The organism is Pseudoalteromonas sp. BZK2, from assembly GCF_014349195.1.
In the GTDB taxonomy this organism is placed as follows: domain Bacteria; phylum Pseudomonadota; class Gammaproteobacteria; order Enterobacterales; family Alteromonadaceae; genus Pseudoalteromonas; species Pseudoalteromonas simplex.
The window spans coordinates 1-40,484 of record NZ_JACSOG010000036.1; the positions used below are offsets into that span (position 1 = coordinate 1).

The following is a 40,484-nucleotide window of genomic DNA, read 5'->3' on the forward strand; positions in this document are numbered from 1 at the left end:
AGAACCTTTGTAATACCAAATTTTTACAGTGTAAAAGTATTGATTGAGGAAAAGTATAGCTATAGACCAGGTTATTATAAGGTAATGTTTACAACACCTGAAGGATACGAGTCTATCGGTAATTTATGTCATCCTGATGAAGAGTTGTATGCTAATACACAAATTTAAATAGCTTTTAAGGAAGTGGAAAACGGTAAACCAGTTAACTTTTGGTTTAGCCTAATTCAATATAAATATAAGCTAAATTATGATGAAGCTGGCACCGAAATTTGTCAGATAAGTCAGCTTTCATACTTTTGGTATGGGCTCTTAACAGGCTGCTCCTATTTTAGGCTAAAAATAGTATAGATCTCTCAACTTATCTGACATTTGCAAAATAAGGCATGACAATTTTAATTATCCTGTATTTAAAGCGCCTTAAACTTTTCTATCATATCATTATCAATCTCATCGATTAGATTAGATGACAAACCCAAATGCTTGGCCTCATGCCTAAACGAGCGCGTTGCTTCAAATATTTCTTCAGCCATAGTCATAATCGCTTTTTTTGAAGACAACCCCGACTGAGCAGCTAGCTGATTTAGTACATTCTTTGGTGTTTGGCCATTACCACCAAAAGCCGTCATATGCTCTTTGTAAGGGTTTGGGCTGTAAACAATGTCGTAGAAAGGTGATAGCGTCCAAACATCGGAGTCACTGGCAAGAAAACTGAAGTTCTTACTATGATCATCTTGGTTAACAGTTAAATAATTAAACATGCAACGCTTAATGAGCTTCTGAGACTCTGTAACACTGCACATGATGCGCGTAGCTTTTACTAAATCCACATAGTCCAAAGAAGGTTCTCGAAAAGGGGCATCTAATAACCCACAAGCAGAAATCATATGAATTCGACCACCTTGCTCTGTGCAATCAAATCGCTCCTGCTCTAGCCAATATCTTCCATTACCCGCATCAATTAAATCAAACTCAGGAACCTCGATGCCAACATTACGAGCAATTTGCATGTAGCAATATTCAACTATTGATTCAGAGTGCTTCAAGTCAAACTTTTCTGATGTAAGCTTTACTATAAGCTTTGTGCCTTGTACGTCGTCTAATGTTGAATATTGACCATTCGATAAACGCGTAACGTTCATTTTTGGCCTAGCACCACCCGAACCACCCGTTTTCATCAAGTGCTCAAGCAAAGCTGACTCAGTGCCTTCAAATTCTTCAATCGCAGCTCGACCGAGGGTAATAATATCAATTGAATCCTCGGACTCATCAAGTAAATCTAACTCTGGCTCATAGCTCAACGCCCCCATACATCTCTCACCTAGGTAGGCCAAACGTTCTAAAGCGGTAACTGTTTTTGGGTTCTGATTGTTCTGCCTAAATACACGATCCATGAGATAAAGACCCCAACCATCAGGGAGGCTGTCTGCAAAAACTCCATGGATGCCATAATGCGGTTTTCTAGGCGCAACTTGAAGGCTTGTGTCTGCTTTTAAATTGAACGGGGCCAAAGAAGTAGAGTGAGCGTTTAAATACGTCTCGTCAAATTGAAAGAAGCTTTGTTGACTATTTTCAACAAGCTTGCCGACAAGCACCTTTTCACCGGTGCTAAGCTTACGCCTTACGGTTAGGGCAGATTTAAGCATGTCGTAGCACATCCTCTATTGATTTGAATTCAGGCTCACACGACTTTGTTAGCTCTTTCACTTTTTTCAAGTCTCCGACGGTCTCATAAAGCATTAGAAACTGGCGTAATGAGATGTTACCAGATGATTCAAACTTTCGGATCGTCGCATAAGGCACGCCAGAGAGATCGGCTAACTTCTGAACACTGAGTTTGTCTTTTTTTCGAGCTGACTTGATAAACTCTTTGAGATCCATCTGCAAATCATAAGCAGTATAAAGGGATAACATACACACCTCCAAATATGTCACTATAGTATCAATTATAGCATATACATTGATATTATTTGTTACTATTGTGACACATATGAAATGGTGTTGAAGATCGTTTCATAAAGAGACAATATAAAAGCCATCACCGATGGTGAATAAAGTTGCTGTTATAGTAACAAAAAAATAAGATTATCAGTTAAATTTGTTACTATTGTATCAAAAAGTGTCAAGATTAGAATTCTGCCTTATAAATAAATCTGTGTATTCACTGTCTTGATAATTAAACCTACACCTCCCCTTATTTCTGGTGATGACTTTGGCTTTAGGCATTGATCCTATTGGTATTAAAAAGGGTTCTACTGAAACTCTTCTAGTTAAATTTGTGTAATAGTTGAGCGGGTGAATTTAATAAAGGTTCAAAATAATTGCTACTACCAAGTCTCAATCGAGCTACAACTGAGTATTTGAGTATTAAAGATCACACTAGGGAGCTTGAGCAGTGACAATCTTGACCATAAGAAAAACTCATCTTTGGACATAAGCCATTTAGCACTTCGAAAGATAACGCCTCGTTAAGAGGCAAAAAATTGTTGGTTAAAATTAGCGACGAAGGAGCAAAAAACCAACTGTTTTTGTCCTTTTAAACGACTTGTTAGTTTTTGTTTAGCAAGACTACTTTCCAATTTTACCCATAGATTTCATATAACTATCCAGCTGCCCCATTGAACTTAACATTCTAAACGGGTTACTTCTAGCAGCGTCATCCTCATGAGCTTCAGTTATGCTGCACCAAGGACATAAATCGCTCTCTGCAACTAATGGCTCTGAGCAACTATCGCAAGTATTGGACGCAATTAAAATATCGCTACCAGAGAATGTGAAAACATCATTAGACTCATTTTTCATATATGGTTTCGGGTGGCTTTTACCGATGACTAACTCATACCAAGTCAATTCATTTTCTTTAGCTATTTCCTGCGCTAAGCCAAAGTTTTCCTTAGGGTATTTTGAACCAATAATAATACCAGTCACAAAATCACAGGGAATGTACAAAATATCATTCCCTGCTACTTTCTCCGTTACCTTTTTCATATCAACAAAACGGCATTCTTGCTCATATTTCCAGTCATCGTATTTAGCAAAATATGATTCAACAAAAATATATTCTTGTAAGGCATACGAGTATCGTGGTTTTTTTAAGACAGCGGCTCTTTGAAGGATAGGTTGAAGATGCTCACTTGGCGCATCTCTATAAGTAACATCCCAAATAGGGTTACCTTTAAAATGCTCTTGCAACTTCTCTAAATTAAACTCTAATACGAAACCTGTATGGTTATTTGCATAATGCGCCCACATAGGAGCAACAATCGGAGATTTAGAAAAACATGTTGTAGGACTTTGTGGGATATCAGAAATAATATCATTATAAAAAGCAAGTTGATCCGCAGGAGTGTTCAAATCCATACCAAGAAAAAGCTCATAGGGATCATTATAATCCTGCGGTAAAGAGCATTTTACACCACAAAATCCTTCTCTTTGGAAAACGAGTTGGATTACATCACTTGAAAAGTATTTGTATATTTTTGACATTTGAACCGATCATCCATGTACGAGAAAAAGCTAACATTTTAGTATTTATGCGACACGCAGTCTGTGTTGCATAATCGCTTGTTGGACTGAGCCGCTACCTGCTCGGTGTGTCAGAGTTGGTGTTGTTTATGCTATGGCTTACTTATATAAAATAGGCTTTTTGGTGGCTCTCACTTGCCTAGCTAATTTAATCAGCTTAGCTAGTGTTATGTAAGCTTTCCCTGCATTGCTCAGCGCTTTTTATATATTCATTACACCTAAATTTGCCTTAATAAGCAATTATATTTTTACACGTACAGAGACCGCTAGCCTAAGCAATTAAGCAGGTTAACTAATTGATTTTATGCAGCTACCTAGCTGCTAACTCGTTATGCTTTGGGCAAATTCCGTAGTACGCTTAAATTCGACTCTAGAACATCTGCTCTGATTTATTTTGGGGCAAAGGCGAGTCAGCAGTTAACTCGCCTATGGACAAAAACGCGTTAGATATATCGCTCTAACGCTGATAAGAAAAAGTAACTTTAAATCTCAAATATTTGTTAAAATCGACTCACCTTGCATCCCATTTTCTTTTGAGTTCGATAAAGCGTTCATCATCACCTAACTCGATATTAGCCTCTATCATTTGATCTAAATACTCCCCAATGTTGTAAGGCCATTTATTAACATCTTCAGGTAATACGGTGCTCAAGAGTAATAAAAGATCGTTAGGGTATTTCTTGAGTACGTAGTCGTCATTCAGATAGAAGTGGTTAGCGCGTTCTAATTTCGTTAAGAACGGAGTGATTAGGTTTACAATATCAGGGAAATGATCTTCCGACCAAAATGCGATATCACAAAGGCGCTCAGTTACAGCGGTTGATTTAACAGCAAGCTGTTTAGGCCAAACATTTGCGATAAGCTCTCTGAATGGAAGTAACCAATGCTCTTTCCCTTCACTATCTCCATGCCTGGCTTGCCATAATATTCCACACCTAAAGTCATCACCTACTTTAATTAATACTTCTTTTAATTCAAAATCAGATACCCATCTTTTATCCTCATCTTTAATTTTCCAAGCTGAGAAAATTAATCCCACTATAGCATCCTGATAACCTCTGCTTTCAACTTCTCCCGAATATGCCAATTCCAGAATACTTGGCTTCAAAATGGTGAATAATTCTTTCCCGCGAACTCCTCCCCATAAAACACCAGCCCAAAATGCTTGACGATCTTCTCTGGAAGAAGAGTTTATGGCAGAGAGCAAGTTACGTTGAGTCCAGTCAGGATCAACCCAAAAGAACCAACTTAAACTGCGGCTGAGTATAACCATTGCGTAACGATGCAAATCATTGGGTAAAGCTAATAATTGCTCAAGCAATAACAAAAAATTTCCAGTGAAGCTCTCTCCTGACTCAAAAGTACGGCTTCCCTGTGATTGCAGTATTGCACTAGATAAGTGTCCAGTTGGCGAGTTTATTGACTCCATTGACCAATCAGGATCTTTACTTCCTCGTATTATTGAAGATTCCCCCTTATCAGGTTGTATTGACATCGCATGAACTAATTTAAACGCTAATTTGTAGTAAGTAACATAATAATTATCAGCAAGTATGCTAGTAGATTTTTCAAACCAGCTTGATGCTGAACGAAGTATTTTTGCCAAGTCGTCACTGGTAAAACCTGACAGACGCTCTGCAATTAATGCCATAAATCGGGGTTTATCATTCATACGAGCTTCAGAATAAAGGAAAGTATCCCAAGCCCAGTCAAGAATGTTTCCCTTTTTTGCCGAACAAGTTAACGCATTGAAAGCTCGAATCGGTTTTTCTTCTGATAAACCAAGAAATGGGTCTTCATCAATCAAAAAATCAGCTTGCCTTCCAGATAATTCACTTGCTCTTTCAAGGATTGAGGCTATTGGTTCATCTGCTAACAAAGAATAGTCTGTATTTTTCTTAACAATACCACTGCGAATTTCAAAGGAGCGCGCTGCATCTTTTGCATGCTCAGGCTTCCATTCCGGCGTATCACCTCTTAGCCTATCAACTAACTTACCCGTGGCTATTGTTAGCTCACAACCATTTTGTTCAAGCCAAGTTACTCTATCCAGAATATTTCTCGCTTTTCGTTCCTTAAACCTACTTTCATCTTCGGTTTTCCAAAGTTTCGGTCCTTGCAATATTCTATTTTCTATTGTGGAACGGCTAAATTGGTCGAGTTCTTTCCATCTAGCTACTAAAGCTAAAAGTAAGTCTCTAGCATGATAACTATCCCAAAATGCTTCGTCTGAAAGTTGATTTAAAGTTGTGATAATATTTTCATTTGGTACAAGATCAGCTTTTCCTAACGCCCAAACCTTTAACCTTGCAAAGATAGTACTGTCATCGCATGGCCACCTTGAAATCTCCTTCCGAACAGCATCAAGGTCAATCAAAACTAATTTTTCTAAGTAAGAAACAAACAGCAACACCCATGCAGATAGACCGTAAGTTCGACTATACGAATCCTTTATATTATTCTCTGGTGTTAACGAACAGCTCAGCCTCAGGCCGTATCCACCTATTTCTTTTTCTAGGTCAACAGCAAGTTCTAGATTACGTCTCAGGACTTCAACTGTACGATTTATCCACTTATCAGGAATTTCTAGCTTTCTTGGTAGCTCTGAGTAATGGACATCTAAATGAATTAAGTCTTTTAAACAAATCTGCTCCCGGTTGATTTCATTCGGAGTTCGGTAAGTAGGCGTAACCATTGATGAATGGTTTCGTAACCTTTTCAAATTGCCGTAATTTTCTGGGACACCAACCATTATTCTTTATTGCACTGTCCAGAGTAAACCAATCTCGATGTCCTCCTTTATCTGTTTGTTCAAAGCCATCCAAAACATAGCCCCATGCATCATTGAGTGTACTATTCATATCTTTAGAACGGCGCTCACATTCTGACTTAAGTACAAACTGAACCCAAGGATGAAGAAATTGCTGCTTCGTAACCCACCAGATTACTTCTGGCTGTTCAGACACTCTGCTCAACCAATGTGTTAATGCGTTGAGCCTTTGAGGCAGAGTAGAAAACTGAGGGTAGCTGGAATCATCCCCTCTAAATCTGATAGAACGTTGGTCTTGTGTTACTTTAATGTCTCGTGAGTTAAACTCAAAAGCATCCCATGCACCTGTGGGAACTTCACGTTTGTTATAAAAGTCATTAGGGTCAACATGCTGTGGTGTATGATCTGAATCCAAAGAGTACAAGTGAAATGGGTCTACCATCTCAGTTAGGTTTTTTGCACCGGATAAATTTTTACGAGGAGCTTCATATCTCAATTCAGAATCAAACACATGGAGCCAAGTAGCAGGAGCTAATATTTCACTATTAGCAAACTTTTTGGCACCTTCGGTTGTAGAAACAATATGTGCAATCTGACCACGTTCAAAGGGCTGTAAGAGATGAGGCCCCTTTTCAGCTTTTGTGATTATTCCTTGATACCATGCATCAGGGTCAGCAGCCCGCTCGGCCCAAGATTCTAAAGTGTTCCAAAGCGCGATATGCCCATTTGTATCGTCATACGCAATCGCTTTTACCCCTTTATGGCGCCACTTTGAGCTAACGTAACTTTCATCACCAGATTGAAATGCGTATATATCGTTGAGATGACTTGAGCTTTTATTGAGTGCTTCTAACAAATACTGAATTGGCGGATCGTCCGCAGAATAACCGACAAAAACTACGACATACTTTTCTAATATCCCTTTGACAAATGAGGTAGCCCAGCCATTAGCCAAGTAAGCATCTCCAAATTCAGAACTTGAGAGAACGAAACCGTTGCTTTCAGCACCTGTACCGCCCTCGTTTACTTTTCCATGAAGATACACAGCACCATTAAATTCATCAGAATGATTAAGATCTGGTAGTCTTGGAGGGATAAAGGTATGTATATCTGGTTTGCAAAGATCGAATAAGCGATCAAAGTTAGTTGTTACCAAACGTACTATGCCATCATTCGTTGTAGCTAGTTTAAGCATTGTTTGGTGCGCATGAAGGTCAACTTCTCCCTCAGGCGTGAGAGCCTTAGCTACTGATTTATATATATCGCTCGTTAAGAACTCTCTCTCTAGCAAACCAAATACCCTGTCAGCCGAAACGACTCCTTCCACGCCAGTAGTAGCAGTTATTTCTTTAGCAGCATCAAGAAGCTTCAAGGCAGGGCTGTTGGTTTCTACACCAAGTTCAGATGTTACTGATGAAGCTAGCCCAAAAAAATCGGCAAAACCCGCTTTTGCTCTTGAAACACCAGCACCACAAAAAAACACCACCCGACCTTGGTCTCTGGCTAATAAGAGTTCATCAGGTATTGAAGGCCCATTTTCGAGGAATCGCATCATGTTTCCTTTTGTGTTTAAATTTCTAACTTTTAGGTGTTGTGGCTTAAGCGATGATTAATCGCATCAATAGAGGTGATAGCGCTCCTATTGGTAATAGCTGCGCTAAGAATACTAATATAATTACAATACCATATTTAGCTTAGAAAGCTCTGAAGAAATGTCCTTTAGTCGGATAAGAAAAATTAAGTCAAATGGTTTTTCATAAATTAGAGGGGCAGAAGTAAGGCAGCGCATTTTGGGGCAAAGGCGTGTCTGCGACTTTGCTAATTTAGCAATTCACAAATTACTTTAGGTATGGGAGATTTGAAAAAAGTGACTACGAATCTTCGATATCATCAACTCTATGAACTAGAGAATGTACTACTAGTTTAAGAGATCTCCACCACCAATATATAGCGGAATAACTGCATACTCTGTCATCGTCTAGAAGACCATGGGCTAGTTCATTCCTGAGATTGGGACCACGTTTATGTGTTAAAAAAGCTGTCATCTCAAACAGTAAATTGTCATCGAATATTTCTTCTGCTTCCTTTTTCTCCAATAAAGTGGACAATCCACACTCCATATCTATGCCATCCGCATCAAGCATGGTTGTATGAACATCACTCTCTTTAAGAATAGTTCTGACTATATGCTCCCATTGAGGAACAAGTAGATGGATTGCAGAGGCAAAGTCATATTCAAAACCAAAATACAATCCCTTAGCAAATAATTTTGCTCTTTGTTCTGGGATGATTGGACAGACGGAGCATACAGTTTCCAATCTATGTAAAGTGATATCATGCTCCTCTAGAATGGCTGTAAGGCTTGGTAGTATTTGAGTTTTTACAACGAAGTCAGCTTCCATAATAGCATTATCAATAGCTTGTGCTTTGGGCGTATCCTCAGGTATTCCTTGTTCTGACAGCATAAGTGGAGCTTCTTTACCTATTTTTCGCCCATCGCCAGATAATTGCACCATGCCAAAAAGATGAGAAACAACACCTACTTTTAAATTCTCAATGGCTGACTCAATAGATTGTGACTTTGATATACCCGAATAAAGCCCGCAGAAATACAATAAAGCTAAATCTAGAGTATCTTTACCTGAAACGTGCTTTATAGACGCTTCTATAATATCTGATACATCAGGGCTTTTGACGGAGATTGTGGTCATTTCATCTACAGCTGCTTTTCCTGCATCACGGAGCTTCAGCCTTAGGTTACTAATTATTTCATCAATACCATATGTGCTTCTATCTGCATTAGGTATCATTCGATAGGATTGAATCGCATTTTCAAAAAAAGTCATTTTGACCAATGCTTGGTCTCGGATAGAGGCTTCTCTTTCCCAAGAGCTTGCTATACGAATCCTTGTTTCAAGCCAGTTTACATTATCTTCAATTTTTCTATATTTAGTTGATACATGCTCTAAATATAGTCGAGCAGAATAATAGTCACCTTGCTCGCTCAGTTCCTGCGCGATTGATGTGAAACGTTCCGCGATTTCTCTAATTTCATCTTCATCTTGGGAAAATAATTCCAACAGTTCAGCTATCCAAAGTTTCATAAACTTGCTTTCGGGGTAATCAGGTTCAAGCGCTGAAACTAAACTGGTTTTTATATTATCTAATTTGTCAGCGCCCCCCTTACCAAGCTGTAAACCTAGCCTTATAGCTCTCTCATAGTAATACTTTATGCTGTCTAGCCAATTTTCCTGACAAATATCATAGCTCGTATACAATTCTATTACAGTGTGTGCATCGCTGATCGATTTAGGTCTGTGGTATAGCCATCTTAAATCACTAAGTCTGGCAATAAAGGCTTTGCATGAGGTATGTTTTCGTGTCTCATCAAGAATTTGAAAATCATTATTAGTAAATAGTCCTGAGATAGACTCTTTCCCATAGCATTCATAAGGCTCTAGCCTATTGCCCGATTTCAATCGTAACTCACACGCTTTTCTAAGAACTTTATATAGTTTTGCTAATTGCTCACTCCCATCTTCCTCAGCTCTTGCGATAAGAGAAGCTAATCGGTAGCCCGAACCATATTTTAGTAAATCTTCGTCTATCTCATCAAATCTGCATTTATGAAAGATGGCTTGTTCTATTTGAAGTGAATCATCGTAATCGCACATTCTAGGATCTCTAACTAAATAACCACTGAATCGGTAGATACATATGTATCACATTGATAGTCAACGTTAGGCATAATGAGCCATTAGCAGAATTTGGTCAAATGTGATGATGGTGACAGACCTGATTGATAACTCTAAGTGGGAAAGGGGCAGATATGAGTTACGCTTTAAGGCCTGCTATTGGACAAAAACGTCCATTAGTTCTTAATCACAAGTATTCAGAGCTACGTTCTTGAAAAGAGGTGTTAAAGTATTAAAAGATTTCTTATAAATTACATTCATTAACTAATATCTGACTTATAGAGTCAGACTCTTTTGATAGGTTTAGGAGCTCATTATCCCTCGAAGAGGCTGTTGAATCGTTAAGTTCTGAGCTAGAGAGAATGTTCTCGATTTCTAAAGAGTTAGATGAGGATTTTTGACAAAATTCAGTTATCTTCGCGTTAACTATTTCTTCGGAATTTTTCTTGTTCCTCATGTATAACTTATAGTTCTCCGTTACAACCTCTAAAGCTGCATGTTCATAGCGTATGGTCGCTATTACTTCACTATCTTCGATTTTATAGTCAACAATACTTACCGATATCGGACGTAAAATGCGGGCCTTCTCGCTATAGCTTGATACACCTGCTTGTGAATTATTAACAATGAAATAAGCGCCGAGCTTTTCAGCTGCTTCTTTATGTATCAAATCTACAATGTTGTATTCATTTACTGTGAGGCCAATAGTTTTAAACTTGATAACTCTCACAGTATCAGCTGCATGAGCACTATGGCTCAATACTAAAATGACTAGTAAAAATACAAATTTCATAAATCCTCCTTCAAGGTGAAAAGTATAAATTATTGAATGCAGGTTTGTAAGAATATAAAAAATACAATGAGATTTTTTCATAACCTATTGTAAAAAATTGATATTTAATTTTGTTTTTAACCGCTGCGCGAAATGAAATTCATGAAATGATTAATATAGTTTTAGCTATTGGAGATTGTTTTAATGAATTCATTGAAAGCGCTAGCAAATGGGGTTTTTCTATCGATTGTATTCCATGCACTCGGGAGTGCTTATGGTGCAGAAAAAGTTAGTGTCAATTTAACGCTAAGTAACACCACTGAGTACGACGCACAAGTAATCGAGCATCTACTTCAAAAAAAAGCTGTGGAACAAGCAAAAGTAAACCTCAACACGAATGTTATAAGCGGCAATAAATTATTGCCAAATGTAAGGGCAAAACTTAAAGAGCTAAACTTAAAGCAAGAGCTAAGCACCCTCAATGCAACGGCTACTTTTGAGTTAACTGAAGGCCCAGAGTTAATTTCTAACGAGAATACTATTAGGATTTATGACGAAGTATTTCTGCTTAATGGCATCGAAACAAAACAATCATCATTGAAAAAAAGACTCAAAGAAAAGGTGTTTGAATATAAATTCTTTGCTGATATCCAAAGCAAATTATCTAACCTAGTGACAATATCAGACTATAAAATCAAAGAACCTCAAATTAGTGAAGGCCAAATGATTTATGGTGGCCTTAAGCTCTCAGAAGTATTGAACATCCGCGCTTTAGTTGCAGCCCAAAGTTACTCTCGTAAAAGTATCTCAAATGGAGTAAATATTCGAAATGAAGAGTGTGCGCAGCTTGATTCAAATCTGTTAGATGTAAACCCTCAATTTCCATCGATTGGAAAAGCTGCACACTGGCCAGAATTTAAAGTAGGTGTATCGATGCTAACACTCCAGCTCTTGACTGGGTTATCTCCAAAAGTTTTAGAAATTGATTTTACTAAAAACTTACTACTATCCGAATTGCAAAAGTCTAGAGCGAGAGTAAAAGACTATAATAGTGACTTATTGCCTTATTCAAATATGTGGGATGCATACAGAGAAAGCATAGAGAACTTCAAAAATGTATTAAATGGGCAGACGTCCAATTTATCTGAAGAATATATGGGGAACATTGAGGCATCACCTTTCAGTCAATATCCGTTTGCAGATGTTAAGCAAGTTACAATGCACCTTAGCTTTGATGAATTAATTAGTGAAGGGGACTACGATGGTATTGAGTTCAATGATTGGTTTTGGGGTCCGAAAAACTACTATGGAGTACGAAACAGCTATATTAATCGCGTAGATGATTTATCGAGAGGTAAGCCTTACTTTTTTCTTGTGATAGAGGTTTCAGGTGTAAAATTCTATCGAGCTGTCCTAGATATTAACTTTACTCATAACAAGCATAGCTCGGCAAAAGTAAAATTAATCCCAATAGATGTTTTGCCATTTTTACCAGGGTCAGAGTTTAATATCTTTAATCGAACAGATTACCGTAAGCTGTGGCTAAAATCTTTGGAACAGGTATCCGTGACTGATGGTTCAATAAGCAATCGAGCAGTCAATATACTGCCAAAAGAAACAATTGATTGTTTGCCCGATACGTTTGCTTTTGATGTAACACTAAGTGAGCTGTTTGCTTTTAGAAAGGGGCAGACTGCATTACTCGACGGTGACTTTAATCCGGTAAAAAATTCACATGGAGACTACGTTGTTAATCAGAATGGTTTTCTAGGTTTAATGTCTACAAAAGAGCCCGCCTTTCCCGTATCTGTCAGCATGATGGGTAACTCGATAAATATTAGCTATTACAAAGACCATAAAATTGGGGATATAAGCGTTTATTTTGAGAAAAAGGTATTTTAATCAAAAAATACTGAAATTCAGTTGAAAATCACGCTTTTAAAATTTTTTTCAATTTTAAGATTAAGCCAGACTCAATATTCTGGCTTTTTTATGGATTTTACAATTTACTCAATCGGTGAAACAGCGTTCATGTATGAGGTTCTAATGGGCCTTCGAAGAATGTTTGATTTTGGTTTTTCATCTTTGCATATTTTGATTGGTGCTACAGCTCTACTTTCACTGATGACTCTTGTAGTAAAAAGTTGGATCAACCCAAACTCTAATCCAGTACTATCTTGGTTTATTGGGCTTTGCATGTTTATGGTCTTGTGTGGTCCATTTTCTAAAGTAGATGTTGTTATTGAGTCGGTAAGAACAGGAGATGTGTATTATGTGAATGATGCACCTGGCATAGCTGCTGTTATTGCAATGATGACCTCAGGAATGTATGGGCTTTCACGAGATTATGAAGAATCATTCGCCTCACCGGATGGTTATCAGGCTGGTCAATTTCTCGATCCAATGAGGGCGCTAGTGGCGCTTGATAAATTTGGATATATGGGCTCTGAAGAACTAGATTCAGGCGTTAATGCCCAAAGGTACAGAATCAAAACATCTACAATGAACTACCTTCAAGACTGTGTAATTTGGGATCTTCAAGTTGGTGGCAATGACGCTGAGCTAAATGCTGACAAAATAAAAAATGCCCCAATGGAAAACTTTCTTGAGTCTATAAGAATTAATACACCATCAAGAAGCACTTATATTCAAATCGACACTCCTGTCATGGAGCTATTAACTTGCCCAAACGCATACTTGAAGCTCAAAAGTTACTTTGATAGCTCAAGTTTCAGAGAGATGACTGACAGGTTTTTGCAGAAAGAAAATGTAAAACCACAAGATGTTGAAGTCGGTGCGGAATCGATTTCTGCATTAAGCGCGACAATGAATGCATACCATTTAGCGACGGGAAGGTATTTATCAAATGTTTTTGCTGAAGCTGCTGCAAAAAGTGGGGATATGCAAGGGCTCCGCTCTGAACTTACTTTAATTGAAACAAAGTCTCAGCGACATTACCAAATGGCCGCTGATAGAAACCTAGCTTTGGAGCTATCAATTGGTTTTGCAACCTTCATTGAGGCCTTTGTGTTTTTCTTGATCCCAGTTATTGCAATCATGCTTGTAATGGGTGCTGAAGCTATGAAATCAGCTGCTATGTTCTTTGGGGTAACTGTGTGGGTTAACTTGTGGCCGGTAACCATGAGTGCGGTTAACCTTTTTACTTTACTTGCTATTCAAGGTCGATTTACATCAGTGTCAGCTGGTGGCGGTGGTGTAAGTGCAATCACATTTGGTATGTGGGGGCATAGCATGTCAACAATCGAATCATTTATTGCAGTGGCAAGTAGTTTGGCTGCTGCAGTTCCTATGCTCACTTTATATATACTGCATAGGGGTGTTCACACCATGATGGGAGTATCTAATAAGACGTCTCCTGATACAAATATTGATTCCAAGAAATTGTCACCTGATGTCACAACATCTGCAAATGGAGGTAAAGCAAGTCAAGGTGATACTACTATGCAAGCCAGTGATGTTCATTCCTCATATGGGCAATGGAGCCAAGCTCAACTGAATGGTGGACAACGAAATGATGTAAGTATTAATCCGGGTGGCGCAGGGCCAGCCTCGGGTTACCTTAAACAGTCATCAGCTGAGTTGTCAGCGATTGGCTCTAGAAATACTCAATTGGCAAATACTGAAGCCGCTAGCCAAACATTACAAAAAACTGCCACTGATAGTAAATCTGCTACTTTAGATTCAATCAAAGGCTATAAACAAGGAGAGTCGTTTGAGAGTGTGGATACTTCACAATTATCAGAGGACGAAGCTTTCTTAGCGGCACAAACCGCAGCATATGCAACTGAAAATAACATGAGTTTATCTGATGCATATGATCACTTACTACAGGGCTCGGCAAGCATGGTAGCAAAGGGGGCTCCATCAATAGCAGGGTTTGGTTTAGGTGCTGATGCGAAAGCAGCGATCACAGCTAAAGCGGCATCACAAAAGCAAGTAGGCGCCTCAGAAAGATTGTCAGAGGACGAACGTGCACAAGTTTCTGAGTCGATAAAAGCTAACTGGGGGAATGCAGTAAAAATGGCTCAATCATCGAGCAGTGATAACTCAGCTGCAAGTAAAGAGGCGGTTTCCCGACAGGAAGCTGTTACAAATGCTCATACAAATATGCTTCAAGCTCAAGCCCTTGAAGCTGAGGGGAATACAGCTAGCTCCGCTTCAAAAGTAATGACGCAAATGAATGCAGGTGAGGTTCAAAACTCAACCGCAGGAGCAAATAAAGCATCAATCGGCTCAATTGTTTCAAAACTTTCAGATGAGCAGCAGTATGTTCTTTTAGGTAGTTTGATTGGTGATGAAGGCTTAAATGGTTTATCTGGTGACAAGAGGAGTGCTTTAATTTCTGAGCTGGGAGATAGCTTCGACTACCACAAAGAGCAGGTAAATAAAGGTGATAATGCGAGATTACCAGAAAGGCAAAAAAATAATATTGCTTTGGCCAATACGGTTACTGATGCAATCGCAAGAATGTCTGGAAATACAGAAGTGCTGTCTACAGATCATAATGGTAACCAACTTCCTCTTTCAACTGGGGTTACAGCACTAAAACAAGCTAATACCGAAAGAGGGGCTTCTGCAGGCTTAATGAGAGAACTAGGTGAAACATTACAAGCGCCGAGCCTAATTTCACTTAGTGACCAATTGAATGGATATAAACCAAGTGATAATTCACATATTCCAAAACCAGAAGATAATACTGGCATTGACACCAACACTTTAACTAACGATGTAAATAGTGGCCTAAAGACTGATCCAACAAACATGTTCAATAATGAGCGTAATGCACAAGCATTTGCTGAACACAAAGAGCAATCTCAAAACGAGGTTAGTAGTAGAGGCGCATCTGGTACAGATGCTGTTAAAGCTAAGGGTGAGGATGTTGTTTCTGAGTCAGGAGATAAAAATGCAAATAATTTAGCGCATGCATTTGGATCATTAAAAGTATTAGGCTCAGAATCTAATGAATTATCTGGCGGTGTAGTTAGTTCTATTGGCTCACTATTCACCTCTTCAGTGGGTGAGGCTGTTACGGATGAGTTTAAGAAGTTTGGTAATGGTGAAGGTATTAATTCGAATCTAATTGAAATGGGTTTTGGTGTTTTATCAAACAATACACCAGAAGCTATTAGAAACTTACTAACTAGCGCAGCAAATGGTGAAGGTTCGATTATTAATGGTGAACGCTTATCTCCAAATGAAACACTAATGTATGCTGGGGCTGTTCAAACAGCAATGCGCCCTGAGTCTCTAGCTGCCTTCAATGAAAGTTTAAATTCAAACTCAGCTCTTCTTGCTTCAACGCTACCTAATAACCCTTACAGAAATGCTCAAGAAAATATTTCAGCTGTACAGGAGATGAGAGAGAATGAATCAATTAATAATGCCCTGAAGAGTAGTGAGTTAATTGCGGCATACTCAGCATTGGCAAACCTTGATAATGGTCAAATTGAGGATGTAATTGCAGCCACGAAAGGAGATGATAGTTTCTTAGGTATTAATGATGCTAAATACGCTCGTCATTTAGAAGCGCTAAATGAGTTATCCCCACAGTTAGGTTTAGAACCTCAGTACAACCCATCAAGGTATAAAGATGAGCCAAGTCCAAAAGGTAGTTTGGAATCAGTAAACTACGACTCTCAAGCTAGCTCAATGGCTGAGTTTGCTGGATTAAATGAGAGAGAAAATTTAGCTCGAACTGAAAACAGATCGAAACCTAGTGGCCAAGGTCTTGTTGATGGTATTACCAAAGGAAACTATGACCAAGATGCCATAGAGATAGCTAAATATGCGTTAGCAAACTTTAATGCAACTGGTGATACATCAGGAGTTAGCTTTAAGGAACTTAATGATCGAAATTTAGATAATTTTAAATCAGCACAAGTTTCTAGTCGAGAATTTAGTATTCCTGACTTTACTAACATCACCCCTGAAGCAATGGAAGATCTGAATAAGATGAGGGATGCACTTTTAATTGCAGGTAAAGATAGCGAGGCAGAAACACTAACAAATACAATTGCTTCTATTACTTCAGATGAGCAAACTAAAAATGGGTATGAATCAAGTGCATCTAAGGAGCATGAAAGCCAAGTAATTAATAATGCAATTCACTCAGAAGGTGTTTCTAGTAAAGCGAAGGAGTTTGCCGCGAACGCCCTTTATGGCACAAGCGATACTCCAAGAAATCTTTCTCATGATGACATGAGAGATCTACTTACAATAAATAACTTACTAAGCACAGCTCCAGAAGCACAAAGAACATTAAGTGAAGCGATCACAACTGCCTTCACACCGAATTATAGTGATGCCGGTACTAAAGAAGCAAATCCACCTGTAAACAGCCTTAATTCAAGCGAAGCCTCAGTGCCGCAACAGTCTGTAAATGAAAGTGACTATGATAAGAGCTCTGTCACACAACAGAATTCACTGAGCGAAACACCAAAAAGCTTATCAGTTGATAATAATCGTGGTGAAGCAATAGAAGAACCCCCTATCAAGCCAACTGAGGTAAATAGTGGGGTTAACAGTACTGGTAAAGATGAAAGCGGGAATATTCTATCTAAAGAGACATCGATTGCAGGCAATGATTCAAGGGATCGTATTGATACTTACCAATATTCTGGCACAAAAGATGATTCTTATCCGAATACTACAGATTCAGGTCGTTCTTTAGTGGGCACACAATCAGAAAACCTTCAGGCATCGGTAAATACTGGCGGTGCGAAAAATAGTGAGAGTGGTTCTATTGGCAGCACCACTAGTCCAGAGTTGCAAAGCAGCCCTGTGAGTACAGACCAATCAGAAAACCTTCAGGCATCGGCAAGTACTGGCGGTACGTTAAATAGTGAGGGTAGTTCTACTGGCAGTACCACTAGTCCAGAGTTGCAAAGCAGTTCTATGAGTCCAGACCAATCAGAAAACCTTCAGGCATCGGCAAGTACTGGCGGTACGTTAAATAGTGAGGGCGGTTCTACTGGCAGTACCACTAGTCCAGAGTTGCAAAGCAGTCCTGCGAGTACAAACCAATCAGAAAACCTTCGGGCATCGGCAAGTGGTGGTTCTATTGTTGCTGAGCCTAGTCTAAAACCTGACACAAGCGGTGATAATGTGCAGACTCAATCACAGTTAATTGCTTCTAATTTTTCTCAGAAAGGTGAGTCTTTTGAGCAATCTAACTCAGATGAAAGTTCAGTTGTGAACAACTCTAGTTCTGAGAACCTAATTTTTAATGAAACAAACGCTAGTGAAGCAGAGATGGTTAACAATAGAGAAAATTCAATTGAAGAGAGAAACCCTTCTGGCCTACATCCTGTAGCTGGTGGTGAAGTCACTAGGACCGAGTCACAAGAGGTTGGATTAAGGCAAGTTCTTGATAATACAGAAATGAGCAATGATGCATTATTAAAAGCGGAAAACATCTTGTCTCTAGGTACAAATTCCAATTTGAGCTCATTTACAAAGGAAGAAGAAGCAGAGCTATTAGATTTGGCTGACAATCTAGAGGCAAATAATTACATAGCTGAATCATTACAAATCAAAAGAACGTTGGAGAGCTAACATTGACGATGACATTAGAGCAAGAATCAGCAGCTAACGATGTTAATAATCACTCTTTGATTCTTGCTACAGCAGGTAGTGGTAAAACAAAAACATTAATTGAAAAAGTAAAAAACGTACTAAAAAAATCATATGACAGGAAGGTTATTCTCGTTACATTTACAAATGCGGCCGTCAACGAAATGCAAGAAAGGTTGGAAATAGCTCTTCCACAATCATCAATAAATAGAGTTTCTGTAACTACATTTCACAGACAGTTTCTTAACCAAACAAAGAAACTCATGCAAGGTAAGCTACTAATTGGAGCAACATACTTCAACTTTATTGAGAGGTTGAAGAATTACATCGAAAATGAGCACCTACTACCGGAGTTAAAAGTAACATTCAATGACATTACGAGCATTTTGAATGATCAGCCATTAGATGAAAAAAAAGGGTTTGATAAAGACGCTGTTAAGCTAGTTAAAGAATGTTATCAAGAGTTAAAGATAAAGAACCACCTGTATGACTTAGATGACGCAACCAAGCGCGCGGTAGAAGGAACTTTAAGTGGGGAAATACCGCTATTAAATTGTACAGACCTAATGATTGATGAGTTTCAAGACACAGATTTACTACAATATGAGTGGATTGCCCTGCAGGGGCGCGGAGGGATTAATCTAACACCTGTTGGAGATGATGATCAAAGTATCTACTCATGGAGAGGCGCTAGAAGTTATGAAACAATGCTTAAGTTTAAAGATGAATTTACACCCAATATTCATATGCTTGCAAAGTGTTTTAGATGTAGACCTGAAATAATAGATGCCAGTAAAAATCTAATAGAATTTAATAAAGATAGAATTCCCAAAGGTATGGTCTCGGGGAAGGAAATTGGTGGCACTGTTAAAACATACATACATAAATTTAAAAAAAGTATGCTGTTAACATTTTTGGAAAACTACAATAAATATGATGGTGAGTGGGCGATCCTAAGCAGAACTAATGTTGCATTGGACTCAATAGAAGAGTTTCTGATAGAACATGAAGTAGCGTATTCAAGAAACAATCAAACAAGTATTTTTAAAACAAGCGCTGGTGATTTTGTAATTAAACTGTGTTCTTATCTTTTAAATAAGTTTGCACACTACCATTTGTCAGAAGTTTTAGGGTACTTAAAAGAGGATGAGAACCTAATTCCTTTAATTTCTGAAAGTATCAAGAGTAATTCTGATATTGAGTCATATCTAAATAATTACGGTCAATCAATTAATGGAACGGCTTTTGAAATGTTCTATTCAAATTATTATTTATTTGAAAACACTCATGATTCCAAAGAGATAAACACAAGAATTGATTTGTTGATTGATTTCATCATAGAGCGCCGCTCAAAAGGCGACAAGCTGAATAAATGCGCTGTTGAAACATTACTTCTTGAAGGGCTCAAGACAAAAACAGGCTCTTGGTTCGAAAGAATTAAGCTTTACTCAGATAAAATTAAAGAGCAAAACAGCAAATCTGAAATTGATAAATCAGTAGTAACTTTAACCACATACCATGGCTCTAAAGGCCTAGAGTGGACTAATGTGGCTATTTTTGATGTTATCCATGAAACAATGCCAAATATGCAGTCACCAATCGATGAGGAAAGACGTTTGCTGTTTGTTGGGATGACACGCGCTGAGCAACGGTTATTTATTCATAGCTACTTAAATAAGGCTGATATTGATGATTTAAAGGATGTGGGTGAATTGGCACTATTCAAAAAAGATTACGAATATAGCCCACCAATAACATCAGATATTAATGATGTTTGTTTTCCAAGCGAGTTTATCGAAGAGATTTACTACACTAACGATTAATCAAATGTTGTTTGACTTATTTCTGGAAATTTAATCTTTTGTATTGTTGACTAAAAATTTATAAGCAATTATATTGATTATAACCCTAAAGGTTCAGCCTTTAGGGTTAACCAATCAACACAGACTATCAACGTCACAACCACTCTTCTGAGTCATTATCGGAATACAAATTTCCAATAATGATTTCTCAATCCACTTTACCTTTTAGGTCTTTGATTTTTGCACTATGCATAATTATGCCTATTGGTATTTAAAGTGGCTTCTAGCTGTTGAAGTTAAATCTCAGCGTTAATACCTTCTTGGTATTAAGACGGTTGAAGTGATTCTTTCACAAATACCTAACCAATTCCTATACGGGATACTCTTCTGTATAGGAATCGAAATCTCATTCGATGCGACCGCTATACAGATCTACTTATTTTTAGTTCTGCGTTTTCGGTCAAATGCATTGGAGGAGATTATGGATATCATTCTTATATTACTGGCGTGCACATATGTTGCAATCAAAATTCACAGCATCATCGTTAAGCCAATTCTATCAATAGCTAGTTCAAGCTGGGGTTAATTTGAATAAACTAATTCCAACCTATTCGGGCTACAACAATCACAATCAGTTAAAGATTCAGAGTGTATATTGCATTGTATATGACAGGATAACGTTAAAAGTTTTAGCAACAGCTGAAACACATAACGAGGCCAGTCAAATAGCAACTGAGATATTCAACAAAGACAAAGTATTCGCTGTTCCCGGTGAAATTAGGTTTTCAGATGAGAGTATTTCACATAGTAATATTCTTGGAATGAACCTTGTTAATTTTGAATTTTTTGTTGAAGCAAATATGAGTCATCCACTGATTAAATCAACTTTCACAGGCGAGCATTAGCTCCCTGTGAATTTCCTTACTGGTTATACCTATCCAGCTTGAAGCAGGATGCTTAGGTATAACCAGTAAGGAGAAACCCATGTTTGAAGATACCGCTTTTCATATTTTCGACAAATCAACATCAACACTTACATTATTCACAGGTGAGATAAAACAGATTGATGTTAATCATTTAGACAAACCAGACTACCTATCAGCTGTAAAGCAAAAGGCCATTTCTAGTGGCTTAATTGGCGAAAGTGATTTTGTATGTGAATGGGACGTTTAACAGATAGTAGGGTAAACCTTACTCTCTGAATGGGCTTTATATATTAGAGTTTATTCAAAGGGTTACGGTGAATATTGCCGTTATTTTTGATTAAGTCGCGCGATATTTTCTTTATGTAATTATATCTACATCAGTTGTGATGATTTTATAACTTTATAGAGGGCAATTTATGCGTACTGCAAAAGATAATTCAGCAAGGCTTGGTGGTAGAGTCGCGAGTCTTGATATCAGAAATGGTCAAGATGGGTATTTTGGTACTGTGACAATTGCTTGTGATGACGGCTACTTTAAGAAGTCAAACGAACCTAACGGACAAAGTGAGTGGGTTGACAGAACTTACTTTTTTGATGTCAAAGTGGATAGTCGGTTTTTAAAGAATTTTAAACCAGCTATTGAAGTAGGGGACGAAGTAACTTTAAGAGGAAAACTTGTTCAAGAAAAGTGGACTGATAATGGTGGGCAAAACCGCTCTTCAACAAAGATTAAAGCTATCGAGCTAATTCAACATCTTAGAAAAGTTGAAGTGGAGTGTTTAAAAGCCTCTGGCTTAATTGGCAATCAGAACCAACAAAATAGTCACCCACAACAAAATAGTTCTTCAAACTACCAAAGTGCGCCTCAGCATCATAGTCAACAGCAAAATAATGCACAAAACTATCAGCGCAGCCAGCAAGACCAGAGCGCACCAATACACTATCCGCAATCGCAGGGCGGTTTTGCTCCTAAACCTCAACCTGGGGGGTATGGCGGTAGTCAACAATAACAAGCTAGATAAGGTTTCCTAGCCTAGGAATTTGCATGACAAGGATGTCACTTTTGTTTTTTCTAATATTCATAATACCTTTTCGCTTCTCGCGAATAACTCTGCTATGGCAGTTAAAGTTGAATATTAGTTACGCACTCTCAACATCAAGTTGAAAAGCAAAATCTATTTTGTGAGTGCACACCAAGCAACATCGTTGCTTGTTTTAACCTCTGAGGGTTTAACCTTCATAGGTTAATCCTTCAGGTTTTTAAAATTTGGAGGAACTTATGAATAACAAATCAACCGGCGCATATTTACGTCGTCGCGAACGCAAATTAATTAAACGAGCAAAACGTGATGGATTTAACAAGTTAGTTATTCGCGCAAGCCGTTTATATCAAGAGTCAAACCGCGTTTTTCACGGTTAATCTCTAACCTATCTACCAACCCACAAGGGGAATTTTCCCTTTGCTGGGGATGTTCCCTTTAAAAATCTCTTTGGAGGAGAACATCATGGCTAGACCAAAAAAAGCCATAACCAAAGCTCAAATAAATGCAGAACTTGAAAGAATGAAGCAGTTTAAGCCGAAGCGAACAACTGATCACTTTCTGTCAGTAAATGCAGAATATACGTGCCATTCGTTAGACGAAGACATCATAACAGCTCATCGAGCTGGTAAAGTTGCCCCAGGGCAGGGTGTATTTTTTGGTTTAATGGATGATTGTTTGGATGCTGCAAGAGGTGAATATTACATTCATTGGTCAGACGAGAACATTAAGGCGTTATGGGAAAGTGTTTTGTATCGTTCACTTGGTATGCTTCGGTATGCTAAAGCGAATTCAGAGATGCTAAACGACGAACTTGAATGGATTTGCTCTGCAAATTTTGATTATGTATGCCAGTGCCTAGATTTAGATGCTTGTTCAATTAGAATTGCAGTACCACAGATCTTACAACAGTATAATCAACTTAATGAATTACTTGTAACTAACAAATACGCTAAAGCTCTTTGTGAATACAAGCACTTCATCTTAAATGGTAGCAATTTCTCATCGTCTAACTCTCACCTTTATAGTGACTTAGAAGGGCCTGACATCCCTCTTTGGCATGATCTAAAGTTTTAGGAGTTTATAATGGAAATTTATCCTTTTCATGAGTCTAATACTTGGATTCTACTTGATGATAATGTTACTGAGCGAAAGCTGCTATTAGGTGAGAGTGATGAAGGCTATCACTTTGGTCATATTGATGGTTGGCCGGAATCAGTTGAAGTTTGGAATTCTACCAGTTATGCAACTAAGGAATTAGCGGCAGAGGCTCAAGTGAATTTTATGCTAGACCTTGCAGTTGAGGATGAAACAGAAGAAGTATATGAAAAGTGTTCTGTTCTAGACTCACCAAACCTTCATCTTTATGAAAAAGTTATATAGACTTTTTAGAAGTACCATTTTAAATATTAAGAAATCAAACCCATCAAGGGACACTACACCCTTGACGGGATAAGTGTCCCTCAAAAATCTCTTTGGAGGAGACACAATATGAATACTCAAACACAATCAAACGTATCTACAATTAAACCAGCAACTAAAATTGATTATAACGAAATGATAGAGGTTGACGCTCATGAGCGTTTCCCTGAAATCTTCGACCCTAATCAATATAAGATTAAAATTCGTAAACACCGCCACCCTAATTGTCAAAAAGCAGACATGTATTATACGCCGGATGAAGCAACACTTCGTAAAGCGTTAGCATGGTGGCTTGCGCCTGCTCAACCGAAGCCTCTTGGCTTGGTTGGTGAAACAGGTACAGGTAAAACGGAGTTATTACTATTCATTGCAGATCGCTTTAATGAGCCTGTCTTCATTGAAAAAGTAACCGTAGGCATGAGTGGTGAGCGCTTAGAAGGTGGTTATGAATTAGCTGTTGATGGAAAAGGTAATAATGTTACTCGCAAGCGATACAGCCAAGCTGCATGCGGATACAAATACGGTGGTTTAGTTATCTTAGATGAAGTTGATAAAGCTAATGAAGATTTATCAACATCGCTTCATTTGTTTGTTGAAGGCAAACCTTGGACACTTAGTGTTTTCGGTGAAACCATAAACAAACATGCTAACTGTCGAATAGCTGCTACAGCTAATACTACCGGTGGTGGTGATAGTGATAGGTATATTACTTCACAACGTTTAGACCAAGCATTACGTTCACGTTTTGGTTGGTTAAAAACTAAATATCCAAGCAAAGCAGTTGAGTTGGAAATTTTGGAAAAGAACTTTCCGAAACTAACATTGCCGATTCGCAAGCTTATGGTACAAACAGCTGACTCTTTAAGAACAGCTGCATTAGGTAAAGACCACGATGGCAACATCGATAATGGATTAGGGTGTGTCTTTTCAACACGAACTTTAGTCCACTGGGGTTTTTACATGATGACATTTGGTGCCAATCGTTCTCCATATGAGTCATTTGAATTTTCGTTCTTAGGTTCCATTGATAATGATGAAATTGAAGAGGTTAATTCTGTTGTTCAACGAGTCTGGGGTGATGAAATTAATAAACCACTTGGCGAGTTAATTCAAAAAAAGTAACTACCTCAAACACTAACACATCTTCTAACTCGGCTAACTTAAAAGTTGAGAGAGGGGACACAGTGTTTGAGTGCTTTGAAATTGAAAATGGTCGTTTTGTTGGTTTTAGCTACCAACCATCAAATGGTAAATACCTCCGTATTGAAGGGGGTAAAGACCCACTTAAAATTGACGATGTAAGAGACATTAAAGCTATGAGTATGTCTGAGTTAATTCAGGCAACCGATAAGATTGATTACATTAGGAACGGCAATCCTTATTTTCTTATTCATTCGGATGAGAAAATGAAGAACTGTGACTTTGTAAACTGTCGAGCTCAAGTTATGTTCAATGCTCAAGGTAACCTGAAATGCAATAACCCGTTTGATGTTTATCATCATGCCGGTGAAGGTAAATATTGGGCTGTAACATCATTCCAAAATACGACATATGTGTTGTTCAAGAATGATAATACTGAATGGAAATGGGTTTTTATGTCTGTAAACGGTGAGAGAAATGCTCTTGCCAAAAATAAAGAACAAAGAGGTTATTCACTTATGGGAATAGGCCACTTTAATCAAAATACATGGGATATTGAAGTGATGTAACCAATCACAGGTCCTATTAATCAACCAACCCTTTGGGGAGTACTTTCCCCAACAGGGAAGTCTCCCCTTTTTTATATCAAATTGGAGGAGACAACATGTCTTTATCAAACGAAGCAATCGCAAACGGCAAAGAGTTAGCAGAACAAAACACTTCACTTAAAAATGGAGCATGTTTGTTAGGCTGGCAATTAAGATCGCCATGTGGTGAATCAACTTTACCGAACGCAAAGATAGAACTAGATGGTCAGAAAGTATCATCTAATCAAATCAAGGGGAGTAAACTACAGTGGTTTCCTAGAAGCAAGCTGAAGCTTACAACGAAGTACAACAACCGTCTTACACGAACTTTTAATAGTTATGGTGTTAAGTATGGAGACTTTACGGTTGTCCCAACAACCAGATTAGATGAACTTAAGTCAGAGCTTGATGAAATAAAGCGTGATTGGCAAGACGAAGTAACAGTATTAATTGCTGAATATGATAAGTCAGTTAATCAACATATGGCTGAAAATTCGGATATCGCTGCACTGATCCATAAATATGCCTTATCTCAGGTTGAGTTCCAATCAAAATTCAAACTGACGTTTACAAAGCCTCTGGCTATGAAAGCGCTTTTTGATGATGATGAAGACGATATCAAAAATGATGTTGCAGAAACTCTTTGGCAAGAAATTGCTAAGGAAGCAAGTAGTGTCTACAAAACAAACTGGTTTAAAGACAAAACACCAGTTAATCGCGTAAGCCAAAAAGTACGTTCACCATTTAGAAGAATGATGAATAAACTTATTGATTTATCATTTGTAGATAGTGGTATTGAGAATGTGGTCAGTACAATACAGGAAGTTTTAAATAACTTACCTTCTAGTGGCTACATTGAAGGTCATTCATTTTCAGAGTTAACCAACTGGTTACTCGTAATGAGTAATGAAGACACACTTCGCCTTCATGCTGAAGGAAAACCTCAATATAGTGCAACACCAGAGCCGGAAGTAATTACACATGAGGATACCGACGAAGCGAATAATTTCGTTTCAGGTGAGTCAAGTGAATCTGCTTCTGAGAGTTCAATCATTGTAGAAACAGCTGATCAAGAAAATTCTTTTGAATTTGACCTAGCGCCTACAGAAGAAACCGATTTTTCCGAGCCTGTTGAGCGTAACAACTCATTAGGTGATTTTGGATTTAATTGGTAACAAATTAAGGAAGCAATCTAGCTTCCTTTAATTCTAAACCCACAGGGGATACTCACCCCTTGTGGGTGTATCCCCTCTTAAACATTCCTGGAGGAGATGCAAATGAATAAATCAAAACTATTAAAACGATTTAGAATGCTTTCAAGAGTAATGAGTAACCGCGGTGACATTACGATTAACTTAACTGGTAACAGATGCTATACAGATTACAACAGCATTACTTTACCCGTAGGTGATCTTGAAAACCCCGATTATCTCGAACTTTTGGAAGGCGCTATTGATCATGAAGTAGGCCATCTACGATGGACCGATAGAACATGGACAGCTAAGTCGTATGAAAAAGGAGCATTTTTCAATGCTATTAGAAATGGCATTGAGGATATTCGTATGGAAAGAATGGTTTGTCTGGAGTGGCCGGGTGCCATCTTAAATTTATCTAAGATGGTTACTCAAGGTATTAAAAAGGGATGGTTCAGTAAACCAACTGATAGCTTCCCGCCTTCATTACTGTTACAAGCTGTAGTTGTATATTATGGTCGATATAAAATTAACGACCAAGTACAACTAAAGGAGTTCTGTGAAATTGCATTAGCTTTATTAACTGATTGTATTGGCCAAAAACCAGTACACGATTTAATTTTGCTATTGGATACGATACCAGCTCTTCGATCTAACCAACATAGTTATGAACTTACAGAACAGATCATTCAATTACTTAAGAAAATAGAGTTTAAACCAGGCGATAGCCAAGGTGATGACTCAGGTGATAGCCAAGGTAATGACTCAGGCGATAGCCAAGGTAATGACTCAGGTGATAGCCAAGGTAATGACTCAGGCGATAGCCAAGGTAATGACTCAGGCGATAGCCAAGGTAATGACTCAGGCGATAGCCAAGGTGATGACTCAGGTGATAGCCAAGGTAATGACTCAGGTGATAGCCAGCAAGTAATTAATTTTGTAAATGAATGCCTAAATGCCGATGAAAGTCAGCTCATGGCAGATTTGCATGAACAAGTTAATAACGAGCTAGAGAAAATGGCTGATGAAGTAAGATCAAGTAATGATATGGGGCAACTAATTGACTTCAATGCTCCTTTAATATCAAAAAATGATCGTGGCACAGTTGGTACTGCAGAGCTAAACCTAGCCAAGAGACTTTCAACACCTATAAGTCGAGAACTCCATAAAATAATTTATGGGTTAGACCAAAAAAGTGTGAATTTTTCTAAGCAAGGTAGAACTGTTGAGGCAAATAGACTTGCTGGAGTAAAAGCTGGTAATTTTAATGTTTTTAAATCAGAAAGAATTACTAAAGCCCCGACAATGGCGATATCAGTCCTCGTTGACAGGTCTAGTTCAATGAGTGCTGTTGAGATGAATGGTGCAAACACTTCTGCGCTCGCAATTAACTTAGCAATAGATAAGTTGAAAGGCGTAAATAGTGAATGCATATATTTCAGTGCCGGTGACCTATATGAAGCAAAATGCTTTAAATCAACAACTAAAGCCGTTAAAGACAACTTTAGAGTCAGTAGTAGAGGCGGAACACATACAGGGTTAAGCCTTTACTCTGTAATTCGTAGGCTTTCACTACGTGTAGAGCAAAAGAAAGTTGTTTTTATCATTACTGATGGCCAAGCAAGCGATCTAAAGTATTTAGAAAAGTCGATTGAAATGTCGGAACTTCTAGGTATTCAAATTGTATGCATTGGTATAAACACAGGAATGCTTTATGGCTTTGAGAATCAGGAATTACTCAACATTCAAACCGTTGAAGAGTTACCTTCAATTCTAAAACAAGTAATTAAAAATAAATTAATCGCTTAACCAAGTAATGCGCCCTTTTGGACGCATTTTAAAGCAAACACAATGTTTTAAAATGCGGCTATAAGCCAAATAGATTTTCTGCTTTTATCTTAATTTACTGATGGCACCTTGCTATCAAATTTACCGTAAGGTAATTAATTTTGATAAAGCATAAAAGCTACTCAAATCCTTGTATTTGTGTAGAACAAGTATCGACGTCTCGTTGTTACTTTGGGTTTAACCCTAGACTTAGCATAAGCGAGTTCAGCTTGCTTGTGTTCAACAAACTTAAATCAACCCATAGGGGATTATTATCCTCTGGGTAATTGTCTCCGCTTAATGTTTCTTTGGAGGAGACAATGACTATTTCTAACTTAAAACTAAATGAAGTAACTGGTAAATATATAATCACGTCTGAGCTTAGCTCTGATGAAATTATTGAAACAGCCAAGAAGCTTCTAAACAATAGGTTGAGAAGAGGAGCTATTTTTAATAGTCCTACTCAAGTAACTGATTATCTTGAAGTCCATTTGAAGGGGTTAGAGCATGAGGTTTTTTACATGCTTTACCTTGATAACCAAAATAGACTAATAGACAAAGAAATACTTTTTACCGGAACGATAAATGCTGCAAGTGTTTATCCCCGGGAGATTGTAAAAAGTGTACTAAAAAAGAATGCAGCCTCTGTAATTTTAGCGCACAACCACCCATCAGGTATTGCTGAGCCATCGCAAGCGGACAAGCTAATAACCACTAAGATCCAACATGCACTCAATCATATTGATGTAAGTGTGTTAGATCACATCATTATTGGTGAAAACACAGTCTCATTTGCTGAGCGCGGCCTTATCTAACTTAAATTAAACCAACCCTTGTGGGGATACTTCCCATAAGGGGCGTATCCCCTTTTTTTGTACTCTTTGGAGGAGATACGCATGAATAATTCAATTAAAAAGGCAATTATGCCAATCCCATCGTCAATACCTAACACAGAAGTGAGAGAGGTACATATTGGCGGTAAAACGATTCTTTCATTACGTGCTAAGTGGGGACCTTTATTTGAAGGTCAACAACGAGCTCAAGCTCAAGGCTAAACGTATGAGTTAGCCTTAGGGCTAACTCTTCTTTTTATTCGAGGCGACCACCTAAAGCGCCTTGTATTCAGGACGCTTTAGGGTCGTCTTGAGGAATAGGAGAGTTGTAATGATTGAATCAAAAATAGATAAAGTACTTGCTTTAGTTAAGTCAAATGGCGGGTGGTCCTCTGTCTACTCAGCTTACCCAGGACTTAATGAAGCAGTTTCAAAATCAAATAACCACGGTGGTTCACCACAAGTACCATGCCCAAAAACTGGAAACGGAAGAACTAAGTTTCGCCTTTTCCGCGATTGGGTTGATACCGGTGGCGCATACCATAACGACGTAGGTGCTTTACCCGGCGGAATCGATGTAATTGCGTTTATGGAAAGTTGCTCAAAAAGCGACGCTTTAAACAAAATAATCGATATCTGTGGTGGTGACTTATCAAGCATCTCGCGCGAATACGTTCAAAATGTGAAAGCTTCACAGCCAAAAGGTATTAACGATGATGAAAAAGCAAAACGAGTCGCAAAACTTGAGAAGCTTTTTCAACACGCTATTCCTGCAGCTCATGATCAATCGGGTCGGATACAAGCTTACTTGAACAGTCGTGGACTTAAAACTGATGCGAAAACTCTACCATATACACTTGGATATGCTGATGAGCTTTGGTGGGGAGATGGTCAGTCTAAGCCTAAGAAACTTCAAGGTTTATTAGGCTCAATGACTGATTCAGATGGTAATCGAATCACGATTCATCGAATTTTCCTGAACAATCAAGGCTTAAAAGCTGATGTACCTAATGCGAAAATGTTAATGCCTCCGCCAAGCTATATTGGTGGATGTTCTATCAAAATTGACTCACCAGTAACTGAAGGAAATAACACCTTCATTGGCGTATGTGAGGGGATTGAAACTGCATTAGCTGTACGCGAGGCTACAGGCTTTCCTATGTGGTCATGTTATTCGGACACTTTGCTAGAAATGGTTAAAATTCCAGATAATGTGACTTCAGTATTAATTTTTGCTGATAAGGATGCATCTGGAGCAGGTCAAGAAAAAGCAGAAGCATTAGCTGCGAGGCTACGAAGAGAAGGAAAGTTTGTTGATATTTATATGCCACCTTTAGATATACCTAATGGTAGTAAAAGCATTGACTGGCTGGACACCTACAACTCAGCAGGCCCTGAGGCTTTTCCATTTCGCTTACCTGTTGACATCTCTGTTAATACTGGGGGTGTCAAATGATTAGCGTTTCTGGTCAAGTTTACAATGACACAAATGGAACACTATTACAGACTTTAGAGCTGAATAGTGCTGCCCCTACATCTAACTGTAAATCAGGTTTTTGTGGGGCGTGTCGCATCAAATTACTAAAGGGCAATGTCGAATATATCGATGAACCAATAGGCTTTACAAATGATGGTGAGATATTACCTTGCGTTTGTAAGCCAAAAGGTGACATTGAGGTTGAAGTAACCTTTTAGATTTTTACAACCAACCCATGCGGGGAGCCCCCGCTTGGGAAGCTCCCCCTGTTCTTTGGAGGAGCAATGAGTAAACATCATATTGAAATGGCAAAAGCTGGTGGTTCTCAGTTACGTCATTTCGCAGCATACCGTAATGGATACTATCCAGATATGGTTATCAGACACTTCATAGCAAAAACTACACACTTTTTATTAATTGAAAAATATAGAAAGACTGTAGATTTGCTTGTGATACACAATGTGACAATCGCAAATGCCTGTGAAACGGCAGAATTGCTATTTGAAGCATAAACAACCCTTGGGGGTTACTCCCTCAAGGGTGTGATCCCTCAAATTTACTTTGAGGAGATTCAAATGAATTGCTTATTAGCTAAGCACTTGTTTAAGGAGTGCTTATGAAAAACAAAATGCTAAATAAGATCATGGTTGAACTAATCTTATTAGTAACAATTGTTGGCTATATTCCAGAGCTCTCTGTTAGTGGTTTTGCGGATATGTTCGGCCCGTGTGGTTTCGACAACAAAACATGCTACGAAATTCAAATTCAAGGGCTTATAAAGCTAGTCCTTGCTTTTGTTTGTATGTTGGCATCTGTTGTGATAGGTTTCTATATAACTTTCCTAAATGGTTCCGAGGAGGACGATCAAGATGAATGAAATCCAAGCTATTGGTTTGACCTTTTTCATTATTGGTAATGTAGTTTTTTTCGGTAGTTATTTATGGATGCACCACCGAATAAGCAAAAAATAAAATAAGAAAAGACCGTTAATCGGTCTTTTTTTGTCAAAATTTGAGGAGAGGAGCTACTGCGCCTAGAACAATAACCAGTAAGGGGTAGACGCGAAGCTCTTCTATATTGCTGAAAATAGAAAAATTTCAATCAATTCCAAGTGTGTGAGTAGAATAAAGTTTCATACTGAGTAATAAAGATTCATACCAAGTATTAAACTATCATCCTAAAATGGCAGCGATTGCATCGGTACGCTGCCATTTCTAAAACGTTTTTGCCCCAAAACGAGTTTACTCAAGCGTCACAAATTAGCGATCAACAGACGCTCATAGTCATTTAGTGTCACAGGCTCTGCTCTATAAAACGGACATTCCGCAAACTAATTTTGTCCCTAAATGACTTAAAGTAATTACTATAACTGAGGTTTCTGAGCTAAGAGCAGCCATTGACCTTCTCCCAACTTGTTCTTTACCTTTTAGGATTCGGTTAATGTAGTTTACAATTCATTCCAAATTAGCTTTGGGTAACCCGATGAACTTAACGCAACTAGATTTAAATTCGTTACAAATATTGAAACAACTGATTGAAGAGAAGCATGTGTCTAATACGGCTTTATCTTTGAATATTAGTCAGTCTTCTGTGAGTCGGGCGCTGCAAAAAATGCGTAGCTTTTTTGACGATGAGCTACTTGTGCGTTCGAATTATGGATATGAGTTAACACCTAAAGCAGAAAGCCTTAAAGAAGATCTCACTGAGGTGATAACAAGCCTTGAACGATTAGTACATAAGCAGCAATTTTCTCCAGACACCATAGCAAGCACAGTTAAGTTTTATGGACTACAGCCTCAAATAGATGCGTTAATGCCAGCCTTTATTGAGAAAGTCAGGAGTGAAGCGCCTAACTTAGTCGTCAGTATAGACACGACGCCTAAACGCCATTTTAGCGCCCTGATAGCTGGTGATATTCATTTTGTGATGTCTTCGCATGAACCGCCAACGGGTGAGCAAAATATTCATAGAATGATATTAGCCAAGCGTAATTTTAGATTGCTGATGAGTAAGTCTCATCCTCTAGCAGATAAAGCGCTAACGACTGCAAACCTAATGCAATGCCAATTTGGACAAATATCACTACAAGGTGAGAAAAACATTTCTTTTGAAACTAAATTTCGAGAATTAAACTACCTAAAAGGTAAAGAAAGTTTAAATGTACCCGTGCAGCTATCTAATTTTAACTCTGCGCCCAATATTGCCGCTGGCACTGATATCATTTTTCATCTACCGACGCCATTCGCTCTTGCGGCATGTAAAGATGACAGGTTATGTGTCAAAGAAATCCCTAAAGAGCTGCAACTAGATTTTCAATATGTTTATTTATATTGGCATAAGCGCTTTCACGATGATCCTATGTGTGAATGGGTGAGAGGCACTTTAAAATCACTTTTCTCTGAAGAAAAAAACCTTGCATAACATGATTATGCAGATCTTGCATAATCACAATCGGGCTATCGAATGAGCAAATTATTGCAAAAATAGCGCCTAGAACTTTAAATGCTAATCATTCTCGATAGCAATTGATTTTAAAGCTTCTACCTAATGACATCTACTAAACCTTTTTCTTTAAGCAAAGTGGCTAGCACGCTCGCAACACTTAGTCTTTGCCCAGCACTTACCCTTCACGCGAATGCTCAGGCAGTTGATACAAACGCAGCTAACATAGACGAAATGGAAACTATCGTTGTTACTGCTGCTGGTCGTGAGCAACTTTTATCTAAAGCAGCCGCGTCAATTAGCGTAATTGGTCGCACTGATATTGAAAAAGGCTTTTATAAAGATCTAACCGATGCTTTACGCGATATACCTGGTGTTACCCTTACTCGTGGTGGCGCGAGTAAAGATGTTTCATTACGTGGCATGAATGGTCAGTACACCGCGATTTTAGTTGATGGCAAAAAGCAATCAGGCCGAGAAACGCAGCCAAGTGGCAGCGGTGCAGGCTGGGAGCAAGATTGGTTACCACCACTCGACGCTATTGAGCGCATCGAAGTTGTACGTGGGCCAATGGCGACGCTGTATGGCTCTGGTGCCATTGGCGGTGTAATTAACATTATTACGCGTAAAGACTTTGAAAAGTTTCAAGGTAATATTCGTTTAGAAACGATTGTTCAAGAAGACAGTGATGCGGGTAATGATAAACAAGCACAAGTTTATCTTGCTATGCCAATCGTAAAAGACATGCTATCAGCTTCATTGACAGCAATGACACAAGAGCGTGACGAAGATGAAATTATTGACGGCTATGGTGGTAAAGAAATGGAAAACTACCGCGCTGAATTACACTTTATGCCAACTAAGTCAGATCGTTTCACCCTTGATTACGCAAAACAAGACCAAAAGCGTTATACAACAGAAGGTAAGTCTGTAGATTCTGCTCGTAGAGAGTCCGAAAGAAACAGTAACCGAGAGTCTTTCTCACTTGCTCATACGGGTAACTATTTGTGGGCGACAGGTACAAGTTTTATTCAACAAGAAACAGTTGAAAACGTTGGTCGTGAAATTACGATTGAAAATTTAGTGTTTAATTCACAGTGGTCTACTGTGTTTGACCAAAATGCGATTGTTGCGGGTGTTTCGTACGAAAATGAAGACTTAGAAGATTTTGGTAACGGCGCTGAAGCAACCGAGATATCTAACTATCAATGGGCATTTTTTGCAGACAATGAGTGGCAAGCCAAAGACGATTTAGCGATCACTTTAGGCCTTCGCTATGACGATAACGAAATTTTTGACTCTTACATTAGCTACCGGTTATACGGTGTTTGGTCATTAGCTGATAACTGGGTGCTAAAAGGTGGCGTTTCAACAGGCTACAGTGCACCAAATATTCGCGCGATGACACCTGAGTGGGTACAAGAGAGCCGTGGTGGTGACATTTACGGTAACCCTGATTTAGAGCCAGAAACGTCATTAAACAATGAAATTGGTGTTTACTACACAGGCGAAAACAACTTAGTTGCCCAAGTAACTGCGTTTTATAATGACTTTGAAGGTAAAACTAACTTAACAACGTGTCCTGTTGAAAAGTGCGGTGACCCAAAGGGGCGTCAATATGAGAACCTCGATAAAGCGACAGTATCGGGTGTTGAAGCGTCGATTACGGCTGATATCACAGATGCGTTATCAATTAACGCTGCCTACACTTACAGCGACTCAGAGCAAAAATCGGGTGATAATAAAGGTCAACCGTTAACACAAGTTCCAATGCACTTAGCAAACCTAGGTGTAAATTGGCAAGTAAGTGAGTCATTTAACACTTGGGCAAAAGTGACACATCGCGGTAAAGACAGTCAGCCAATTACCGTTGATTCACGTTCAATCGTTGCGAAGTCATTAACTAATATGGACATGGGCGTAAACTGGAAAATAAACGACATGTTCACACTATCTACAGGCATTTATAACTTATTTGATAAGGAAATTACTGCTGAAGATTACGGTTATAAAGAAGATGGTCGCCGTTTATGGTTATCAGTTGTAACTTCTTTCTAAATCGCTTGATTTAACTAATAAACGGTAGTGAAAGGTTTAAACAGGTTAACATGAAAAACGCATTGTTCTTATTTTTCTCTGTAGCTAGCTTAACAGCACTAGCTTTTGAAGTTAAAGCAGAAGAAAAAACAATTCAATCAGCTAAACATTTTGCTAGCAAAGGTATGGCACATGCAGAGCTATTTCCAGGTTTAACCAACCTTTGTGATATTGAATCTGAAATTCGCGATTTGTCAAAGCGTAAACGCAATAGTGCTTCAGGTAAAAAGAAAAAAAGTGGCAAGTCACACTCGTCAGGGATCCCTGCCACTAAGGTGTTTGATAATCTTTACTACGTCGGAACTGGTGGTGTTTCTAGTTGGGTAATTGAAACCAGTGACGGTTTAATTCTGATCGATGCACTTAATACGGTAAGGCAAGCCAAAGAGTACATTGAAAAAGGTATGCTTGCATTAGGCCTTAATCCAGCAGATACCAAGTATTTAATCATCGGCCATGAGCACGGCGATCACTATGGCGGTCAAGCACACTTTGTCAGCAATTATAAAACTAAAGTAGTGATGAGTGATGTTGCGTGGTCACGCATGGAAAACAATAAATTAACCGTGTTTAGCTCGCGTTGGGGGCCTATGCCTAAGCGCGACATTACCATAAAAGATGGTGGAACCATTTCACTTGGTGATACTCAAGTGCAGGTTTATGAAACGCCAGGCCATACACCAGGCACCATTTCGCTTATTTTTCCAGTATTTGATAATGGTAAAAAACACATGGTCAGCCTTTGGGGGGGCACAGGGCTAAACTACGGCCCAGATTTGGCTCGTATTCAATCTTATACTGATGCAGCCTCTCGTTTTGGTAACATAACCAAGGCGCAAGGTGTCGATGTCTTTTTGTCTAATCACCCAACTAGAGATGGCTCTAGAGAAAAATTCAAGCTAATGGCTGAGCATAGCAAAGATCAACCGCACCCTTTTGTTCAAGGTCAAGACGCAGTGGCTAAGGCCTATGATATGCTAGCAAGCTGTACCCAAGCACAAGTGTTAAGAATCAAGCAACAAAAGAAGTAAACAGATCAACTCCGATGTGAAACTTTATTTATGAAAAACTTTTTCAAATTATTTTTATCTTTCTTAGCGATTATTGCGCTTTCCACAAATACAGTATCTGCCAAAGAAATCGCGATTAAACACTTAAAAGGCACCGCTAAATTTAACGGAGTACCAAAACGCGTTGTTGTATTGGGTAATGCTAGCTTAGATGTATTAGACCGATTAGGAATAAAACCCGTTGGTGCGCCACACTCACTGCTACCTAACTATTTAGCCGACTATAAGCACTCTACTCAAAATACGGGGACAACAGCGGAGCCTGATTTTGAAGCAGTTTTCACGCTAAAACCAGATGTGATTATCGCAGAAAACCGAATGCTTAAAATTTATGACGATATTAAACAAATCGCACCAACGATAATGTTTTATATCGACAGCGGAAACTATTGGCAAGACGCACAAAAAAATTGGCGAATGTTAGGTAAGCTGTTTGATAAAGAAGCTGAAATTGAGCATTTGATAAACCAAGTGCAAGTTAAGATTGATAACCTAGGTAAAAAAGTTACAGAGCAACAACTTAGAGCACTGATGATAATGAATAATGGTAATAACCTTGCGATGTTCAATAAAGGTAGTCGTTTTTCTCTGATATTTGATGAATTTAACTTCGCACAATCAACCAGTGAAAATATCGCACCGATTAAAGGTAATCACGGCAGCTTGATTTCATTTGAGTACATTGCCGATGTAAAACCCGATGTTATGTTTGTTATGGATAGAGAGCAAGCTATTGGCAGAAGCTCAGGAAAGGCGAAAGCACTGTTTAACAACCCGCTAGTTAATGGTACGCCTGCGGCAAAAAACAGCCGACTAATATTTATCGACTCTAACGCTTGGTATATTTCAACGGGTGGGATTACGGCTACTGAGTTGATGGTGGCAGATGCTGAGAAAGCACTGCACTAGTTGAGTAGAGCCTTTAATTAAATTTGTTTTTTAATAACAAATTAACCGTTCAACAAAGCCCTTCATTGCTTAAAAAAAACAGTGGAGGGGTCGTTTTTATAGAGTATTTCATGGTCACTAAACAGCAGCTAGTTGCTGCCAGTTTATTTTTTACCTTAGCGCTGACATCACTCCTTTTAGGTGCTTCTGATGTGTCATTTGCAGGTTTGTTTTCTGGCGACGAGCACGCTTATGATATTTATGTGATTTCACGCATTCCAAGACTTATTGCAATTGTGCTAGCAGGTGCTGGCTTGAGTATCGCGGGCTTAGTCATGCAGCAAATCATGCAAAACCGTTTTGCATCTCCTTCAACAACGGGCACCATCGATTGTGCACTGCTGGGCTATATTGTAGGTTTAATTCTTTTACAGCAAGCATCTCAGTGGTCGTATCTAGCGGTTATTTTTGGCTTTGCTGTTTTTGGCACTTTGCTGTTTGTGCGTTTTTTACAGCAAATTCAATTCAAAAATGTTGTACTCGTGCCACTAATCGGCATTATGTACGGTAATGTTATCTCCGCATTGACCACTTTTCTTGCTTATAAACACGACCTTGTACAAACCATGTCTTCATGGAGTGTTGCTAACTTTGCCAGTGTTTTACAGGGTAACTATGAAATTTTGTTTTTAGCTGTGCCCGCCTGTATTTTGGCTTATTACTACGCTAGTCAGTTTAGCGCCGCAAGTATCGGCCAAAGCTTTGCTAAAAATATTGGTCTTGATTATCAAAAGGTTGTGTTTATCGGCGTTGTGCTTATCGCGATTAGTACGGCAAGTGTTGTGATGATTGTCGGTGTTATTCCCTTTTTAGGGTTGATCGTACCAAATGTTGTTTCGCTGTTTATGGGCGATAACATGAAAAAAATCCTGCCCTGGACTGCCTATTGGGGCGTCATTTTAGTATTGAGTTGCGACATTCTAGGCAGACTGATCATTTTTCCGTATGAAATGCCAATTTCGATGATTATTAGTATCTTTGGTGGCGTGGTATTTATTTATCTGGTTGTTAAGGATAAAGCCAATGTGTGATTGGATAAAAGTCGCCATCTTACTATTGGCATGTTTTACAAGTATTGCATGGTTTATTGGGCAAGGACTAAACTCTGACAATTATCAATTTTTCTTAACACTTCGTTTACCGAAAGTGCTGGCAATTGTGTTAGCGGCTATGGCAATTTCGGCTTCATCTTTGGTGTTCCAAACCATTACCAATAACAGAATTCTTACCCCTTCAATTTTAGGCTTTGATAGCTTGTATTTATTGGTGCAAGTCATAATTGTTGTGATATTTGGCATGGCGAGTGTATTGGTGATAGAAGCCATACCAAATTTCTTAGTATCAACAGCCGTAATGATCGGGTTCTCACTCACCTTATTTCATTTTTACTTTAAGCGCGGTAGTAGCAATATATTCACTTTGTTATTAATAGGCGTAGTCTGTGGCAGCTTATTTAACAGCCTCACAGGCTTTTTAACCATGTTAGTTGATCCAAACGAGTTTGCTGTTATTCAACGCGCTATGTTCGCCAGCTTTAATAATATCAATGCAGAATTGGTCTACTGGAGTACGATTCCACTGACACTATGTTTTGCCTATTTGTTTTTTTCAGCAAGAAAGCTCGATGTATTATGGTTAGGACAAGACAATGCAACAAGCCTTGGCATAAACACGAAACGACTTACCAAGCAGATGATGATAGTTATTACTGTTATGGTGGCGATTGCGACAGCCCTTGTTGGCCCTGTGCTGTTTTTTGGCTTAATCACGGTGAGTTTGACGCGTGAGCTATTTAAACGCTTTGAGCACAGCTTTCTAATTGTCGCGAGCAGTTTATTGGCGGTATTGCTTTTAGTATCTGGGCAATGGTTTGTTGAAAAGGTGCTGACTTTCCAAACTACAATTAGCGTTATTATCAATTTGGTGGGGGGGAGTTATTTTATGTGGTTACTCCTTCGCAATAAAATTAATTAGGTTCCGAGACAGTTGTGATTAAGTTAACAGGATTATCAAAAAAATACGGTGATACTTTTGTTGTAAATAACGCAGATGCGTTATTTCCGAAAGGTGAAGTAACCGCCATTATTGGGCCTAACGGTGCGGGTAAAAGCACCTTATTGTCGATGGCTAGTCGTTTAACAGAAAGTGACGCTGGTGAAGTACTCATTGGTGATAAGCTACTTGCCCAATGGGATAGTCAAGAGCTTGCCAAGCACTTGGCTGTATTAAGGCAGTCTAATAATATCAATATGCGCTTTACGGTGAGAGAGCTTGTCTCCTTTGGCCGTTTTCCACATTCACAAGGTCGTTTAACTGATAATGATAATGAGATCATTGATAATGCGTTAAACGAGTTAGATATCACCTACATCAAAGACAGATATCTAGATGAACTCAGTGGCGGTCAACGCCAAATGGCATTTATTGCTATGGTTGTGGCGCAAGACACTGACTATATATTTTTAGATGAGCCGTTAAACAACCTAGATATCAAACATTCTGTTGAAATAATGCAGACATTACATCGTTTAGCCGCAGAGCTTGATAAAGCTGTTGTTATCGTTATCCATGATATTAACTTTGCCGCAAGTTATTCCGACAATATTGTCGCGATGAAAAAAGGTGAAGTGGTATGTGCGGGAAAAGTAGATGACGTCGTAAAAGAAGAAATAATGGAATCTATTTATGAGATACCATTTTCCATCAAAGATATTGCTGGCAAAAAGGTCTGTTTATACTTCAAAAGCTAGTATATAGAAATCCGCTATTGGCACAGAGCTATCCTTCGGCTCTAACTCATAAATGTCCAAAAACGAGTTTGAAAGCGTTGGTTGGGGCTGTGATGAAGAAACCAGTATGATACTTTAATACGCAGTGGCAGCCCGATACAGACTTGGTTGTAGAAATTAGTATGAATCTTTTTTGGGGTTACGTATCATTTAGAACGGTACGAACAGGGTTACTTGACTGTTTAGTATGAAACTTTATTCCTCTCCACACCAAGCTAACTTAATAACTAACAGCCATGCCAGAACTCTGAGAGTTGGGCCATCTGATAAATATCGGTGCCTTCTTCATCATAATTTAGCTTGTTTTTATATTGAATGGGACTAAACCAAAAGTTCACCGGTTTACCGTTTTCCACTTTCTTAAAAGCTATTTGAATTTGTGTATTAGCATACAACTCTTCATGAGGATGATATAAATCACCGATAGACTCGTATCCTTTAGGTGTTGTAAACATTACCTTATAATAACCTGGTCTATAGCTATACTTTTCCTCAATCAATACTTTTACACTGTAAAAATTTGGTATTACAAAGGTTCT

General features: G+C 38.6%; 34 protein-coding genes. 26 read left to right on the top strand and 8 right to left on the bottom strand.

Annotated elements, in window-relative coordinates:
- Positions 1 to 407 precede the first annotated feature (407 nt).
- From BIZ38_RS17895 to BIZ38_RS17920, 7 genes are all read right to left on the bottom strand, one after another.
- Positions 408 to 1,643 (bottom strand): type II toxin-antitoxin system HipA family toxin, encoded by a 1,236-nt coding sequence (locus tag BIZ38_RS17895; protein WP_187490903.1) that lies wholly within the window; start codon positions 1,641 to 1,643, stop codon positions 408 to 410.
- Positions 1,636 to 1,911: a helix-turn-helix domain-containing protein gene (locus tag BIZ38_RS17900; protein ID WP_036973834.1), complete on the bottom strand. Its 276-nt coding sequence runs from the start codon at positions 1,909 to 1,911 to the stop codon at positions 1,636 to 1,638. Before BIZ38_RS17900 ends, BIZ38_RS17895 begins: the two co-directional genes overlap by 8 nt.
- 654 nt (positions 1,912 to 2,565) lie before the next feature.
- Complete coding sequence (locus BIZ38_RS17905) at positions 2,566 to 3,483, bottom strand: DUF2971 domain-containing protein (protein ID WP_187490904.1); 918 nt, start codon at positions 3,481 to 3,483, stop codon at positions 2,566 to 2,568.
- Between the two features lie 550 nt (positions 3,484 to 4,033).
- Positions 4,034 to 6,274 (bottom strand): hypothetical protein, encoded by a 2,241-nt coding sequence (locus BIZ38_RS21675; RefSeq protein ID WP_222938072.1) that lies wholly within the window; start codon positions 6,272 to 6,274, stop codon positions 4,034 to 4,036.
- On the bottom strand, positions 6,186 to 7,844 hold the full coding sequence (locus BIZ38_RS21680; RefSeq protein WP_222938073.1) for an SIR2 family NAD-dependent protein deacylase: 1,659 nt from the start codon (positions 7,842 to 7,844) through the stop codon (positions 6,186 to 6,188). The genes BIZ38_RS21675 and BIZ38_RS21680 overlap by 89 nt, the downstream gene beginning before the upstream one ends.
- 319 nt (positions 7,845 to 8,163) lie before the next feature.
- The gene (locus BIZ38_RS17915) at positions 8,164 to 9,966 is read right to left on the bottom strand and encodes a DUF4209 domain-containing protein (protein ID WP_187490905.1); all 1,803 of its coding nucleotides are present in this window, start codon (positions 9,964 to 9,966) and stop codon (positions 8,164 to 8,166) included.
- Between the two features lie 265 nt (positions 9,967 to 10,231).
- Positions 10,232 to 10,780, bottom strand: coding sequence for a hypothetical protein (locus BIZ38_RS17920; RefSeq protein WP_187490906.1), 549 nt, complete (start codon positions 10,778 to 10,780; stop codon positions 10,232 to 10,234).
- Positions 10,781 to 10,963: 183 nt separating this feature from the next.
- Here BIZ38_RS17920 and BIZ38_RS17925 point away from each other — a divergent pair, with 183 nt between their 5' ends.
- From BIZ38_RS17925 to BIZ38_RS18050, 26 genes are all read left to right on the top strand, one after another.
- Positions 10,964 to 12,661 carry a hypothetical protein gene (locus BIZ38_RS17925; RefSeq protein ID WP_187490907.1) on the top strand — a complete coding sequence of 566 codons (1,698 nt, stop codon included), beginning with the start codon at positions 10,964 to 10,966 and terminating at the stop codon, positions 12,659 to 12,661.
- 90 nt (positions 12,662 to 12,751) lie between these two features.
- The gene (locus tag BIZ38_RS17930; RefSeq protein ID WP_187490908.1) at positions 12,752 to 18,334 is read left to right on the top strand and encodes a conjugal transfer protein TraG N-terminal domain-containing protein; all 5,583 of its coding nucleotides are present in this window, start codon (positions 12,752 to 12,754) and stop codon (positions 18,332 to 18,334) included.
- A gap of 8 nt (positions 18,335 to 18,342) precedes the next feature.
- The gene (locus BIZ38_RS17935) at positions 18,343 to 20,175 is read left to right on the top strand and encodes a UvrD-helicase domain-containing protein (protein WP_187490909.1); all 1,833 of its coding nucleotides are present in this window, start codon (positions 18,343 to 18,345) and stop codon (positions 20,173 to 20,175) included.
- A gap of 566 nt (positions 20,176 to 20,741) precedes the next feature.
- Positions 20,742 to 21,059: a hypothetical protein gene (locus BIZ38_RS17940; RefSeq protein ID WP_187490910.1), complete on the top strand. Its 318-nt coding sequence runs from the start codon at positions 20,742 to 20,744 to the stop codon at positions 21,057 to 21,059.
- Positions 21,060 to 21,138: 79 nt separating this feature from the next.
- Entirely contained in the window at positions 21,139 to 21,327 is a 189-nt protein-coding gene (locus tag BIZ38_RS17945; protein WP_036973817.1) for a hypothetical protein, read from the top strand.
- A 169-nt stretch (positions 21,328 to 21,496) separates the two neighbouring features.
- The gene (locus BIZ38_RS17950; protein ID WP_175083335.1) at positions 21,497 to 22,090 is read left to right on the top strand and encodes a single-stranded DNA-binding protein; all 594 of its coding nucleotides are present in this window, start codon (positions 21,497 to 21,499) and stop codon (positions 22,088 to 22,090) included.
- Positions 22,091 to 22,359: 269 nt separating this feature from the next.
- Positions 22,360 to 22,500 (top strand): hypothetical protein, encoded by a 141-nt coding sequence (locus BIZ38_RS17955; RefSeq protein ID WP_187490911.1) that lies wholly within the window; start codon positions 22,360 to 22,362, stop codon positions 22,498 to 22,500.
- Between the two features lie 85 nt (positions 22,501 to 22,585).
- Positions 22,586 to 23,197, top strand: coding sequence for a hypothetical protein (locus BIZ38_RS17960; protein WP_187490912.1), 612 nt, complete (start codon positions 22,586 to 22,588; stop codon positions 23,195 to 23,197).
- 9 nt (positions 23,198 to 23,206) lie between these two features.
- Positions 23,207 to 23,503 carry a hypothetical protein gene (locus BIZ38_RS17965; protein ID WP_187490913.1) on the top strand — a complete coding sequence of 99 codons (297 nt, stop codon included), beginning with the start codon at positions 23,207 to 23,209 and terminating at the stop codon, positions 23,501 to 23,503.
- Between the two features lie 108 nt (positions 23,504 to 23,611).
- A complete protein-coding gene (locus BIZ38_RS17970) occupies positions 23,612 to 24,664 on the top strand; it encodes an AAA family ATPase (protein WP_187490914.1) in 1,053 nt (350 codons plus the stop codon).
- Between the two features lie 62 nt (positions 24,665 to 24,726).
- Positions 24,727 to 25,251: a hypothetical protein gene (locus tag BIZ38_RS17975; protein WP_118845611.1), complete on the top strand. Its 525-nt coding sequence runs from the start codon at positions 24,727 to 24,729 to the stop codon at positions 25,249 to 25,251.
- Positions 25,252 to 25,346: 95 nt separating this feature from the next.
- Positions 25,347 to 26,444 (top strand): DUF3150 domain-containing protein, encoded by a 1,098-nt coding sequence (locus BIZ38_RS17980; protein WP_187490915.1) that lies wholly within the window; start codon positions 25,347 to 25,349, stop codon positions 26,442 to 26,444.
- Between the two features lie 102 nt (positions 26,445 to 26,546).
- Positions 26,547 to 28,271, top strand: coding sequence for a VWA domain-containing protein (locus tag BIZ38_RS17985; protein ID WP_187490916.1), 1,725 nt, complete (start codon positions 26,547 to 26,549; stop codon positions 28,269 to 28,271).
- A gap of 305 nt (positions 28,272 to 28,576) precedes the next feature.
- Positions 28,577 to 29,104 (top strand): RadC family protein, encoded by a 528-nt coding sequence (gene radC, locus BIZ38_RS17990; protein WP_404936071.1) that lies wholly within the window; start codon positions 28,577 to 28,579, stop codon positions 29,102 to 29,104.
- Positions 29,105 to 29,185: 81 nt separating this feature from the next.
- Entirely contained in the window at positions 29,186 to 29,344 is a 159-nt protein-coding gene (locus BIZ38_RS17995; protein WP_162898094.1) for a hypothetical protein, read from the top strand.
- A 109-nt stretch (positions 29,345 to 29,453) separates the two neighbouring features.
- Positions 29,454 to 30,578, top strand: a complete 1,125-nt coding sequence (locus BIZ38_RS18000) for a toprim domain-containing protein (protein WP_187490917.1) — start codon at positions 29,454 to 29,456, stop codon at positions 30,576 to 30,578.
- Entirely contained in the window at positions 30,575 to 30,817 is a 243-nt protein-coding gene (yfaE, locus tag BIZ38_RS18005; protein ID WP_187490918.1) for a class I ribonucleotide reductase maintenance protein YfaE, read from the top strand. The genes BIZ38_RS18000 and yfaE overlap by 4 nt, the downstream gene beginning before the upstream one ends.
- A 66-nt stretch (positions 30,818 to 30,883) precedes the next feature.
- Positions 30,884 to 31,111: a hypothetical protein gene (locus tag BIZ38_RS18010; protein WP_036973827.1), complete on the top strand. Its 228-nt coding sequence runs from the start codon at positions 30,884 to 30,886 to the stop codon at positions 31,109 to 31,111.
- A 104-nt stretch (positions 31,112 to 31,215) separates the two neighbouring features.
- The gene (locus tag BIZ38_RS18015) at positions 31,216 to 31,476 is read left to right on the top strand and encodes a hypothetical protein (protein WP_175079731.1); all 261 of its coding nucleotides are present in this window, start codon (positions 31,216 to 31,218) and stop codon (positions 31,474 to 31,476) included.
- A gap of 605 nt (positions 31,477 to 32,081) precedes the next feature.
- Positions 32,082 to 33,020 (top strand): LysR family transcriptional regulator, encoded by a 939-nt coding sequence (locus BIZ38_RS18020; RefSeq protein ID WP_187490919.1) that lies wholly within the window; start codon positions 32,082 to 32,084, stop codon positions 33,018 to 33,020.
- Positions 33,021 to 33,146: 126 nt separating this feature from the next.
- Positions 33,147 to 35,099, top strand: a complete 1,953-nt coding sequence (locus tag BIZ38_RS18025) for a TonB-dependent receptor domain-containing protein (RefSeq protein ID WP_222938074.1) — start codon at positions 33,147 to 33,149, stop codon at positions 35,097 to 35,099.
- Positions 35,100 to 35,149: 50 nt separating this feature from the next.
- On the top strand, positions 35,150 to 36,169 hold the full coding sequence (locus BIZ38_RS18030) for an MBL fold metallo-hydrolase (RefSeq protein WP_187490920.1): 1,020 nt from the start codon (positions 35,150 to 35,152) through the stop codon (positions 36,167 to 36,169).
- A gap of 30 nt (positions 36,170 to 36,199) precedes the next feature.
- The gene (locus BIZ38_RS18035; protein ID WP_187490921.1) at positions 36,200 to 37,117 is read left to right on the top strand and encodes a siderophore ABC transporter substrate-binding protein; all 918 of its coding nucleotides are present in this window, start codon (positions 36,200 to 36,202) and stop codon (positions 37,115 to 37,117) included.
- A gap of 110 nt (positions 37,118 to 37,227) precedes the next feature.
- Positions 37,228 to 38,187: an ABC transporter permease gene (locus tag BIZ38_RS18040; protein ID WP_187490922.1), complete on the top strand. Its 960-nt coding sequence runs from the start codon at positions 37,228 to 37,230 to the stop codon at positions 38,185 to 38,187.
- Positions 38,180 to 39,130 (top strand): iron chelate uptake ABC transporter family permease subunit, encoded by a 951-nt coding sequence (locus tag BIZ38_RS18045; protein ID WP_187490923.1) that lies wholly within the window; start codon positions 38,180 to 38,182, stop codon positions 39,128 to 39,130. Before BIZ38_RS18040 ends, BIZ38_RS18045 begins: the two co-directional genes overlap by 8 nt.
- Before the next feature lie 14 nt (positions 39,131 to 39,144).
- The gene (locus BIZ38_RS18050; RefSeq protein ID WP_187490924.1) at positions 39,145 to 39,906 is read left to right on the top strand and encodes an ABC transporter ATP-binding protein; all 762 of its coding nucleotides are present in this window, start codon (positions 39,145 to 39,147) and stop codon (positions 39,904 to 39,906) included.
- A gap of 266 nt (positions 39,907 to 40,172) precedes the next feature.
- Here the strand turns inward: BIZ38_RS18050 and BIZ38_RS18055 are convergent.
- A partial coding sequence (locus BIZ38_RS18055; RefSeq protein ID WP_187490925.1) for a hypothetical protein occupies positions 40,173 to 40,484 on the bottom strand: 312 nt, incomplete at its 5' end.

Bases quoted from the DNA above. Each gene is read 5' to 3' on its own strand.
- BIZ38_RS17895 (WP_187490903.1), bottom strand. From the start codon at position 1,643: ATGCTTAAATCTGCCCTAACCGTAAGGCGTAAGCTTAGCACCGGTGAA.
- BIZ38_RS17900 (WP_036973834.1), bottom strand. From the start codon at position 1,911: ATGTTATCCCTTTATACTGCTTATGATTTGCAGATGGATCTCAAAGAG.
- BIZ38_RS17905 (WP_187490904.1), bottom strand. From the start codon at position 3,483: ATGTCAAAAATATACAAATACTTTTCAAGTGATGTAATCCAACTCGTT.
- BIZ38_RS21675 (WP_222938072.1), bottom strand. From the start codon at position 6,274: ATGGTTGGTGTCCCAGAAAATTACGGCAATTTGAAAAGGTTACGAAAC.
- BIZ38_RS21680 (WP_222938073.1), bottom strand. From the start codon at position 7,844: ATGCGATTCCTCGAAAATGGGCCTTCAATACCTGATGAACTCTTATTA.
- BIZ38_RS17915 (WP_187490905.1), bottom strand. From the start codon at position 9,966: ATGTGCGATTACGATGATTCACTTCAAATAGAACAAGCCATCTTTCAT.
- BIZ38_RS17920 (WP_187490906.1), bottom strand. From the start codon at position 10,780: ATGAAATTTGTATTTTTACTAGTCATTTTAGTATTGAGCCATAGTGCT.
- BIZ38_RS17925 (WP_187490907.1), top strand. From the start codon at position 10,964: ATGAATTCATTGAAAGCGCTAGCAAATGGGGTTTTTCTATCGATTGTA.
- BIZ38_RS17930 (WP_187490908.1), top strand. From the start codon at position 12,752: ATGGATTTTACAATTTACTCAATCGGTGAAACAGCGTTCATGTATGAG.
- BIZ38_RS17935 (WP_187490909.1), top strand. From the start codon at position 18,343: ATGACATTAGAGCAAGAATCAGCAGCTAACGATGTTAATAATCACTCT.
- BIZ38_RS17945 (WP_036973817.1), top strand. From the start codon at position 21,139: ATGTTTGAAGATACCGCTTTTCATATTTTCGACAAATCAACATCAACA.
- BIZ38_RS17950 (WP_175083335.1), top strand. From the start codon at position 21,497: ATGCGTACTGCAAAAGATAATTCAGCAAGGCTTGGTGGTAGAGTCGCG.
- BIZ38_RS17955 (WP_187490911.1), top strand. From the start codon at position 22,360: ATGAATAACAAATCAACCGGCGCATATTTACGTCGTCGCGAACGCAAA.
- BIZ38_RS17960 (WP_187490912.1), top strand. From the start codon at position 22,586: ATGGCTAGACCAAAAAAAGCCATAACCAAAGCTCAAATAAATGCAGAA.
- BIZ38_RS17965 (WP_187490913.1), top strand. From the start codon at position 23,207: ATGGAAATTTATCCTTTTCATGAGTCTAATACTTGGATTCTACTTGAT.
- BIZ38_RS17970 (WP_187490914.1), top strand. From the start codon at position 23,612: ATGAATACTCAAACACAATCAAACGTATCTACAATTAAACCAGCAACT.
- BIZ38_RS17980 (WP_187490915.1), top strand. From the start codon at position 25,347: ATGTCTTTATCAAACGAAGCAATCGCAAACGGCAAAGAGTTAGCAGAA.
- BIZ38_RS17985 (WP_187490916.1), top strand. From the start codon at position 26,547: ATGAATAAATCAAAACTATTAAAACGATTTAGAATGCTTTCAAGAGTA.
- BIZ38_RS17995 (WP_162898094.1), top strand. From the start codon at position 29,186: ATGAATAATTCAATTAAAAAGGCAATTATGCCAATCCCATCGTCAATA.
- BIZ38_RS18000 (WP_187490917.1), top strand. From the start codon at position 29,454: ATGATTGAATCAAAAATAGATAAAGTACTTGCTTTAGTTAAGTCAAAT.
- yfaE (WP_187490918.1), top strand. From the start codon at position 30,575: ATGATTAGCGTTTCTGGTCAAGTTTACAATGACACAAATGGAACACTA.
- BIZ38_RS18010 (WP_036973827.1), top strand. From the start codon at position 30,884: ATGAGTAAACATCATATTGAAATGGCAAAAGCTGGTGGTTCTCAGTTA.
- BIZ38_RS18015 (WP_175079731.1), top strand. From the start codon at position 31,216: ATGAAAAACAAAATGCTAAATAAGATCATGGTTGAACTAATCTTATTA.
- BIZ38_RS18020 (WP_187490919.1), top strand. From the start codon at position 32,082: ATGAACTTAACGCAACTAGATTTAAATTCGTTACAAATATTGAAACAA.
- BIZ38_RS18025 (WP_222938074.1), top strand. From the start codon at position 33,147: ATGACATCTACTAAACCTTTTTCTTTAAGCAAAGTGGCTAGCACGCTC.
- BIZ38_RS18030 (WP_187490920.1), top strand. From the start codon at position 35,150: ATGAAAAACGCATTGTTCTTATTTTTCTCTGTAGCTAGCTTAACAGCA.
- BIZ38_RS18035 (WP_187490921.1), top strand. From the start codon at position 36,200: ATGAAAAACTTTTTCAAATTATTTTTATCTTTCTTAGCGATTATTGCG.
- BIZ38_RS18040 (WP_187490922.1), top strand. From the start codon at position 37,228: ATGGTCACTAAACAGCAGCTAGTTGCTGCCAGTTTATTTTTTACCTTA.
- BIZ38_RS18045 (WP_187490923.1), top strand. From the start codon at position 38,180: ATGTGTGATTGGATAAAAGTCGCCATCTTACTATTGGCATGTTTTACA.